Annotated in this window: 34 protein-coding genes; 6 read left to right on the forward strand and 28 right to left on the reverse strand. The window is 38.0% G+C overall.

What is annotated here, in order from left to right:
• Window positions 1-218 precede the first annotated feature (218 nt).
• From cobA (AC1RJ8_RS24620) to AC1RJ8_RS24665, 10 genes are all read right to left on the reverse strand, one after another.
• Window positions 219-1,013 carry a uroporphyrinogen-III C-methyltransferase gene (gene cobA / locus AC1RJ8_RS24620; RefSeq protein ID WP_057932870.1) on the reverse strand — a complete coding sequence of 265 codons (795 nt, stop codon included), beginning with the start codon at window positions 1,011-1,013 and terminating at the stop codon, window positions 219-221.
• Window positions 1,014-1,612: 599 nt separating this feature from the next.
• Entirely contained in the window at window positions 1,613-2,083 is a 471-nt protein-coding gene (locus AC1RJ8_RS24625; RefSeq protein WP_492956086.1) for a hypothetical protein, read from the reverse strand.
• Between the two features lie 75 nt (window positions 2,084-2,158).
• Complete coding sequence (locus tag AC1RJ8_RS24630; protein WP_492956087.1) at window positions 2,159-3,169, reverse strand: bestrophin family protein; 1,011 nt, start codon at window positions 3,167-3,169, stop codon at window positions 2,159-2,161.
• 379 nt (window positions 3,170-3,548) lie between these two features.
• Window positions 3,549-4,799 carry a sulfate adenylyltransferase subunit 1 gene (locus AC1RJ8_RS24635; protein WP_492956088.1) on the reverse strand — a complete coding sequence of 417 codons (1,251 nt, stop codon included), beginning with the start codon at window positions 4,797-4,799 and terminating at the stop codon, window positions 3,549-3,551.
• A gap of 98 nt (window positions 4,800-4,897) precedes the next feature.
• Window positions 4,898-5,803: a sulfate adenylyltransferase subunit CysD gene (cysD, locus tag AC1RJ8_RS24640; RefSeq protein ID WP_492956089.1), complete on the reverse strand. Its 906-nt coding sequence runs from the start codon at window positions 5,801-5,803 to the stop codon at window positions 4,898-4,900.
• Between the two features lie 181 nt (window positions 5,804-5,984).
• Entirely contained in the window at window positions 5,985-6,683 is a 699-nt protein-coding gene (locus AC1RJ8_RS24645) for a phosphoadenylyl-sulfate reductase (protein WP_492956090.1), read from the reverse strand.
• Between the two features lie 2 nt (window positions 6,684-6,685).
• A complete protein-coding gene (locus AC1RJ8_RS24650) occupies window positions 6,686-8,197 on the reverse strand; it encodes a TSUP family transporter (RefSeq protein ID WP_492956091.1) in 1,512 nt (503 codons plus the stop codon).
• Window positions 8,181-8,951: a uroporphyrinogen-III C-methyltransferase gene (cobA, locus tag AC1RJ8_RS24655; RefSeq protein WP_086545364.1), complete on the reverse strand. Its 771-nt coding sequence runs from the start codon at window positions 8,949-8,951 to the stop codon at window positions 8,181-8,183. The genes AC1RJ8_RS24650 and cobA (AC1RJ8_RS24655) overlap by 17 nt, the downstream gene beginning before the upstream one ends.
• Before the next feature lie 104 nt (window positions 8,952-9,055).
• Window positions 9,056-11,146 (reverse strand): ferredoxin-like domain-containing protein, encoded by a 2,091-nt coding sequence (locus tag AC1RJ8_RS24660; protein WP_492956092.1) that lies wholly within the window; start codon window positions 11,144-11,146, stop codon window positions 9,056-9,058.
• A 658-nt stretch (window positions 11,147-11,804) separates the two neighbouring features.
• Window positions 11,805-12,251 (reverse strand): RrF2 family transcriptional regulator, encoded by a 447-nt coding sequence (locus AC1RJ8_RS24665; RefSeq protein WP_029275042.1) that lies wholly within the window; start codon window positions 12,249-12,251, stop codon window positions 11,805-11,807.
• 216 nt (window positions 12,252-12,467) lie between these two features.
• On the opposite strand from AC1RJ8_RS24665, the gene AC1RJ8_RS24670 reads away from it, so the two are divergent.
• The gene (locus tag AC1RJ8_RS24670; protein WP_492956093.1) at window positions 12,468-13,688 is read left to right on the forward strand and encodes a metallophosphoesterase; all 1,221 of its coding nucleotides are present in this window, start codon (window positions 12,468-12,470) and stop codon (window positions 13,686-13,688) included.
• A gap of 136 nt (window positions 13,689-13,824) precedes the next feature.
• Here the strand turns inward: AC1RJ8_RS24670 and AC1RJ8_RS24675 are convergent, their stop codons facing one another.
• Window positions 13,825-16,260 (reverse strand): TonB-dependent receptor, encoded by a 2,436-nt coding sequence (locus AC1RJ8_RS24675; protein ID WP_492956094.1) that lies wholly within the window; start codon window positions 16,258-16,260, stop codon window positions 13,825-13,827.
• A gap of 344 nt (window positions 16,261-16,604) precedes the next feature.
• Between AC1RJ8_RS24675 and AC1RJ8_RS24680 the strand changes: the two genes are divergently transcribed.
• The 5 genes from AC1RJ8_RS24680 to AC1RJ8_RS24700 all read left to right on the forward strand — a co-directional run bounded on the left by AC1RJ8_RS24680 (window position 16,605) and on the right by AC1RJ8_RS24700 (window position 24,725).
• Entirely contained in the window at window positions 16,605-18,146 is a 1,542-nt protein-coding gene (locus AC1RJ8_RS24680) for a pyridoxal phosphate-dependent decarboxylase family protein (protein WP_492956095.1), read from the forward strand.
• Complete coding sequence (locus AC1RJ8_RS24685) at window positions 18,091-20,550, forward strand: GNAT family N-acetyltransferase (RefSeq protein ID WP_492956096.1); 2,460 nt, start codon at window positions 18,091-18,093, stop codon at window positions 20,548-20,550. The genes AC1RJ8_RS24680 and AC1RJ8_RS24685 overlap by 56 nt, the downstream gene beginning before the upstream one ends.
• Window positions 20,551-21,888: a lysine N(6)-hydroxylase/L-ornithine N(5)-oxygenase family protein gene (locus AC1RJ8_RS24690; protein ID WP_492956097.1), complete on the forward strand. Its 1,338-nt coding sequence runs from the start codon at window positions 20,551-20,553 to the stop codon at window positions 21,886-21,888. It begins immediately after the preceding gene.
• A 173-nt stretch (window positions 21,889-22,061) separates the two neighbouring features.
• Window positions 22,062-23,873 carry an IucA/IucC family protein gene (locus AC1RJ8_RS24695; protein WP_492956098.1) on the forward strand — a complete coding sequence of 604 codons (1,812 nt, stop codon included), beginning with the start codon at window positions 22,062-22,064 and terminating at the stop codon, window positions 23,871-23,873.
• A gap of 225 nt (window positions 23,874-24,098) precedes the next feature.
• Entirely contained in the window at window positions 24,099-24,725 is a 627-nt protein-coding gene (locus tag AC1RJ8_RS24700; protein WP_492956099.1) for a M23 family metallopeptidase, read from the forward strand.
• 179 nt (window positions 24,726-24,904) lie between these two features.
• Here the strand turns inward: AC1RJ8_RS24700 and AC1RJ8_RS24705 are convergent, their stop codons facing one another.
• The 17 genes from AC1RJ8_RS24705 to AC1RJ8_RS24785 form a co-directional block, all read right to left on the reverse strand.
• Complete coding sequence (locus tag AC1RJ8_RS24705) at window positions 24,905-25,297, reverse strand: hypothetical protein (protein ID WP_492956100.1); 393 nt, start codon at window positions 25,295-25,297, stop codon at window positions 24,905-24,907.
• A 107-nt stretch (window positions 25,298-25,404) separates the two neighbouring features.
• Window positions 25,405-25,722, reverse strand: coding sequence for a hypothetical protein (locus AC1RJ8_RS24710; RefSeq protein WP_492956101.1), 318 nt, complete (start codon window positions 25,720-25,722; stop codon window positions 25,405-25,407).
• 37 nt (window positions 25,723-25,759) lie between these two features.
• A complete protein-coding gene (locus AC1RJ8_RS24715; protein WP_492956102.1) occupies window positions 25,760-27,268 on the reverse strand; it encodes a M60 family metallopeptidase in 1,509 nt (502 codons plus the stop codon).
• A 28-nt stretch (window positions 27,269-27,296) separates the two neighbouring features.
• Window positions 27,297-28,499, reverse strand: coding sequence for a glycoside hydrolase family 27 protein (locus AC1RJ8_RS24720; protein WP_492956103.1), 1,203 nt, complete (start codon window positions 28,497-28,499; stop codon window positions 27,297-27,299).
• Window positions 28,500-28,613: 114 nt separating this feature from the next.
• A complete protein-coding gene (gene lacZ, locus AC1RJ8_RS24725; protein ID WP_492956104.1) occupies window positions 28,614-31,778 on the reverse strand; it encodes a beta-galactosidase, LacZ type in 3,165 nt (1,054 codons plus the stop codon).
• A gap of 297 nt (window positions 31,779-32,075) precedes the next feature.
• Window positions 32,076-33,770: an alkaline phosphatase family protein gene (locus tag AC1RJ8_RS24730; protein ID WP_492956105.1), complete on the reverse strand. Its 1,695-nt coding sequence runs from the start codon at window positions 33,768-33,770 to the stop codon at window positions 32,076-32,078.
• 11 nt (window positions 33,771-33,781) lie between these two features.
• The gene (locus AC1RJ8_RS24735; RefSeq protein WP_492956106.1) at window positions 33,782-35,713 is read right to left on the reverse strand and encodes a M60 family metallopeptidase; all 1,932 of its coding nucleotides are present in this window, start codon (window positions 35,711-35,713) and stop codon (window positions 33,782-33,784) included.
• Window positions 35,714-35,728: 15 nt separating this feature from the next.
• Complete coding sequence (locus AC1RJ8_RS24740) at window positions 35,729-37,489, reverse strand: LamG domain-containing protein (protein WP_492956107.1); 1,761 nt, start codon at window positions 37,487-37,489, stop codon at window positions 35,729-35,731.
• Between the two features lie 23 nt (window positions 37,490-37,512).
• Complete coding sequence (locus tag AC1RJ8_RS24745) at window positions 37,513-39,216, reverse strand: DUF5008 domain-containing protein (RefSeq protein ID WP_492956108.1); 1,704 nt, start codon at window positions 39,214-39,216, stop codon at window positions 37,513-37,515.
• Window positions 39,217-39,249: 33 nt separating this feature from the next.
• Window positions 39,250-39,969, reverse strand: coding sequence for a fasciclin domain-containing protein (locus AC1RJ8_RS24750; RefSeq protein ID WP_492956109.1), 720 nt, complete (start codon window positions 39,967-39,969; stop codon window positions 39,250-39,252).
• Window positions 39,970-39,973: 4 nt separating this feature from the next.
• On the reverse strand, window positions 39,974-41,500 hold the full coding sequence (locus AC1RJ8_RS24755; protein ID WP_492956110.1) for a RagB/SusD family nutrient uptake outer membrane protein: 1,527 nt from the start codon (window positions 41,498-41,500) through the stop codon (window positions 39,974-39,976).
• A 7-nt stretch (window positions 41,501-41,507) separates the two neighbouring features.
• Entirely contained in the window at window positions 41,508-44,699 is a 3,192-nt protein-coding gene (locus tag AC1RJ8_RS24760) for a SusC/RagA family TonB-linked outer membrane protein (RefSeq protein ID WP_492956111.1), read from the reverse strand.
• Entirely contained in the window at window positions 44,699-45,721 is a 1,023-nt protein-coding gene (locus AC1RJ8_RS24765; protein ID WP_493008064.1) for a DUF5007 domain-containing protein, read from the reverse strand. Before AC1RJ8_RS24765 ends, AC1RJ8_RS24760 begins: the two co-directional genes overlap by 1 nt.
• Window positions 45,722-45,730: 9 nt before the next feature.
• A complete protein-coding gene (locus AC1RJ8_RS24770; RefSeq protein WP_492956113.1) occupies window positions 45,731-46,408 on the reverse strand; it encodes a hypothetical protein in 678 nt (225 codons plus the stop codon).
• Window positions 46,409-46,428: 20 nt separating this feature from the next.
• A complete protein-coding gene (locus AC1RJ8_RS24775; protein ID WP_492956114.1) occupies window positions 46,429-48,012 on the reverse strand; it encodes a RagB/SusD family nutrient uptake outer membrane protein in 1,584 nt (527 codons plus the stop codon).
• A 30-nt stretch (window positions 48,013-48,042) separates the two neighbouring features.
• Window positions 48,043-51,045, reverse strand: coding sequence for a TonB-dependent receptor plug domain-containing protein (locus tag AC1RJ8_RS24780; protein WP_492956115.1), 3,003 nt, complete (start codon window positions 51,043-51,045; stop codon window positions 48,043-48,045).
• 964 nt (window positions 51,046-52,009) lie between these two features.
• Window positions 52,010-53,728 carry an FAD/NAD(P)-binding protein gene (locus AC1RJ8_RS24785; RefSeq protein ID WP_492956116.1) on the reverse strand — a complete coding sequence of 573 codons (1,719 nt, stop codon included), beginning with the start codon at window positions 53,726-53,728 and terminating at the stop codon, window positions 52,010-52,012.
• Window positions 53,729-54,010 lie beyond the last annotated feature (282 nt).

Below are 54,010 nucleotides of genomic sequence, written 5' to 3' on the forward strand. Positions count from 1 at the left end.
AGCATTTAAATTAATGCTTCTCAGAAGATAAAATTTTATCAACTTTTATTTGCTTTTAAAGACAGTACCTTTCCGCTACAAGTCCTCACTTTGTTCCGGGCTTTCCGCTCCAATCAGGCTTAAAAACAAAGGACTGCTTCTACCAAATGTAAAAAAACCGCTTAAATCCATAAGCGGTTTTTAACAACAAAACAAATATATTTTTGGTTTAAAAATATCTAGTACTCTTCAGCGATAATTTCGTAAAAATCGCGGATTGGCTGGAACTGTGGGTGTAATGATACTACATCTCCAAAAACTAATAAAGCTGGGGCCGTTATTCTTTTATCTTCAACAATTTCAGCAATCGTATCAACAATACCCACTGCAATTTTTTCTTCTGGTGTAGAACCATTTTGAATTACCGCTACTGGCAAAAGGTTTTTATTTTCCCCCTGAAATATTGCAGCAATTTCTTTTACTTTTTCAATTCCGTTTAAAACAACTATAGTTGCTTTGGTTTTTGCTGCGATGTACAAATCTTCAGAAATTTCACCTTTTGAATTTGTTCCGGTTACTGCCCAAAAACTTTCACTCAAATCTTTATAAATCATCGGGATCTTTTGCAAACTTGGCGCACCGGTTGCACTAGAAATGCCCGGAATAATTTCGGTAGGAATACTGTAAGATTCTGCAGCATCTATTTCTTCGTACCCTTTTGCAAAGAAAAACGGATCGCCGCTTTTTAAACGTACCACGTGACCGTAGTTTAAAGCGTAGTCAACAATCAGTTTGTTTACCGCATCCTGAGAAAACGATTCATCATCTGAACGTTTGCCCACGTAAACTTTCGGAATACCATCTGGCGCATGACACAATAAAGCCTCGTTCACATTTGCATCATATAAAACAACATCAGCTGTTTTTAATGCCTTAACACCTTTTAAACTAAATAAATCCGGGTCGCCAGGACCTGCACCTATTAAAGTAATTCTTGGTTCAATGTTCGCTTTTTCTACTTTATTCAAAATCATAACAGATAATTTAAGCTCGTTATACGTTTGTTAATAATACAAATATATAAAGTCTATGGGAATTGTAGTAATTTATTTTAAAATAATTTTATTTAGCTTTTTAGCGGGTGTTGATTTAGGGGATTTTAACTGTTAATGAGCGACTTATCCTATAGGGAATTTCTATGTTTTTGAATCATCAATATGGAATTGGTTGTCATTCTGAACGCAGTGAAGAATCTTTTACGGTGAAACATAGATATCTACATTAAAGATCCTTCGACTCCGCTCTCCATAGGAGTCCTTTGGACAGGATGACCAACTGATTGGAGATTCTATGTGTGCTGTGCCTCGTGGCAAAAACGAACATGGTCTTAGCGAGACGCTAAGACCAGTAGTGGTACAAATAATTCTTACTTTTTAAACCATTTAAACAAGGCTATAAAAACCAATATGGCCAAAATCGTGATTATTATATTTCCTATAGTATGGTCAAAGTGTAGTCCCCGTTTATAATCAATATTGAAGGAATAGATTACTTTAATGAAAATCAAAATAACCACTATGCTGACGAAAATTTTTAAGCTTAAAAATTTCATTTTATCTTAAAAAATCTAGTTTTACTTACAATCCACCTCTTGAAAAACAAACTTGCCTGCTTCAAAATTAATGGGTCTCCCTTTAACAAAATAAGATCTACCAAGTGTGGTTTCTATTTGTCCTACCCCCATAATCAGTTTTCCACCTTTCTTTAAAAAGGCCAATGGATTGGTGTAAACTTTTACAGTATCTTCGCCAGTTTTAAAGCGGTAATCTACCAATAAGGTATCGCCGTTAAATTTTCCGTTTATGATACCATTATTATGCGGTTTCTCGACATAATTAACTAATAATGAACCAGTAACTTTACCTGAGGCCAGTATTTTCACATTCATGGCTGCACTGTCTTTCTCAAAACCTGCTGCATAACAGTTCTCATTAACCAAAGAATCGGTTTTAGTTTTAGCGCCAGTAGTTGTTTTATTGTTTTGGGTACAGGCATAAGCAAAAGGGATTGCAGCCAAAGCAAGGTAAAGGATATTTCTTTTCATGGTAACTGTGATTTATTGTCTTCTAATCAATATACAAATACGATGATTATTTTCCATCATTTCCATAATGGAAATTTACATCAGTATGCTATTTTCTGGTGTTAGCACGGGAGGCAGGTCAGTTTCATCAAGCATATCCCTCATGTCGATTTCTATTGTCCGCGAGATATTGGTAATGGGTACATCATTGGCGCTTCCCTCAAAAGGATTTGTAGAACTTTCGCCAACAATATCCAAAGAGTTAAAAACCCAGGTGAGTAAAATCGCAAACGGAACGTTTAACCAAATGGAATAACCCTCAATCAAAGTACCATTGCCTAATTTGTTAAATTCATTTAAAAGGCCATAGGGTACTAAAAACACAAACAGGTTTAACATAATGGTGGCTATCGATGAAAAATGGCGCGGATATGGAAAGTTTTTAATTCTTTCGGCTTTACCCTGGTTATCATAAAAACTGGTAATTGAGTTTTGCAAGGATTGTAATTGTAAATCGGATAAGTTTCCGGCAGATGCCAATTTATTAATGTGGCTCGATTGCAAAGCCATTAATTGGGTGGCCTTATTCTTCTTGCTTAAAATGTACTTCAATTCATCTACTGAAAGATATTTCGATAGTGTATCCTCTAACTTATCAGTTTTTTCGGAAACATGGTACAATCTGGCGTACTCAATATTGCGGGGGTCGTTCGCATTTTCCCATGCCCTTGGCTCTCTTAACTGAAACCGAAGGGCGGTTAACCAGGCAAAATGACGGTAAAAAATGATCTGAACATCTGTTGTTTTATCCTGAACTGCTAGGTAATCGCGTACCATTACCCCAAAGGCACGGCTCGCATTTATAATTCCGCCGTAAATCTGCCTGGCTTCCCAAAGCCGCGAATAACTGGCATTGTTTTTAAAACTAATGATAAAGGAAACAGCGGTACCTAAAAGTGCTACCGGAACCCATGAAATGGAGAGAAAGGTAAACTTACAAAAATGATAAAGTACAGTAGGGATAATGGCGAGAATAGTTAAACGGTAAATATCCCGTCGGGTCCATACAATAAATTCAAAAAAGGTATATTTCTTTCCAGCGTGCATAGTTTTTGGTTTATTCGGAAAATTATCTGAGGGATTTAAACTAAGATATAAAAAATTTAAAGCGTCTATATTTAAAATGCTTAAAAAAATCGTCAAACGAAAAACGGGGCTACCCTATTTGGCGCCCCGCTGAAATTGCTTTCACTTTAGATTAAAAACCTAAAGTCTTCATTATTATATTTGGTTGTGGTTCTCTACTGTAAGATTTTCAGGATTGTATGATTTCCGGATCAATAAGCTGAAATAAAGATCTCATCGTTTCACAATTTTCATCATCCATTTTCCACCATTAAGGAATTAAGAAGATTAAGATTTTATCTATATTCCTTGAAGCTTTCACTATTGGTCATTGATCAATTTCCATTATCCATTTTACAATTTATTCTACTGCTGCCCTGAACATTAAGGCGCCAACGGTTAAATTTGTACGTGTATCGACCAAAATTGCTGAACCGTTTGCCCGGTTATCATCATATAAATCAAATGCCAAAGCATCAGCTGTTTTAATAATCACACGGCCAATATCATTCAATTTAAATTCGTCAGCAGCATGTTTTTCAAGTGTATTGATATCAACCTTATGCAGAATCTCGCTGATTTTACAACGGGTGATTTTACTGTTGTGCTGAATATTGTACATGATAGAAGTATCTAATGCACGACCATCCATCCAGCAAAGATCCGCTTCAATCAGCTTCGATTCCTGTGGTAATGCCGAAGCATTTACAATGGTATCGCCACGGCTAATATCTACATCATCTTTCAAGTGAATAATCACCGACTGGCCAGCGTGAGCTGCATCTGGTGTCTGATCAAAAAATTCAATTTTTTCAACCGTAGAACTCGCACCACTAGGCAATACGGTAACTTTATCATTTAAGTTAAAGGTACCACTTAATACCCTACCTGCATAACCACGGTAATCGTGCAATGCTTCTGTTTGTGGACGTATTACCCACTGCACCGGCATACGGGCCAATTGCGATTTATCTAAATTGTCGGTATCTACCTTCTCTAAGAAATGTAACAAACTCTCTCCTTCATACCAATCCATGTTACCTGAATTTTGCACGATGTTATCGCCTTTTAAGGCACTAACCGGAATATAGGTTACATCGGCAAGCTTTAATTGCTGAGCCAAAACTTTGTATTTTTCTATAATTGCGCTATAAACGGTTTCGCTATAGTCAACCATATCCATTTTGTTGATACAAACCACTACATGTTTAATACCCAATAAGGAAACTATATAGGAGTGACGGATGGTCTGTTCTACCACGCCGTTACGGGCATCGATTAAGATAATGGCTAGGTTGGCTGTAGAAGCGCCTGTAACCATATTTCTTGTATATTGAATGTGGCCAGGTGTGTCGGCAATAATAAATTTGCGTTTTTCGGTCTGAAAGTATTTGTAAGCTACATCAATGGTAATACCTTGCTCCCGCTCTGCCCTTAAACCATCGGTTAAAATGGCTAAATCTATTGTTCCGTCATCATTTTTGCGATTAGAACTCTGTAAAGCTTCTAATTGATCAGCCAAAATAGAATCTGTATCGTATAACAAACGGCCGATTAAGGTACTTTTACCATCATCTACACTGCCTGCTGTGAAAAATTTTAATATGTTCATTTTATTGTAGTATTAAGACATAAGTATTAAGTAATTGGTATCAAGTATCAAGACGGTTATTAATCTTGCTACTCGATACTTTTAATCTTAATACTCCTTTAAAAATATCCCCCCTTTTTTCTGTCTTCCATTGCGGCTTCAGAAACTTTATCATCCATACGGGCACCACGCTCTGAAATTTTCGAAGCGCTGATTTCAGCAATAATGTCATCAATCAAAGTCGCATCCGATTCTACCGCAGCAGTACATGACATATCGCCCACAGTACGGAAACGCACCTGTTTGCGTTCTACCACATCTTCATCATCCATATTTAAAAAAGGTGATGCAGCCATCAGCTGACCATTTCTGGTGATACAATCACGTTCGTGCGAGAAATAAATACTTGGAAGATCTATTTTCTCTCTGCGGATATAATTCCAAACATCTAATTCTGTCCAGTTACTGATCGGGAATACACGGATATTTTCTCCTTTATGGATTTTACCGTTGTAAATGTTCCAAAGTTCAGGACGTTGGCGTTTTGGATCCCATTGGCCAAATTCATCACGAACAGAGAAAATACGTTCTTTAGCCCTTGCTTTTTCTTCATCTCTACGCGCGCCGCCGATGCAGGCATCAAACTGGTATTTTGCAATGGTATCGAGTAAGGTTACGGTTTGCAAAGCATTTCTACTGGCATTTTTGCCTGTTTGCTCTACAACTTTCCCCTGATCTATTGATTCTTGTACTGATCCAATGATTAATTTCTCGCCAATCCGCTCCACCATCTGATCGCGGTAAGTGATGGTTTCTTCAAAATTATGGCCTGTATCAATATGTACTAAAGGGAAAGGAAATTTCCCCGGACGGAAAGCTTTTTCTGCCAAACGAACTAAAGTAATTGAATCTTTTCCACCCGAAAATAACAAGGCTGGTTTTTCAAACTGACCTGCTACTTCACGTAAAATGTGAATGGCTTCGGCCTCTAGTTCATCTAAATAATCAAAATTATATGTACTCATTTCAATTGTTGGAATGTTTAAATGTTGAATGATTGAATGTTAAATTGCTCAATTATTCAACTTGTTATATTTGTTGTTATTGTTGTTAAAAATGTTTGAAAGGTTTGAATGTTGGGATATTCCAACGTTTCATTCAATAAGGAATATAAACCTTCTACCTTTTAGCCTTCAGCCTTATACCTTAAGTAGCATGCAAGCCGCATTCTTTTTTACTCTGGTCTTCCCACCACCATCTACCGGCCCTAAAATCTTCGCCTGGCTGTACTGCTCTTGTACATGGGGCGCAACCAATACTCGGAAAACCTTTATCATGCAGGGTATTGTAAACAATGTTATTTTCTTTAATGTAGGTTTTCACATCATCTAAAGTCCAATCGAAAATAGGGTGGAATTTAACCAATTGATTGCCTTCGTCCCATTCTAAATCGTGCATATCTTCACGGTTGGCACTTTGATCGGCCCTGATTCCTGTTATCCATATCTCATTACCTTTTAATGCTCTTTTTAAAGGTTCAATTTTACGGATATAACAGCACTCTTTCCTATTCTCTACCGATTCGTAAAAGCTGCTCGGGCCTTTTGTATTCACCATATCCTGCAACAGCTCATTTTGCGGATAATAGGCATGAATGGGTTTATTATAAATTTCTAAGGTGCGGTTCCAAACGTAATAGGTTTCTGGAAACAGACGTCCGGTTTCTAAAGTAAAAACCTTGATCTGAATATTATTTGAAAAAATTAAATGTGTAATCGCCTGATCTTCCCAGCCAAAACTGGTCGAAAATATAATATGGCCGGCATATTTATCTGCTAAAAATTTCAGTTTATCAATTGTACTTAAACCTGCCAGTGCTGCTTTTATCTCCTCTAGGTTCTCCATCACTATATTAATTTTAAAATAAACATAATTACACTGCGCAAACTCACAATCATCACAATAATCCCCACGGCAACCATAATGGTTTTTGCAGAAATTTTGTTCGATACTTTTGCGGCTATTGGTGATGCAATTGCACTACCGATAATTAAACCTACAACGGCTTCCCAGTGTTTGCCACCTAACATGGTAAAAAATGTAAGGGAACTTAAGGTGGCTATAAAAAAGCGGCTGATTTTTACGGTACCTAAAGAAAATAATGGGTGACGGCCTCCTGCAATTAAGCTCGATAATACGATCGAACCCCAGCCACCACCAAAGGCTGCATCGATAAAACCACCAACAAAACCCAATAAACCAATTTTTTTAATTTTTTGATCGGCTTTTTTTCTTTTCACATTGAAAGCTTTCATTAAAATGATTCCGCCTAAAAACAAGGTGTAAACCGCCACAATAGGCTTCACATAAGCACTATAATGTTCTAATGAAGAAAGGATATAGGCACCTAAAACAGCACCGATTATAGCAGGAAGGATTAAAATTTTGAATAATTTCCAGTTTACGTTACCCATACGGTAATGCATCCAACCTGCAATTCCATTGCTCATTACCTCAGAAATATGAATGGCCATACTTGCCGATGCAGGAGGTAAACCCATCGCTAATGAGAACGATGCAGTAGTAACACCATACGACATGCCAATTGCTCCGTCAATTAATGCGAATAAAAACCCGGCACCTAAAAACCAATAGAATAAAGGATCAATATTGATCAGGAAAGCCTGAAATTCTGGCTCGGTATTCCACAAAGAAAACCCGATAGCACCAATTAGTAAAACTGAGGCGGCCCAGATTAACCATTTAATATTTTGCTCGGCAAAACTTTTTTTAGGGTTAATTAAACTTTGGGTAACCTTATTCAATTTTTTAACCTTTGCCGAAAAATCGCCATTTAAAGTCTGACGCAAAGCACTCATATTCTGTAGCGTTTCATCAAGTTCGGCAGGCAAACCTTCATTTAAAATCTGCTTTAAACGTTTGGCAATAGTTGGCGATTTGCCGTTTGTAGAAATGGCAATCTTTAAATCACCTTTTTGAACAATCGATCCCAAGTAGAAATCGCAAAGTTCTGGCTTATCAGCCACGTTGATCAACAGGCCACGCTCATGCGTCACCTTTCTGATCTCTTCATTTAAAATATTGTTATTGGTTGCCGCGAAAACAATATCAATGTCATTCAGATCATCTACATCAAAACTTTTCTGTTTAACTTTTATCAGCGGATAATTTGCGATAAGCGCATAAACTTCTGGCGATACTAGCTCTGCAACAATCGTAATGGTAGCACTATGGCTATTATTCACGATCGCCGTTAACTTCTCGAGCCCAATATTTCCTGCACCAATTAATAATGTACGCAGCTTGTTCAGCTTTACAAAAACTGGAAAGAGCTGGTTACCTTTTTCTTCTTCAGAAAAAGATGCTGCATTATCAGGTTGGTTAGGCAATACTTGCATATTGTTTAATTAATTTCTTAAATGATGGATGTAATGATACAACTTCTCCAAAAATTAATAAAGCAGGTGCTTTAATATTTTCTTGTTGTACTAAACCTTCTATGGTTTCAACCACGCCAACAACCAATCTTTCATCTTCTGCCGATCCGTTCTGAACCACTGCGGTTGGTAAATGGTGTTTACCAGCGGCTTTAAAAATCTCCACAATTTTAGGTAATTTTTTTAGTCCCATAAGTACCACAACAGTTGCATTAGAATGTGCAGCCTGGTAAATGTCAGCCGAAACCTCTCCCGAAGTGGTTGTTCCGGTAATTACCCAAAAGCTTTCGCTCATACCGCGGTGTGTAACCGGAATCTGCTGCAAGCCCGGTACACCAATAGAACTCGAAATACCAGGGATAACACTCACCGGAATGCTGTATGAAGCTGCATAATCCAATTCTTCGTAACCTCTGCCAAAAACAAATGGATCTCCACCTTTCAAACGCACTACGTGGCCGTAGTTTAAGGCATAATCGATCATTAATTTATTAATGGTATCCTGAGGATAAGAATGCTCACCTGAACGTTTTCCTACATAAACTTTAATGGCTTCTGCCGGAGCATGCTCCAATAAAGCTTCGTTGGTTAAGGCATCGTACAAAACCACATCTGCAGTTTGCAACGCTTTAACCCCTTTCAATGTCAATAAATCAGGATCTCCAGGACCTGCACCTAAAAGGGTTATTTTTGATTCTTTATTTTGATTAACCATGTTTCTTTTTAATTATTGAATTTGAATGACTGGATGAGGAGCGTTGTTTGCCGCATGGCGTTAGCTTCTGCGGTTCTCAAATCTCCTATCTATTGTCTCAAATCTCATTTCACTAATACTGCCCTTTTTTCCTTAATCTGGTTTAAAAACTGATTCGCTTCTTCGAAATATTTCTGAGCAAACTCAGCTGTTGGTTCATTTTTATTGATCTGTAACACCAGGTCAGAGAAATTGGTCGATAAATTAAATTCTCCAGTTTCTACATAGTGGTTATCAAATTCACGGATCACACCTACCTGTGTGCTGCTGTTTACGCCTTTATCTAACAATAGAGATTTTGCTGCGCTTACAAAAGTGCTGTAAGTATGATAAATGGCATCGGCATAAGCACCTTTATCCAGGTTTTGCTTTGCCCAATCAAATTTTTCATCAGCTTCTAACAATAAAGTAGCAACTAAATCGATCACTACACCGGCACACTCGCCTACACCAATTGCAGTTACAAACTCTTCTACATGACCCCAATCTACAAATTCTTCTGTTTTAAGGTTAGTTAAATCAGCCAGCGGTTTTAACAACTGATAAAAATAGTCTTTACCTTTTCTATCATAATATTGGTGAAAGTTCTCACCTTCCAGGTTATTGGCTTTAAAATCATTCAAAATGAAATGTAAAACACTTGTTGCACGTTTAGAAGGCACTTTAATTACACGTTCTGCTACTCTACCCACACCATTACCTACAGTACCACCGCCCAACATCACTTGAACTGCCGGAACAACTTTTCCTTCAGCTTTTACCGAACTTCCGTGGAAACCGATCTCTGCCAAACCATGCTGACCGCAAGAGTTCATACATCCACTGATTTTGATCTTGATGTTTTTCTCGTAGATAAACTCAGGGAAATCGGTATAAATCACCTCTTCTAAAACTTCTGCCAGGGTCATCGAGTTCGAAATACCCAGATTACAGGTATCGGTACCAGGACAAGTGGTAATATCAGCCAAACTATCAAAGCCTGCCGTAGTAAAACCTATTTTATTTAAAGCCGCATATAACGAAGGTAACGCTTCTTTACGTACAAACTTTAACAACAAACCCTGGTTTTGGGTAATCCTGATTTCATCAGCCACATATAACCTGATGGCATCAACAAAAGCCCTTGCTTTATCAGTTTTGATATCCCCTACCTGAACTTTTACATAAACGCCATAAAATCCGGCTTGTTTTTGCTCAATTACGTTAGTGGCTAACCAATGTTTGTAATGGGCTTCGTTTAATATTTCTACCGCAGGGTATTCTTGCGCTAATGGCAAAGTTGGCTGGGGTACAGTATTAATATCTATTTTAAACGTTTTTACTTTGTTGGCAATACGCTCTTCGGCAACCAAACGTAAAACTTCTTCTAAACCTAATTTTTGAACCAGGTATTTTAAACGTGCTTTATTACGGTTGGTACGTTCGCCATAACGGTCGAACACACGAAGAACAGATTCTGTAAAAGGAATCAATTGATCTTCAGGCAAAAATTCGTGTACTGCATTGGCCAAAAATGGTTGTGCTCCTAAACCACCTGCAAATAAAACTTTAAATCCACGTTCGCCATTTTCGTTAATTTTAGGAATAAAGCCTAAATCGTGAATGTAGCTAAACGCAGTATCTCTATCGCTCGAAGAAAATGAAATTTTAATCTTTCTTCCCATTTCCTGACAGATCGGGTTACGCAAAAAGTAAGCAAATACCGCCTGCGCATAAGGCGAAACATCAAAAGGTTCTTCAGCATCGATTCCAGCATTTGGAGAAGCCGTTACGTTACGTACCGTATTTCCACAAGCCTCGCGAAGCGTAATATCATCCTGTTCTAATTTAGCCCAAAGTTCTGGAGTACGGTCTAAACTCACATAGTGAATCTGAATATCCTGACGGGTAGTTAAGTGTAAATTTCCACTTCCGTACTCATCAGCAATATCTGCAATACGTAACAACTGTTTAAAAGTTACCTTACCAAAAGGCAATTTAATACGCACCATTTGTACGCCAGGTTGTCTTTGACCGTAAACACCGCGTGCTAAACGGAGGCTTCTAAACTTTTCGTCGTGGATGGTTCCATCTCTAAAAGCTTTAATCTTATTCTCTAAATCGATAATGTCCTGCTCGACAATCGGATTTTCGAGTTCTGTTCTGAAACTTTGCATATGTGTTGTTAGCTTTATTCAAAAAATGCTTCCCTATTACCGAGAAGCATTCCATATTTTATACTTAAAATTATCTGTAGGCTCCTATTACTGCGTTTTACAACAACACATTATTTGCATAGCGATTAATTTGTTAGGTATAAAATTGAAATTCATATGCCAAATATATAAAGTATATAGGAATAGTCGTAATTTATTATGAAAAAATTTACATAAATAAAACGTCATTTCGACTGGAGCGTAGCGAAATGGAGAAATCTATAAGTTAAATTCTTTAATTATTAGCTTAAAACTGCTAACTGCCAACTGATTTGGGCCGATACTTAATCGGTACTGAACCCTTACAATCCCTAACGCGGAAACAAGACCTCGCAGGTTTCGAAAACCTGCGAGGTCTGGACTCTCGATCGTGCTACTATCGCTGTTAAATAAACCCGATTGCAGTGGTAGCTGCCGGCTTCACGCTGGCACTACAAACGGAGAGCGGGACTGAAACCCCCTATGAAAAACTGAACTTTCATTTCCCCCAAAAAAAAATCCCAAACTCAATAAAATGAATTTTGGGATTAATATTTTAAAATCTGCCACGTGTAAGATATATCTTCATAGATGCTGAAACAAGTTCAGCATGACGGATTGGGCCACGTGAAAATAAATATTATAAATTAACGATACCGATTTTCAGATTATCCTCTCTACCGATTACATCAGCAATGCTCGTTTCTGTTAACACCTTAAGGGTAGCATCTCTAACATCGATAAAGGCGCTTCTGATTCCGCATGTTTTCTCATCTACACACTCATCACATTTGTGATAAAAGTTTAAACTTGCACAGGGAACCATGGCAATAGGCCCATCCGTTACACGCATTACATGTACCAATAAAATCTCTTCAGGTTTTTTGTTTAGGCTATAACCACCGCCTGCACCTTTTTTACTGTATAAAAAGCCCGCGTTACGCAGATCGAGCAGAATTTGCTCCAGGAATTTTTTCGGGATATGCTCCTCCTCTGCAATTTTTGAAATTTGCATTGGTGGTTTATCTAAATTTTTACCAAGCGCAACAAGCGCTTTAATGGCATACTTTGTTTTTTTGGACAGCATATTTGCACAAAGCTAATAAAAGAAAGTAAATTATAAAATATGCAACAGGAAGTTGATTTTAATTCAACATACTATCATATTCATAAATATAACGCATAATAACGATAATCACTTTAATCAAACGAGCGTAAAAATAATCGGTAACCGTAACAGTAACTAATTACCAGCGTTTAAACTCTATTTTTACCACATATTCTGATTTACAGATTTTTAATAATGAAAAGAAAACTCAATCTATTGCCGCTCATCATCGTGGCTATTATATTTTTTGCCCTTAATGCTTACGTTTTGTCTGGCCTGGGTACCATTAATCAATCTACCTGGCTCAGTCCTATTTTCTGGGTTTTTATTGTGGGGCTAACTTTTGCTTTGCTATATGCTATTCAGCAAATGCGCATCCAGGGAATGAACAGGTTTTTCCAGATCATCAGTCATGCTTTTCTGATTATCTTTGTCGCAGAAATCGTGTTCGCTTTTTTCCTCCTGCTCGGTGATGTTTACCGCTTGCTGTTAGGTTTGTCGACCAATTTCCAACCCGAAGGTTTTCACATTTTGGGCCGTAGTAATTACTGGGTCGATTTTGCATTTGTGATGTTCTGTTTAACCATCGCCTTATTCGCTTATGGCATTACCCAAGGAAAATATGCTTACCGCGTAATTAAACACACTTTATATTTTGATGATCTTCCTGCCAGTTTTGATGGTTTTACCCTAACACAGATCTCGGATGTACATGCCGGAAGTTTTACCAACCCTAAAGCAGTGCAAAAAGGGATTGATATGATTAATGCCCAAAAGAGTGACCTATTTGTTTTTACCGGCGATCTGGTAAATAATGCTGCTTCGGAGATTGCGCCCTATATTGGGCATTTTTCGCAGATTAAAGCCCCTTTCGGACAATTTTCTGTCCTAGGGAACCACGATTATGGCGATTATATTAAATGGCCTATGGAAGCAGATAAAATACAGAATCTGAATCAGTTAAAAGCTTACCATCAAGAACTTGGCTTTAAGCTATTATTGGATGAACATGTAGAATTGCATAAAAACGGAGATAAAATTATACTCGCCGGAATAGAAAATTGGGGGATTGGTTTTGGAGAACGTGGAGACTTAAACAAAGCGCTTCAGAATACTTCAGTTAACGATTTTAAAATCCTGTTATCGCACGATCCTTCGCATTGGGATGCGCAGGTAAAAAATTATCCTTCAAAAATCCAACTTTCATTGGCTGGTCATACACACGGTATGCAGTTTGGTATCGAAGCTTTTGGGATTAAGTGGAGTCCGGTAAAATACCGTTATAAACATTGGGCGGGCATTAAAACCGAAAACGGAAGATACCTTAATGTAAACAGAGGATTTGGCTTTCTGGGTTTTTCAGGCCGGATTGGGATCTGGCCGGAGATTACGGTGATAGAATTGAAGAAGAAATAAAACCGTTATTGCCAACTATTCTTTCTAACAAAAAGGTCGTCATTTCGAACGAATTGCAACGAAGCCGAGAAATCTATTAAGATAGATCTCTCCATTCCGCTACGCTCCAGTCGAGATGACGACCGATAAATTTAGCTTAGTAATTAAGCGTATAAGTTAAATTATACGTACGGCCGCGGCCTGCATAATAAAAGGTTTCTGGTTTTGCCAAAGCTTGATACAACAATACCGAACGTTGGCTCCAAATGGTTTGGTAATTTTTGTTCAACAGGTTTTGTACACCAAATGATAAACTTCCGGTAAATAATTTCACCGAACCCAATAAATCAACAGTGGTGAAGCCTTTTAACTCATTTTGAACCACAACATTTCCGACTGCAGCATAACCTTTCGAATCAAATGAGTGGAAGGCCTGTGCCTTTATTCCAAAAACTTTTCCGTTATACCCCAGATAACCCGCAATTTTTGATGGACTTGCAACAGTTACATCCTGTAATGACCAGGTACCATCAGCATTTTGTTTCTGTGTTTTAATGTACAAACCATTTACACCAGCTTCGAAACCATTTTTCAGATTTAATGATAGTGAACCTTCAACACCTAAATTTCTTACATTTTCATCAAAAACTTCGATATTAAATGTGCTATTGGTTTTTACATTTTTATCAGATAAGGCATAAAAACCAGCTACCTGCGCATTAAAAACACCCGTGCGGTAACGGTAACCAGCTTCGTACTGTTCTGTTTTGATACCGGTTAAAGGAGAACTTCCAACATTGATCGAACTACCTAAATTATAGTTGGTGCCTACCAAGGTATAAGTGCCCTGTCCGTAATATTTTGCCGGATCTGCCAAGTTAAAGCCTTGCGAGAAATTAAGCCACGCTTGTTGAGCTGCATTAATTTTAAATACTAAACCACCGTTTAACAAGTTTACATCGTAATGGTTTTCACCGCCAGCAATAGCCGTAGCTGTTCTGCCTACACCATAAGCCAAAGGTACAGAAGCAGCGGTGCCTACAAAATCGCCAACTTTAACAAACATACGCTGCTGACGCACACCTCCAGACAGGCTTAAAAAATCGGTTACTTTAACCTGTGCCTGTAAAAAGCCTGATAAACCATTTACCCTGAAATTAGGATAGCGGGCAATAGTGGCTATTGTGCTATTGTTTAAACCACCAGATGCAAAGGCTTTTGTCCTATCGAACAGGGCTTGCTGTGCGTTAAAGTTTTCGTTATCTGCATCAATACCATAAGTAAGGTTCAATCTGTTCCAGTCTTTGTTTAATACCAGTTTTAAAGCACTGTAATTTGTATTTTGGATGGATGAACCACTGTAAAGTCTTTGTGGTATTGCCGCTTGCCCTGGGAATGGGTGAAAGCTAAATTGTTCGTTTCTTGCTGCCGCCTGTACATAAAGTGTTTGACCACCCAAAATATCGCTAGCCTGATAATTGACATTGATATTGGCTCTGCTTGTTTTTGGATCAACATCTGATGAGTATCCATTTCTCATTTCTAAAAGTGCAGGATTTGATAATAATCCACCATAATTTGCGCCCAAGAAAAGATCTTTATCTCCACGGTAACCCGAATTGTAGTATTGAGCGTTCACGGATAGTTTTTGATACTCAGTCAATTTAAATTCAGTACTTCCGAAAAAATCGAACGATTGGTTATACTGTAAATCGGTTTGTGTAATATCGGTAAAAATCTGTTTTCCATCTGCACCATAAGCTGCATTGTTTTTTTGGAAAGCCATACCAATGCGTCCGTTCCAATCTTTGTTCCCACCAGAAATGGCCTGTGCTACACGTACATCATGATCACTTTTTTCTTTTAAACCACTACGTACACCAACTTGCGTAGTAAAACTTGGTTGACTGTCCTGTCCTTTTTTAGTAATGATGTTGATAATACCACCTGTTGCACCACCGCCATAAACTGCACTTGCTCCAGATAAAACCTCGATACGCTCGATGTTGAAAGGATCTATCGATTCGAACTGACGGCTTACACCACGGGTACTGTTTAACGATACTCCATCAATCATCACCAATGCATCTCTGCCACGTTGGTTCTGTCCGTAGTTGGTGCGTCCTTCCGGACCGGCATCCAAACTCGGAATTAATTGCGCTAAGGTTTGTTTAAGCGGGATCCCTGCTCTGGCCTGCTCCTGAATTTTCGCACCGTCTACTACCCAAACGGTACCCGGTATCTCGCTGATTTTGGTCGGTTTACGCGATGAAACCACCACAACTTCTTGCATATTCGACGTTGGGCTTAAATAAAGGGTCAAATTAACGGTCTGATCTTTAGCCAAACTCACTTTTTGCAGTATTGTTGTATAGCCTACATAACTTACCTGTAATTTGTAAGCACCTTCGGTTAATTTCAATTCGAAGCTACCATCGGCAGCTGTTGTAGCCGAAGCATTTTTGCCTTCAACTTTAATATTTGCCCCCGCAAGCGGCGCGGTTTCTCCAATTACCTTCCCGGTAACAGTTTGTGCTCTACCAGTTAAGATAAATCCACAGATCAAGATCGCAATTAAGTATAGATTTTTCATTTTTAATTATTTGGTTTCATTAATGGTATGACTTTTTTTTTGCGCAAAGCAATCATTTATTTAGATTAAATCCAAATAAAATATTTTATTTTTTTATTCAACGCTATACTAAAACGGTTAAGTATTAGTAATTAAACAACTTACTAACAATGTGTTAAAAATATTTTAATTATTATTTTTAATCAATCTAAATAAAAATATACCTTAGCAACCAGAATTATTGTTGAAACCGCTCACCTATTTGAACCGCTCAAAACCAAATGTTATTTGAAAAATATAGCGTGTTATGCCCCTGTAATTTTATTGCCTTTTAAACCCTAATCCTTTGAAAAATTGAAAAACTAATGTTCACATCAGACCTCGAAAAACATGAACTTATTGATTTCCTTACGGAAAGTCCGACCAAGGAAATCTTTCACCACGAAAATGAAGCAGAGTACCTGCATGCAGTAGGAAAAGTTACCCAGGCGGTAAAAAAATTCCTCAACAACAATCAACAGCCTTTTAGTGGTGTATCTCCGTCGGAATTAAGACCGCTGTTTGATTCGATTGAATTTGAAAAAACGCACGACAATTACGATGCTTTGCTTAAAGAAGTTGAACAGCTTTACACCAGCCATGCGGTTGCCTTCCACCACCCTGCCTACATTGCACACTTAAACTGTCCGATCGTGATTCCAGCGGTAGCTGCCGAGGTCATGATTTCGGCCATCAATTCTTCAATCGATACCTGGGACCAAAGTGCCGGGGGTACATTAATTGAACAAAAGCTGATCGAATGGACTTGCGACCAGATTGGTTACAGCAAAAAAGCAGACGGTATTTTTACCAGCGGTGGCACCCAGAGCAATTTAATGGGGCTGTTATTGGCCCGCGATTATTATTCCATCACGGCACTAAACCACAACATTAAAGTAGAGGGATTGCCCCGGGAAGCGGCTCGTTTCAGGATTTTTGTTTCCGAAAAAGCGCACTTCAGTATTCAGAAAAATGCTTCCCTTTTAGGTTTGGGCGAAAAATCGGTAATCAAGATCAAAACGGACCGCAGCTTTAGAATGAATACCGTTTTACTGGAAGATGCCATCAAGCGGGAAATTAATCAGGGCAACATTCCTATTGCCATTGTAGGTACAGCGGGAACTACCGATTTCGGAAATGTTGATCCACTGAAAGAACTTGCTTCTATCAGCAAAAAATACAACACCTGGTTCCACATCGATGCCGCTTATGGTTGTGGCCTACTGCTAACGGATAAATACCGCAGTTTGTTGAACGGTATCGAAATGGCCCACTCGGTTACGGTCGATTACCATAAATCTTTCTTCCAGCCGGTAAGCAGCAGCGGTTTCCTCGTACGCGACAAAAACTTTTTCAACCTGATTACGCACCATGCCGATTATTTAAATCCAAAAGATCATGATGAGGATGGCTTACCCAATCAGGTAAACAAATCAATACAAACCACCCGACGCTTTGATGCTTTAAAGCTATGGTTTACACTACGGATGATGGGTAGGAACAAATTGGGTGGTTATTTTGATACCATTATCGAAACCGCAGCCAAAATTGCCGATCTCTTGCACGCAGACAATGATTTTGAGCTGATGAACGAATCAGACATCAGCGCCCTGGTGTTCCGTTATCGTCCAAAAAATGTGCAGCTAGATGTCTGTGCCATGAACCAGTACATCAAAAAAGCCATGTTTAATCAAGGGAAGGCTTTAGTTGCCGGCACCAAGATTAACCATCAATTCTACCTCAAATTTACACTACTAAACCCGCTTACTACCATCAGCGATATTGAAAACATTATTAAAATCATTAAAAAACATGGAAACGAATACGTTAGACTCAATCAGGCTTCAGCAGATTTCAGAAGAAACTAATTTTAATGCACTTTTAAACAGTTATTGCAGAGAATTCAACAACTGGAGCCGTTATCTAGGTATACCTAAATATGATGAGGCTTTAGCCAATTATTTGGTTGACACTACCGATCGCCTGCGTATCCGGTTCGATTTTACGGACATTGGTTTCGAAGTATATGCACCTTTAAAATTTTATGCTGATAGTGGCAGGCATGTGTTTAATTTCCCTATAATCGAACGTAATGTTGCTACAGATGCAATCAGTCCGATTAACATTTACAGGTTTATGGAACTGGCCATCCAGTTCAGTGCTGAAGAATTTCCGAATGTTGATGCCAACCTGGTAAAACAACGTTTAGCCAACAGCGTAGAAAATCTTGAAGCATTTTTATCGTTCTTCAAACAGAATGGCAGGCCTGCAAATTTTGTTAAAATGAATTTTATTGAGGCTGAGCAATCCTTGTTTTTAGGTCACAATGCACATCCTCTTCCTAAAGGGAGATCTGGCTTTAACGGTAAAGAAGAGCTTTTTAAATATTCACCAGAAACACAGGGTCGTTTCCAGCTGGCCTATTTCCTAATTTCTGCCGAAAATATTGTGGAGAAAAATGCGGAAGGTTTTGACATGACCGATCTTTTCAGAATTGAATTGTTAGATAGTAACCATGCTGAAATCATTCATTTAATCGATCAACACCCTGGCCATAAGGTGGTACCTATGCACCCATGGGAGGCCGAATACCTGCTTACCCTCCCTAGCGTAAAAGCGATGCAGGAAGAAAAGCTCTTGTTTTATCTCGGGCATTTTGGAGAATTATATACACCAACATCTTCGGTAAGGACAGTTTACCATGCATCGAGCGATTGGATGCTTAAATTTTCGTTACACGTAAAAATAACCAACTCGCAAAGGGTAAACCTAGTTAGAGAGCTTCACCGTGGCTATGATGTAAGTAAACTTCTAAAAACCGAATACGGCAAAGCGGCCAAAGCTGAATTCCCTGAAATTGAATTCATTACCGACCCTGCATTTATCACCGTAAATTATAAAGGCGAAACCATTGATGGTTTCAACATCAGTATCAGGCACAATCCTTTTGAGGGAGAAGGGGCCGAAAAAAATGTAACCTTGTTAGCCGCACTTTGTCAGGATGCTTTGTTAGGCCAAAAACCAAGAATTGTAAACATCATTGAAGAAGCAGCGATCAGCAAAAACAAAACGGTTGCGCACACTGCTGTTAACTGGTTTAAACAATACCTGCACCTTTGTGTTGCACCGATTGTTGGGCTTTACAATAATTTTGGGATGGCTTTTGAGTTCCACCAGCAAAATGTGATGGTAGAACTGGATAATGATTATTATCCCGCAAAACTTTATTTTAGGGATAATCAGGGCTTTTTCTTTAGTGATGCCAAAGCCGAGATATTAGAAAAGGTATTGCCTGGCATTGCTGCAGAAAGTGGTTCGATTGTACCGAACAAATACATTATCCCTAAACTCACCTATTACTTACTCATCAATAACATATTAGGTGTTTTAAATGCCATCGCCAGCAACAATTTGGCCGACGAAAAAACCTTGATCGATCTCGTTTACCTGGAGTTTAAACAGTTCGAAAACAGCGATACAACAGGCCTGGTAGATTACATTATTAACCGCCGCAGTTGGGAGGTAAAAGGTAACCTTCTTACCAATTTATGTAATATCGACGAGGCCAGTGCACCTATCGATAATCCGGCTATTTACCGTGAATTTCCGAATCCTTTATCTAAATATTTCTTCTCCGAAAACCTGATCAAACCGAAAACCAAAGAGGTGCTCTACAGCAGGTTTTTCCCTAAAGAAAATGTAACAATCAATATCCGTCCGTTTAATATCGACCGCGATCTGGAAATGGTTCATGATTGGTTTAACCAGGAACATGCCAAACCCATTTGGAAGATGGATGGACCGATTAGGGGTTTAGAGCTATTCTATAGAACTTTATTACCAAACGATTCATCGCACAGTTTTATCGGCGAAATAAATGGCGAACCCACATTTACCATAGAGCCCTACTGGCCTATGCGCGATGGTGTAGGTGCCTGCTACGAAGCTTTAACGACCGATTATGGTGCGCATTTACTGATTGCACCAACAGATAAAGATAAAAAGTTCAGCTTCGAAACCGGTCAGGCCTTAATGGATTTCATTTTTGAACAGCCCGAAGTAGGTAAATGCATTGGCGAAGCAGCTGTTGAAAGTCGCGCGATGCACATTTTTGTAACCAGACTAGGATTTAAATTAGAAAAAGTGATCCAGATGCCTTACAAAATGGCCAATCTTACCTTCTGTCACCGCCAATGGTATTGGGAAAAATTCCCTGAGGCGAAGGCATATGCCATGGCTAAATCATCAGAATTTGAAACGGAGGAAATTTAAATGCAGAATCAAAAAATATACGACATTGTAGGGATCGGTATAGGTCCATTCAACCTGGGTTTAGCGGCACTATGTGCCCCTATTAGTAGCTTAACAACTTTATTTTTAGATCAGGCGAGCGAATTTAACTGGCACCCCGGCATGATGTTAAGCGATGCCACCCTACAGGTTCCCTTTATGGCCGATCTGGTTACCATGGCCGATCCAACCAGTCCGTACAGCTTTTTAAACTATCTTAAACAAACAGACCGCCTGTATAAATTCTATATCAGGGAAGATTTTTTTGTATTACGAAAGGAATATAATGCTTATTGCAAATGGGCGATTAATCACCTGCAAAACTGCCATTTCGGACAGAAAGTAACCAGTGTAAATTATATTGATGGTGTTTATCAAGTAGAAAAAGTTGATCAGGTAACGCAAGCAAGCGAAACTATTTTTACCAAGAAAATCGTACTCGGAACAGGAACAGCCCCAAAAGTCCCCAGCTTTATTACACCCGTTCATAAAAACGCGATACACTCTTCAGCGTATTTAAAGTTTAAATCTACTTTACTAGAGCAAAAAAAGGTATCGATAATTGGCTCTGGACAGAGTGCAGCCGAAATTTTCTACGATTTATTGCCTGAAACGGAGAATGGTTTAAAATTAAAATGGTTTACCCGACCTGATCGCTTTTTCCCGATGGAGTATTCTAAGTTGACACTTGAGCTTACTTCTCCAGAATATGTAGACCACTTTTATAATCTGAGTGATGCCAAACGCAAACAGCTTTTAGGAAAACAAAATTCGCTGTTTAAAGGCATAAACTTCGAACTGATTAACCAGATTTTCGATAAACTTTACGAATTGAGTGTTGATGGAGAAAAAATTAATGCTGAATTGATGCCCAACTGTCAACTGAACAATTTAACGGTAAAAACAGACGGCACATACGAGCTTGATTTTTTTCATATCGAAAGCGAAAAAGATTTTGCCGTTGATACTGATTTTGTAGTATTGGCAACCGGTTACAAATATAACGAGCCTGGTTTCTTATCAGGGATAAACGACCGTATCGCACGTAATGCCGATGGGCTTTTTCAGGTACACCGCAACTATGCTATTGATGTAAACGGAAACGAAATCTTTGTTCAAAATGCTGAACTGCATACCCACGGTTTCGTAACACCTGATCTGGGCATGGGTGCCTATCGCAATGCATCCATTATCAATGCCATTTTAGGCTTCGAAATCTATAATGTAGAAAAACGGATTGCTTTCCAGCAATTTAGCGTAGCAGATGAAATACAGGAAAATGAATTATCTAACGCAGCGCTTCAGTTATCTGAAGATTAAATTGAGCATGTTGGTCGGGATTTAAAATCCAGACCAAACCAAAGATTTGTCATCCTGAGCTTGTCGAAGAACTTAGTTAAATACTTTTGAATGTGTTTCGACAGGCCCAACATGACAGTATTTCACAGAGATCACAATCAACTCTGAAATAACACAAATAAAAAATTAATACTATGAATTACAACAACTTCAATCACATAAAACCCTTAAATAAAGAAATCTGGGATAAAGTAAACCGCAACTACATCGCAAAATCGATCGTAGAGTTGATGCACGAAAAATTAGCCGAACCAATGCTGATCAATACAGATGAACAAGGAAATTCTGATTTCCGCCTCACTACCGATTCTGATGAGATTTATTATACTTTTTCAGGTCAGCAACGTGCTTTAGATTACCTGCATATCGATAAACAGAGCGTCAAAAAATTTGTAAATGGTGAAAGTGTAGCCGTGAACAATGCACCTGCTTTTTATACCGAACTACAGCAAACTTTTGGCATTAAACCATTTACTTTGGCACATTTTGTTGAAGAAACCCTAAATACCTTATATGCCGATGCTTACATTCATCAAAAAGGCAGGTTAACCGCTGATGAATTAGCCAATGCTGATTACCAAACCATCGAACATCAAATGGATGGGCATCCCTGGGCCACCATCAACAAAGGACGTATCGGTTTTAACCATAGCGATCAAGGTAAATATGCTCCAGAAGCTGCTCAAAGAACACAATTGGCTTGGTTAGCGGTACATAAAACAAGAGCAGAATTTAAAAGTATCGAAAGTATTTCTCCATTTTCTTTTTATAATGAAGAACTCAGCTTAAAGCAGGTTTACGATTTTAATCAGGTATTAATCCAACAACAGTTACCACCTGAAGATTATTTTTTTATCCCAGTACACGAGTGGCAGTGGAACAATAAAATCGTATTACAACTGGCACACGATATTGCCCATAATTTAATTATACCTGTTGGTTTAGGCAATGATGAATACATGTGTCAAAACAGTATCCGTACTTTCTTTAATGTAAGTGAGCCTAAAAAACATTATGTAAAAACGGCCATTTCTATTTTAAACACTTCCATTTTCAGAGGACTTTCACCTAAAAAACTGGCTATTGCACCAAAAGTGACGCAATGGGCAAAAGACATGCTTCAAGGCGATGAGTATTTAAAACAGACACGTGTGGTGCTTTTGGGCGAAGTGGCAACAGTAGCCTATACCCACCCACAATACAGTGAAATTCCTGGTTCACCGTATCAATATCAGGAGTTTTTAGGTGCAATCTGGCGCGAAAGTGCTGAAAACTATTTGCTGGAAGGTGAAAACATCATGACCATGGCGAGTCTGCTTTATGTAGATGACAATGGTAAAAGTATGGTACAGGCGTTAATCGAAAAATCTGGCCTGGATGCTGAAAGCTGGTTAAATGCCTATCTGTCTGCTTATTTAAAGCCAGTGTTAAGGATTTTTTATAAACATGCCTTTTTCTTTAGTCCGCATGGCGAAAACACCATTTTGGTGATGAAAAACGGCGTACCCGAGCGCATTATTATTAAAGATTTTGTGGAAGAAATTGTACTAACAGAAGAATCGAAAGCAAAATTACCGAATGATCTGGTAGATGTTTTAAGGGAAATTAATGATGAGCTGGCGCCTTTATTTATCCTTTCAGGGATATTTGATGCCGTTTTCAGATACCTCAGTAACATTTTCCATAGTTATGTGGGCTTGGATGAAAAACAATTCTGGCGTCAGGTGGCAGATGTGATTTTAGAATTTCAACAGGAAAATCCAGAATTGGCTCCTAAATTCCAGAAATTTGATCTGTTTGTGCCCGAATTTATCAGGGTATGCATTAATCGGGTAAGGTTGTTAACCCACGGTTATAGCGAAAGTACTGATGTTCCGGTTCCAGAGCTAATTGGTACCCTGGTTAATCCAGCAGCAGAGGCTTTGAAAGAAGACGTTTTGGCTTAGTTCGCTTTCCAAAGGTGCAGTCAGATGTTACCATCTGACTTTCGACAAATCAAAATGTTTACCAAAAATAAAATAGTGTCAGATGGTAACGTCTGACACCACGGAAAAAAAATAAATCAGAGTTGTCAACTTTCCAGCGAAAGCCTATAAAAGTTGACAACTCTTTTAAACTATAAAAATAGTTTATACCGATAAAATCATTATCTTGCTTTATAAATCTTTAGCATGAAAACATTATTATTTATCTTTTTATCGACGCTTTTATTCGAAACCCCTACGATTGAAAAAGATCGCGATCGCTGGAAACCTTATTATACCGATACTGCTCCTACAAAAACTGCCGATAACTGGTTTCTTCCTTTTGATGTGGCTAACCGTAAAAAAATAAATAATATCAAAATCATCAGCATTTTTGGCGATCATAGAGATAGTTATGTTAAAGGCCACATCCACACGGCTATTGATATTAACCCGACACAGCCTAAAACTAAACTCGTTGATGTTTACGCCATGGCCAATGGAATAGTCTGCTCTGTCCATCTGGGCGAAAACCAACGCACAATTGTTGTAAGGCATAAACTACCTAGTGGACTAACCATGTTTACTACTTACAAACATCTTAAAGAAGTGTATGTAAGCAATGGCCAAAATGTTGATCAAAACACCAAATTGGCCAGGTTATTTACCCCTCAGGAAAGTAAAAAATATGGTGGCGATTATCATCATCTTCATTTAGAAATCAGAAAAAAGTTTGATGATTATGGCTGTGCAAGCTGGCTAACTTTTAATAATAAACAACTGAACGAACGGTTTTACAACCCTCAGGTATTTATAAAAGAACATATCAAATAACTGTAAAGTTAAAAAAGGTATTTCCGAATACACTGAGGAGCTGTTTAAATTTTATTAAAAACAAGATCGTCATTCTGAACTTGTTTCAGAATCTGTTTAGAAAGACCCAGAATTAAATTACCTTCGGTGAGCTCGCTAAGGCTCGGTTCAGGGTGACGGAGTAAATTATTTAGATAAAATTAATATGTAAATTTAGGTTTCCCATTATCGCAGGTTACTCCTTTCGGCTGTATTACCAATGCACAATCAGAATATACACCATATTTTTGATTGTAATCGGCTTGTAGTTTGGTAAATTGTTCAACCTTTTTCAGAAAAGTACTTTCATCTATTTTTACAGAATAAGCAATATAAGCTGATGCGCCTCCGCAGGCTTTAGCTCCGATAGCGGTGAAGTTCCATTCGCCGGCATTTTCACAGGTAAATTGCTGGGCCGATTTTTCAATGTCCTTATAAAGCCTTTCTAATTCCGCCTGATCAACATCCTGCATGGGTTCATTGCGATCAGTACAAGCCCATATCAAACTCATTACCAGTACAATTGAAGTTAAAATAAATACCGTCCGTTTCATTTGTTTAATTTAAACTAAAACGCAAAACAAGACAGAAACGCTACATCCCTTAAGACCTATGCGGTTTACCAGACATATTGCCCAAAACCTCATAGGTCTACGAGAATTTAAAACTTAATTTTTAACGTGCACTTTTCTCTGGCTTCATCATTAATCAGTCCATCAGGGAGGGTAATTCTTAAACCTTTAACGTTCTGTTTCCATTTAATGGTAAATGCTTCATCTTCCATTGTCAACGCTTTCACTTTTAAAATGGCGGTTGACAGCGATTTAATGATCAATTCGCCATGATTGAATTCTAAAAGCTCGATATTCAGTTCGTCTGCTTCACCAGAATAAAAAATAATCGGGTTAACCTCATAAATATGAAGTTGATTTCCGCTTTGTTCGTTTGTGTTTAAAGCAATTTTCCTACTTACTGCCATTACGATTTAGTTTAAGTTAATTAAAAATGGCTTACGGTTAGTTTACCGGTGGAAAATTATAAGGCTTCCATGCACGAAGCACGCTCAGTTCTTTCTGTGTTTCTTCACTTATGCCTACACCCCAGGTATTAAAAAACGGGGCTAAATTTCTTTTCACCACATTAGAATACGTTTTTACCCATAAATCGCGTTTTTGCTGATCGTTTAACCTGCCTATGCTTGGTCCGATTTTTTGGTATTCTTTAAAAAACGCTTTAAAACTTTCCCATCCAAAGCCTTCCTGCATCTGGCGGAACATGATCAATCCTAAAAAGGCATCACTTTTCCATTTTTCATAACCCGCACCTTCGGCAAAATATTTTTTCATCATTTTTTGCGTATTTGCACTTGATACGCCGGTATGCGAATCATCCCGTCCGCCCATTAACCTATCGAACATATAAATTGAAAAGAAGTTATTGCTCACTTCTGTCGTGCCACCAAAAACCCAGTTCAAGTTTTGCATATTGTGCCCAATTTCGTGAAAAAAGCCCCAATTTGCCCCTCCCTTACTTGGTTTCATCAATAACTCAGGATTGGCCATAATTTCGTTCGAGAGCATCTTTCTGGATGGTGAATGGTGGATCATGATCGGATAGCCGCTGTGCATATACCCTCCGCCAATATGTTCATCCGGCACCATCCGTTGAGCCCTATAAAACGGTGCGGGCATATTGGCCAGGTCCAGTTCTCCAAGTACAACTAAATCCCATAGTTTTAATACTTCTTCAGGATTTTTGATGGTTTGCAATACACTATCAGGTAAGGTCAAAATTACATTTTCAGTGGCCATTTCGCCCCAGGGCGCTTTATTATTCTTTAATTGGCCCTCCCAATCACTTTGCGTACTTTTTCCCAATACAAAAAGTGGTGCAGCAATGGCATGGCTAATTTTGAAGTCAATTTTTCTACTTTCAGCCTTAGGTTTAACATTAATATAAATCAGTCCACCGAAAGGCGATGCCAATCTGTTTTTACCAATTACCAATTGCTGTTTTTTGGTGATAATGGGCATTCTGCGCCAATCTTCTTTACCAGCTACCCAATAGTTTAAGCGATCACTATGCGCACCGATCTGCACTTCAAGTTCGTTTACATTGGTGTTTTTGGGTACATCGATCTCAATGTACTCACCAGCTTTCGCATATAAACCTGTACTGTACATGGTCGCGTTATCGTAACCAGAGTAACCTAGGGTAGATACAATTGAGACTAAGCTATCGGCCATTTTTTTATGCTCGATGCTGACCGTTTTATTTACAAACTGAAAACCTGTCTTTACTGTTCCTGGAAAAACCTCAGCTGAAGGTTGGGCTTTGATACGCTTATAATCGCTACTTTTTAAGGTTTCATCGCTCCATTTGGCAATGGCCTTTCTAAAAACCGTGTCGTTTTTTGAAAGTGTGTGCTGTGGTGTAATGACAATTGTTGCGGGGTCTTTTACTGCATCTTGAGCAAAGGAGGTTAAGCCAGTAGCTACTAATGCAAGAGATAATAATGATTTCATTTGTGTTTGGTTTGTTGTTATTTAGGTGTTATATTTTTTTTAGGCGGAAAACCTTCGTTTCGTGAGCAGTTACTTCACCATTCCACTTGTTATTTTTGCCAATTACTTTATGTTTCCATAAATCCCTGATTTCGTATTTATTGGTCAGCCCTAACTCGGCAAAGTTTATTTTTGCATTTTGGGCAATTGTCGATTTATTTAAAATCGCTATGGCGAAATCGCCATTGGCCAATGGGCGAACAAAAACATCCCAGCTATCGGTTTTGATTTTTCTTTCGGCCTGTTTTCCCAAAACATCCTGGTTTAATGCAATTACTTCTTCGTTTGTGAAAATGGTTTTTGCTTCATTGTCCATTTTACGGATATCGCAGCTTGCATATAAAGGCGAATTTAGCATACTGTACAAACTCATCTGGCTTTGATATTCAGCTTGGGTACAACCATTGCCATTAAAAGCCGATGAAGGACCTTTTGTACCGTGTAAGCCTGCCACTAACATATCTCCGTCGTTCCATTTACCTGGACCAGAAAAACTTACCAATGCGGCTGTTTTATCAACAACGTTATAAATACCTACTCCACCTTTACCTTCTACATCATTCCACTTGTCTCTGATATCGTAAGTAGTACGCCAGCTTTGTCCACCAACCTCTGCACCCCAGTTCCAGGGTTCTCGTGGACCCCATTCGCAGATTCCCAATACAATATCTCTACCCGATTTACGAAGCGCCTGGGCTATTTTACCATAACGGGCTTTAGCAGTTTCAACATCCTCTGGAGCATTGCAATAGTCGTATTTTAAATAATCGATTCCCCACGAAGCAAAGGTTTTAGCATCCTGATCTTCGAAATTCAGACTGGCTGTATAACCAGCACAGGTTAAAGGAGCAGCATCAGAATAGATACCCAATTTCATCCCTTTGCTATGCAGGTAATCGGCCAGGGCTTTAATGCCTGAAGGAAATTTCTTTGGGTCGGCAATGATTTTGTTTTTATTATCGCGGCCACCCTGCCAACAATCATCTAAAAAAATATACTGATAGCCTGCTTTCACCATCCCACTGGCAACCATTGCATCGGCCATTTCTTTAATATCTTTTTCGTTCGGGTTTTCGGACATAATATTCCAGCTCATCCAGCCCATTGGAGGTGTAGCAGCTAGTTTTGATTCTTGTGCAAAGCTAAGTTGAGAAAACAGCAACAAGCTAAAGCAGATTTTGATAAGTTTCATTTTATTTTGGTTAGACTTCTGTATTAAAATTTTTTTATCCAAATCATTACTTGGCATAAAGCAATCCGATTGAAAAAGATTGCTTCGTGCCTCGCAATGACGAATAATGGTTATTTAGTTAATCGGTTTGATATAGTAGCTGTACTGGTAATCTTTAAACGGAATCTGGTATTGAATTAGTGGCATAGATCCCCAACTATCGATCCCTTGAACTCCTAATTGCTGCATATCCATGTGTATATAAATCTGATTGCGTTTTACCAGTTCGCCAGAGTGATATTGTTTTTTCTCGGCCTCCGGATCTAAATCTTCTACCGAAAATGGCAACGCATTAAAACTCAATAACTGATCTGCAAACTCGAAACGTAAACCTTTTCCGGCTTTATTGGTAAAAGTTACCCAACGTACGTCGGTTTTATTACCACTTTCTTGTGGACGTGCATAAGGAAAATACTGATCAGCAACTGTTGATTTATAAATTCCAATTAATGATGCTGTTTTTCTATCTACATAATTTTCACCTGGTCCACGACCATACCATTGGATATTGCTGTAATCATTTTTCAGCTGCAGATCGTTACCAATACGCATTAAACTTTTGTAGTTGCCTGTTACGGCTTTAAACTGGTTATTCACTTTAACTGTTCCATCGGTTAATACATTAAATTCTTGTGTGGTTTCTGCATCACCTTTAAGTAGAGACGATTTAACGGTTAGGGTAAAGCCATCAGCGGTTGAATTTACAGTTGATTTAATGTTACTTGTACTGTTATCCTGATAAACATTACGCCACATACGTAATTTGGTATTTAAACCTGCACCAATATCATTGTCGGTTGGTGCACGGTAAAAGCCTGGTTGTAAACCTGAAGCCAATAATTCTTGCCCTTTAGAAATATAGCTTATTAACATTCCTTTAGTTAAATCGAAAGTAATGGTAAAATCGCTTCCTTTAACTACTGCTTTTTCTGCTGTTTGCTCAACTTTTAAAGTTTTCTTGTTGTTGGTATAAACATTGGCCTTAGGCGCTCCCGCCAATGCGATCTGCTCGTAAGCAATTTCATAACCTTTTTCTAAAAATGGTTCAGCTGTTTTTAAGCGGTAATGCACATTTAAGAAATATTCTTTGCCTGCTGCATAATTCGTTCTAAATGGTATGCTTAACAGCTGTGTTTGGCGCGGACCAACATTCAGGTTACTTACCACACCACTTTGAATCACTTTTCCATCTTCAACCAATTCCCAGTTTAATTGCACGTTGCTGATATCTTTAAAGAAATAGCTGTTGTTTACATTGATCTGGTTGGTACCGTTAAAAGTAGTTTTGATATATTGATGTACTTTTTTCAATTCTACGGCCATTGGTGTCATGCCGCGGTAGGCCGTAACCACACCCTTTACGCAAAAATCGTTATCGCTAAAGTTTTCATCAACCGGGCCACTTAGCGGAAAATCGCCGCCGTAAGCCATAATGCGTTTGCCGTTTTTAACAGTATCGATTGCCTGATCTATCCACTCCCAAACAAAACCGCCCTGCAGTTTAGGGTTGTTCTCAATAGCATCCCAATATTCTTTAAAATTACCCAAACTATTACCCATAATGTGGGCATACTCGCTCATGATAAACGGGCGTGTTTCTTTATCCTGTTTCGCATAACGTGGCAGATAATTTGGAGAAGGATATTGCGGAACAATCATATCAGTATTGAAATCGCTCTCTGCCCTTTCGTACTGTACCGGACGGAAATCTTTTCCTTTAAGCCATTGATAAGCCTCGTAAAAGTTAACACCGTTACCGGCTTCGTTACCTAACGACCAGGTAATTACTGATGCATGGTTTTTATCACGCTCGTACATTCTGGTAATGCGCTCAAGATGAGGAATACGCCATTGTTTATCGTTGGCAAAAGTAGTTTCCAAACTGTAGTAACGACCATGCGATTCGATATTGGCTTCGTCGATTACGTACAAACCATATTCATCGCAAAGTTCCATCCAATAAGGATCTGGCGGATAATGAGAATGACGAACTGCATTTACATTCAGTTTCTTCATCATTTCCATATCTTTCTCCATATCGGCATGGGTTAAAGTATGGCCCTGCGTGGCATTGTGTTCGTGTCTGTTCACACCTTTTAAAAATACACGTTTACCATTAACCAATAAATCGCTTCCTTTAATTTCTACCGAACGGAAGCCCACGCGCTGTGGAATTACCTCAATTATTTTATTGTCTTTATCTTTTAAAGTGATGTAAAGCGTGTATAAATAAGGAATTTCTGCCGACCAGTTTTTCACATTACTGATCTGTGTTTTAAAAGAAAGATCGGTTTTATAATTGCCCAACACTTTTTGGATGGTGGTCGCATCTTTCCAAACATGAGTTCCTTTGGCATCAACTAAATCAAGTGCGACATAAAAACTATCTGGGCGGCTGTGGTTGGTGCGCTGATCTATTTTATAATTTTCAACCGCTAAATCTACATTTAGCAATCCGTTGGTGTAAGTGGCATCTAAACTTCCAATAACCTTGAAATCGCGGATATCTAATTTCGGTGTTGAATATAAATAAACCTCACGCTCTATTCCCGATATGCGCCACATATCCTGGCATTCTAAATAGGTGCCATCACTCCATCTGTAAACCTGTAATGCAATGGTATTTTCTCCAGGTTTAACATATTTGGTAATATCAAACTCTGCAGCCAGTTTACTATCTTCACTATAACCTACTTTTTTTCCGTTTACCCAGATGTAAAATGCAGATTTTACAGCACCTAAACTGATAAATACCTCTCTACCGCTCCAGTTAGCCGGAATATTGATTTTCTTCCGGTACGAACCTACCGGATTATTATCTGCCGGAATATCGAATGGCGGGTTCATTTTTGCGCCTGTTAGCTGTCGGCCGGCAAATTCGTATGGTTGATTTACATAAATTGGAAGCCCGTAACCATTCACTTCCCAGTTGGCAGGTACTTTAAAATTATCCCAGCCTTTATCATCAAAATCTACTTTATAAAAATCTGTAGGTCTTTTGCGCGGATCTTTTACCCAGTTAAACTTCCAGCTACCATTTAATGATAAAAAATATGCTGATTTTTCTTTAGCTCTTTTAGTTGCCAAATCCTGGTTTTCGAATGCAAAAGCCGATGCCCGCATAGGCAAACGGTTTACCGAAACCACTTCGGGGGTTTGCAGTTCGGAGGGCAGCTCTTGTGCGCTGATTTGCCCGGCAATAAATAATGATGTTAATAAAATGGTTAATTTTCGCTTCATGCTGTGTGTATAATTTTGTTTGTTGCTCCAAATTACTGATGATTAACTGATAATGATGAAAATGTTTTAGCGCAAACGTTTGAGTTTTAAATATGTTACCGAGGAGTTAATTTGTAAGCAAATTGAATTACAATTTTTATGTTGGGGTAGTTAGCAGCAATTTTTCACCATTAAGCAGTTAAGTAAATTAAGTTCTACGGGCTAAGATGAAGTTTACTGCATATAGTTACCCCCCTAAAACAGAAAAAACCCTTTGCCTCCGTAAGGCGGCAAGGGGCTCACTAACAAAACTAACTACTATTTTAAAAATTCTATTTCAAAGTTTTTAAGGTAAGTTTTACCATCAAAACCAAAATCAGAAAGAATATTTATTTTCATCCAATACAAAGTAAGTGCAGAAACGTCACTTACTGTTGATGGAATGGATAATGTTGATGTTACAGGTTCTACAGCTGTACCAGGAGGATACAAAGCCCCTAAATTTGCCCAACTATATAAACCTGAAAGGGCCATATTATAACCACCAGGAGCCTTATTAAAGAAACTACCCTCTGCACCCTCATCCATTGGCCAAAAACCAATCAGATTTGCGTAATTAGTATGTTTGGTAATATCTTTTAAGCCTAAATTGCTTTTAATAGTTGCCTCACTTAAAGCTGAATTAAAATAAGCTAGATTAGCACCATAAAAAGATGTAGGCGTATCATTATCACCAGTTCTATGGCCTACTCTAAATCCTTCTGTTGTGCTTAAACTTTTTCTGCCAGTAATATTTAATGCGGTTGCATTTTGACGCTTATCATCTATGTACATAATTAAGTTTCTTGTTGTTGAATTGATGTATTCAACCGTCATGGTTAAGGTATGCCAATCTGTTCCGGGAGAATCTGTCGATGATACATCTTGTTTTCCGCCACCTCCATTCAAAGTTCCTCCAGTAGTAATTACCCACTTGCCTCCAGGATAAAGTGCCCACTGCCAACCTGTAATTGACTGACCACTTAGATTAGTACTCTTACTAAAAAAGCTCGAGTAGCCACTTGGAACTGAATTAAATTTCACATCCATCTGCACCGTAAAACTTTTTGTTTCGCCAGCATCGTAAAGGTTATTGTCATTAGTTAAAGTAGCTCTTCCAGTAGCATTGTTGAATAAAACTGGGTTAAAACCTGTTTTCTTTAGTTCATAAGGTTTAAATGCAGGATTATACACTAATGTAAAACCATTAGTAGGGTTGTCGCTACTACCACCGTGATTGCTGGTTATAATGACAAGCCAATCTTCATTTGAATAATTTTTTCTGGCTTTCAGTGCAGTCATAATATTACCAACATATTCATCAGCCTTTATTATGGCATTTTTGTAATTCGCATTAGTGGCGAGGTATCCACCGTTAGCTCCGGCAGCCTCTACTTCTCTTAAATTAACCGCCATTGTACCTAAATTTGTTTGGCTATTCAAGATGCTTATCGTGCTGTCTTTAACCGCAAGGTCGGTGGTTACCACTGGAGAAAAATCGGCATTACGCATATAATTGCGCAAATTAGCCCAAGGTGTAACTAAGGCTGTTTTAACCGCTTTGTACTGTGTTACATAATCAAATACATTACGGTAAGATACAATCGGCGCATGATCATCTCCATTTGGATCTGCAACCCGTTCGAAATTATCGCCACTGATTTGGTGTTTTGAAAAACCTGTGCCTGTTAGCAAAGAAACCCAACCTGCAGCATCAGATGCTGTTTTTAAGGTATTATAGGTGTACTTTGAGTTTTTTTGTAATTCGGTAATATTAGTAGGTGCTACGGCTTGCAACTCAGACCCAGTTAATCCATCAATACTGATAATTAATACCTTACGCTGTAAACCTGTTGATCTTTTTAGGTCTTCGTATACTGGTGGCGGGTTATCGTACTTTTTACAGCCAGAATAAATTAAGACGCTTAGAAGGCCCAATGAAAGGACTTTAAAAATTTTATTATCTAATCTCATGATCTCTTAAATTATGGCTTTATTAAATTCATTTCAGCAAATACCACATAAGGATTAGTGGTATATCCGTTTTTAACAATTACTTTGAAAAATTTGGCATTTATATTTCCATTGGGAAATATATATTCGAACCTGTTGGCAGTATTTGGTAAAGTGGTAGTACCAATGCTGGTGTAATTAATATTATCTCTACTGCTAAAAATCTCTACCTCTTTAGCATCTCCGGCCCTATTGGTACCGGCTCTGCCATTAAAATACATACCCTTAACAGGAATATTGGCACCTGCATTAAATATGAAGGTAAAAGGGTATGATTGTGCAGGTGTTGGGCTTGAATACTGAGAATGATAGTAAGTAGTTAAATTATTATCTACCAAAGCAGCAATTGATCCCTCTTGTGCAGGAGAACTTGCTGATACAACAGTGGTAGTATAAGTAATAGTACCAGTTCCTCCTGTTTTATTTAAAGGATTATAAGTCCAGAGCTGTTTCGTCAACAAAGGATATTTATTAGACATTTTAACCGCTACAGCATCGCTATAATTAATTCCCCAGGCATCAAAAAATGGGGCTAAATCAGTTTGAGTATAGTCAGATAATTTTTCGTATACAAAGTTATGCATGGTAATATCGCTAGAGTTTAAACGCGCCGCATGTCTTGCTTCAGTATACAAGTGAGTCATGGCACCATAGCCATATTTCTCAAAAATCTGCACAAAAGGTGTCATTCGTTTGAACGGATCGTTCATTGCACCATCGGTATCGAAATTTTTTGCACCTGTACCAGAAGCATAGGTTATGGCCTGAGGAAAACCACTTGAAACTGAAGGGTGCAAAATATTATAATCGGCACCAATTCTGTTGGCTACTTTAAAGCTAAATAAGTTATTGGTTGTTTCGCCTAAAGTGCTCCAGCTCCAAACTCTTCCCTGTTGACAATTGTGGCCGAACTCGTGGTAGGAACCCCACATACCATTACTGGTTGTAATGTTTTTCAGACTTGTAAAACCTTTAAACCACTCACTATCGTTCAAACCTACAAAAGGGAAACCACTGTGGCCATAACCTGCTGATAACTGAATATCCAATATCCCTCTCCAAGGTCCCTGCGGGCTTTTATCTCTTGCATCTGCCGCATTATCTGATAAACCCATCCAGGCGTTGTAATCAAGATCGAATACATCGTTCCATTTGCCCAAAGCAACAGTTGGGTTAGTATAAGGTTCGGATGATGAAAATGTAGCTATAATTTTATCTCTTGGCACCAGGAAAATCACCCTTTTGCTACGTAACTCTAGCCAAGGTACCTGAGAAGCTTTTACTTTATTTACCCAGTCTGCATCTACTGTTTGGCCTAGAATAAAATCAGGAGAAACACAAGCATTGGTAATGGTAAACTCTACAGGGTTTGGATAGGCTCTGCCTGCACGGATATAAATGGTACCACCATATAAATTACGGACATAGTTTGCGCCTGCATAAAGTTGCTGACGCATATAAATAACTGGGTCGCGCAATAATGGGCTCTTACCTGCAAGGTTATCGGTATGGCCACCAACCTGAACAGTTAAACCTTCAATACCTGCCGGAACCTCTATTTTAACCAGTTCACCTGGAGCAGCGTAATAACCAGTGCTGTACTGCGGCTCTGGAGCAACTGATATACGTAGATTCTCAGCTGTTTGATCGGTAAAGTTTAAATCTAAGGTAAATTTAGCATTTTGTACACGCGGTTCCGATTGATCTACTAAGCCTGGAAATACCCTCGCTTTTGCATACATAGACTTATCGATCACCTTCATATTGGTATCAATATTGCCTGCAGCAACATTCTGAGAATCGTCTGGGTAACCATCCGGAATGTTGTAACCGTATTTTTTACAGGCTGTTACCCCTAACAACAATATAACAGCACATGATATAGTAAAATGATTAAGTTTCATATTTCTAATATTTGATTAGTTTGTTGGAAAAGTAACTGAAGGGTTATAAAATTTACCCATTAAACTCCATTGGGCCGGTACAGCAATATTCATCCAATTGTAGATTAATACCGGAATATCAACACCGTTAGGCACAGCTTTAAAAGCAGCTTCAGATATTGCCGGAGATAGATTTGGGGAGATATCAGCAAAACTCGTCCAGTTAGGCGTTCCTACTAAATTCATTTTAGGTGCTTTTCCAGTCACATCATTTATTACACTTCCAACACCTTCGTCACCTTTAAAATAGGCTATTAAATTGTTGTAATATGGATCTGTTATGGGCGTTAAAGGTGTTTTTTTACTTGCCGCTATGATATCGGCATTTGGAATAGCTACATTGTAAACCGCAAATTCGGTAATAAAACAATCTACACTAGTATATTTTCCAAACTGTAGAGGCGCTGTGGTATTTAAATTTCCACTACCTGCATTTAGGGGTAAATTAGCGGTTTGCGCAGCTATACCATCAACAAACATACTGGCTGTATGGGTAGTACCATTGTTAAAGAACCTTACTGCAACAGAGTGCCATTTCCCATCATCTATCTTTTGAGATGCCGGCCCTTTTGTCTGGCTGTTACCAGTAGTCCCAGTGAAGCTCGCATTAAAAGTAATAATGCCACCATCGTCTTTTATAAAGGCCCAACCCGGTACACCTCCGGTTATTCCACTAGTAAGGCCTCTTTTTTGGAGAATTGCACAGTAGCCCGAATTTCCCGCACTTCCATCCCAACGGATGTTAAAACGGATAGTAGCCTCAACATTTGTACCTAAATTTAAAAAATTAGGATCGCTTTGTACAGCACCATTGGTTGCATTAAACTTCGGGCCAATTCCTGCATAAGGCAGGTTACTTACATCGGGTTTTGTTACAGGATTCGGTTTAAATTTAGGGTTATAAAAAGCCACAAAAGTATTACGGGAATCGTCGGCATAGATGTTTGAACCTGCACCACCACCCGAAGTAGGGCCTCCTCCTTTATTAGATGCGATTACCACTAACCAATTTTCCTGGGCATAAGTTTTTCTCGCCCTTAAAGCTGCCAGGATCTCTCCAACATAACTATCTAATGTATTAATGGCTGTAGTATATGCTGCAGTAGATGCAGTATATCCATTAGCCGCACCAGCAGTTTCAGCGCTGTGAAATTGCGCTACCAATAATGATGGATTGCTAGTTGTTAATTCAGTAATAACTGCAGTTTTAACAGCTGCATCATCAGACAGGGTTTGTTTAACGGTTGCATCAGTTGCCAGGTTATCGTTAAATGCAGCTGTTGCACCGAAAGAAACTGTTCTAGCAGTTGGGATAGTTGATTTAATTCCGCTAAATAATGTTGGGGTTGGTTGCAAATTTAAACCTGTGAAAGCCTCTGTGGTAACATTATGTTTAGTATAATCTACTCCCGTAAGCATGGTAGTCCAGGATGCCGCGTTAGTTATCACATTTCTCTGGTAATCGGCTACGCCATCATAAGAATAAATCGAATTTGTAGTAATTTGTGTCAGGTTACTTGGTGCCAGGCTGCTAACAACCGAACCTTTTACCCCATCCAATATAATGTACAATACTTTTTTAGCATTGGTACCTAAACCAAGCGTATCATTTCTGAACGATTTAGGAAGTACACTATCAAAATTTTTATTGCAGGCCGATTGGAGTAAAACAAAGCCCAAAACGAGTGCAGTACCTATAGTTTTTACATTAAAAACTGATATTATATTTTTTTTCATATCTATATAATTAAAGTGTACAGTTAATTAGAAATGATTAATCTAAGTACGTTACGTGGCAACATGGAATTAAACCTGGTAATATCACCTACCAAAATCACCTGCGAACCATTTGATATTGGCGTTTCAATCATATCATATACTCTACCCTGAAAACCTCCGGTATTATTATAGCCTACAGCCAGCTGGCCATTAGGTTCTAAAATCATAAAGCCCTGACGCAGGTAATCACCATATCTATTGAATGAACCGGAAACTATTATTTTACCACTATTGAGCTGGCCTGCGAAAGTTGCTATACCACCAGTAATAGCGGCACCAATAAATGTACTTACTACCGATCCGTTAGAATTTAACAAGGCAATACCAGGAGATGCTTTTCCATTGAAAGTGGTAAAATTACCACACACCACAATTTTATCGGTTACACTATTATATCTTATAGAATAAATGTCTCCATCAGCGCCACTACCTACGCTAAAGCCCTGATCAACAGAACCATCTAAATTTAAGCGAACAATCCGGTTGGCAGTTATCCCGTTAAAGGAGCTAAAACCTCCTACTAAAATAAGTTTACCATCGCTCTGCATCGTAGCATCGAAAATACCACCGTTTCCTGCAGCAGCACTTTGGCGTGTGTTTTTATTATAATGAAAAGTAGAATCCATCGATCCATCGGCATTTACACGCACAATCTGTTTCATCCGGGTTACATCATAAACTTTCTCATCATAACTAGAATTTGGATAGTATATCCTTTTAAAGTTCTGGAAATTACCGACAATATAAATCTGCTCTCCAAAAACAAAGGTTTTTTTCACATAACCATCTACCCCGGCATTAAATGCGGCAACAGTATCGCCATTTTTCCAGGTTTCTCCGGGTTTAGGATTAACAATGGGCACTAAAGAATTACCAAAGGCATCTTTATCGGCAGTTTTAATGGTATCTAAAGTACCATTAGCATTTAACCTGGTAATATTGTTAAGGGTTTGTCTGTTTAGACGCCAAGAGTTAAAAGAAGAAAAGCTACCTGCTATAATAAATTTGCCGTTCTGTGAACCACTCGATATTCTATTGATCGAAGTAATAATTCCAAGTCCTCCCATTACACCTTTCCCAAAATTAATATCTGAGGTAATGTATCCACCATCAGCATCTATTTGAGCTATGCCACCATTAGGAGATAGTAGTGTACCTCTTTGTTCAAAACTTGTAAATCCGCCGCCAAGCCAAAACCTTCCTGAAGGTAGTTTTTCGGCATCAAAAACTGTTGTTATACCAGCAGCAGCAACAGTTCCGGCCCCATTTATAATTTTAAAAGTAGGATCTACAGCCACTTTCCCCCCAACCTTAACAATTGGTCCAAAAAAGCTTTGACCTTGAGAAGTAATCCAAACACTTCCAGTACTGGCCGTTAGTGGCACCTTAAATTGAATGGTACTATCAGTATAATTTAGCACTTCAGCTTCGATCTCATTTACGTACAGCTTAAAATTATCTTTATATTTCATTAAGCCTTTAACCTGAAGATTTAAAGTTGTTCCTGCATTTACAATATCAGGGTCGGTAGTTTTAGAGATAAAAGTAATCCCTAAAACCTGTTTTCCTCCAGCGTATGGATCATCAGCCAGTCCCTTACTTTTTTCGCAAGAAACCATTAGGCCAGCAAGGCAAACCACCATTGCTACCAATATGCCTGTTCTATATTTTATGTTTGTTAACATTTATCTGTTAATTTTAAATTAATAAATAATTAGCTATGGTGTAGGTGGTAAAATGCCAGCTGCAACTACCTGATCTATAAACGTATCGGTATTAAAGCCAAGATTATGCTTAATTTTTGTTAGTACATGCAATACACCATTTGTAGTCTGTATATCTGAAGTAGCAACAGGATTATTCTGCAAAGCCACTTGTGGATTTGACAGATCTGGTATATAAGCGAGGAATAACTGACGGTAACCAGCATAACTAACACCACCTGCATCGCTAAAAATTGCACCAACATTCATTATACGTCCCCCATAAGAAGTATAATTTTGACCTGGATATGCAAGATAAGAAAGCGTATCTCTTTGTGGATAATCCTTTAACAAGTTAGCACCTTTAAAAATATATTGAGAAAGGGTGTTTCTCCATACCTCTGGTTTTATTTGGCTAAGTTTCGATACGGTATCTTTACCATTACTTCTTAAATACTGGTTAAGTCTTTTAATACTTTTGAAAACAGAGCCACTAGGTGGCGCAAAAAAGGTTACGTTTTCTTTATCCAGCACTTCAGTTAAACCAGCAAGGTTTACAACAGTAAGTGTGCTATCGAAAAAGGGCTTTTTGTCTTTCATATACTGTAATACACTTCCATTGTATTTTGGATCATGTACACCAGTATCGAAATAGTATTTTTTGCAACTCGCAAACATGAGCACAGTACCGATCAATACCAGTAAAAATGCTTTATTTTTGTTTTGTTTTTTCATCGTCTTAATTCCAAAAATTATTACCTACTAAATATGGATTAGCAGAACGCTCAGTGCCACTAATGATTAAAGGCCAGGTCCATGCGCCATTGTTAAAATTACCAACACTGATTACTGCCTTCGAATATTCCGTGTTTACGGCTCTTTTTGTACGTACCAGATCAAAAAAGAATTGTCCTTCGCCAATTAATTCTCTACATCGTTCCTTATAAATGTCGTTTTTCAATTCTTCACCACTTGTGGTAAATGCCGGTGCAGCAGCAGCAGCTCTTACCTGATTAGCATAGGTACGTGCAGCAGCATCATCAGCAAGTTCTGCAGCAGCTTCTGCGGCAAGTAACAAAACGTCAGGTAATCGAAAAATCACCGCACTATCATCACTATTTATACTCAAACTTGCACCCGATCCGGTTGCATATACATTAATGTATTTCTTAAACTGGAAAGTGTTGTTATCAGCATTATAGTTTTCAAACCATACGGATACCCTGGCATCAGGTGTACCAGCAGGAAAAAGTTTGTTGATGTAATCTTTATCATAGGCCATAAAACTGGTGGTTTTAGTTATACCGCCACGAATTGGAAAATGAGAAAAGAAATAAGAATAATTAGAAAAGGTTGAGAATGTTTCACCGTAATTATAATCCTGCAAAACACCAAATAAGTTTTCGCTAGAGCGGCCTTTAAAAATCTTTTGGGTATTTTCAACAGTAATTGGCAACAATGAATAATTTTTATAGCCAGCCATCTCTTCTCCCAGTGCTAAAACCGATTTATAATACCCAGTTTTATCTCCGGTATCCCAAGCTGCTGCCCACATGTTTAAATGCATTAACAGCGCAACTGCACTGGCTTTTGTAGGTCTCAATCCAATTAACGATGCATCGGTATAAGCTTCTGGAAGATCATTTTTTGCAGCATTCATATCTGCAATACACTTTTTCATTACTTCTACCTGTGGCGTACGCGGTAGTGCTTTGCTATTGTAAGCTTCTGTATAGTAAATGGCATCACCAAATAATTTACAGATAAACATGTAACTTAAATTACGTGTAAATACGGCTTCTGCCTTGTATCTTTTTCTGTCTGCATCTGATAAGGCGGATGAAGGAACATTATCTACTTCGTAATACAATATATTGCTCGCGGCAATAATATCGTACCAGGCCTTCCAATCCATAATAGCTCTTAATCTACCGTCGTATGTTGTTGAACCAGTTATTGGAGATTTTAAATTATTAACAATTAAATTGTTAAACACATTATTCCCACTATTATCAATTGTACCAACAACTTTTACAAAGTTCCCTCTCACTTCAAGTGCAGGCATTATTACACTAAAACCTATTTTATCTCTTAATCTAGAATAAATTCCGTTGGTAAAGCCTTCAACGTCGTTTCTGGTCTGCCAAAAATTGTTTCCAGAAAGTGCATCTATGGGTTCAACGTTAAGAAATTTCTTACATCCAGGCGCTACGAATAATAGTAAGGTAGCAACCAGTAAATATTTTATGTTTTTCGCTTTCATCATGTCCGATTTAAAATTCAATATTTAAGCCCAATGCAAATTGTTTAGAGGCAGGATAACCTCCAGAATCATCTCTACCTAAAGCAGTTACGTTTTCTGGATTTGGCCCTCTGTAACGTGTAATAAAACCTAGGTTAGAAGCCGTAGCATTAATGCTTACCCTGTTCATCCCAAAGCGTTGCGTGAATTTTTGATTAAACATATAGTATACCTTTACAGAGTTTAATTTAAAGTACGATCCGTCTTCCTGGAACAAGGTTTGGTTATACCTGAATGGGCCCAGGTATTGCGCTCTAACAAAATCCAATGGGTTACCATAAGTAGCCATATCGCCAGCCGATGCCCAGTAACTGTACTCAGATAACGGCACCAGATTGCCCAAAAGGTTTGGATTGCCGAAACGTGCAAATTGCGATGCCAAACTGTTGTTTAAAATATCTCTTTGTAAGGTAAATGAAGTATTAACCTCTAAACTCCAGTTTTTGTATTGAACCAATGTGAAAAACCCTCCAGTAATTTGAGGTTGTGAATTTCCTGCAATAACCCTATCGTACTCGTTTAAAACATAGTTACCATCTAAATCGGTAAATATTGGATCGCCTGCCCGGAAATAGTTCAAGAGACCGTTTGAACCGACACGATAAGGCAAACCGGTAAGTGGATCTACAGGAACCTGAGCATTTGTACTGTAAACACCTTTCGTATTATACAAATAGTTAGACAAAGAGTTAATACCCAAACGGTAATAAATATCTTGTCCTAAATCTGTATCAAAGCGAATTTTCTCCCTTAACCCATCAGGTAAGGCCGCAAGTATCTCTCTGTTAATCGCTAAGTTTGCGCTTAAAGTCAATTTAAAAGGGCTAGTTGCATTTAATGGTCTGCTAGTAGCCTGAAACTCCCAGCCATAGTTAACGTTACTAATTTCTGTAGAAGCAATCTGATTAAATGAATTAGCTGTAGAAAGTGCCTTTTCCTGGAAAATATTATCGGTCTGTTTATAATATGTGTCAAAAGCTAAGGTGAATTTGCCATTAAAAATACCGATATCAAAACCTGCATTGTAAGTGGTGGCCTTAGTTGGCTCTAAGCTTAAATTTGGCAAGAAATCTAAGTTGGATATTACTGTGTTACTGTTATTATAACGGTTACCTCCAGAATATTTACCATAAGCCTGATAGATACTACCATTAGGTGTAATGTTAGAACCATAACTTAAACGGAAATCTCCATAATCTAACCATCTTGGAGTTCCTAAAAATTCTTCCCTGTCAAAATTCCATTTTACCGCTATAGCAGGATTTTTCTTGTAACCTGCATTCGGCCCATTGGTAGAAAGTCCGTCCACACGGTAGTTCAAATCGATTACATATTTTTGTTTATAGTTATAAGAAAATGCACCAGCAAAGGCTATTGTTCTTAAATCAGTATATCCAATTGTTCCACCTTTAGACGTTAAATAATCTGTCATATTGGTTAACGGGCCTCTCAGCTGATCGTTTACAACCCTGTCATTTAATATGGCATCAGATTTAAAGAATGAGGCTCTTAGTTCTGAGAAGGCAAATACAGTAAAGTTGTGTGCATCTTCACCCGCTTCTTTTAATGAGTATACATACGAAAGTTGATTACGGTTATACAAGGTAGTAGCCCGATCATTGTAAGTATAATATTCTGCCTGGTTTGAATTTAGTGCCGCCGGAGAAAAGTTATCCTTCGTACTCGATTTTGCAGTATAGTTTAAATATGAACCCAATTTCAGATTTGGTACAATCTCGTACTCTGCATTTAATTGTGCTGAAGTATTTAATACCTTATTATCATTATCCGTAGTTAGCGCCCCTAGCACTGAATTAACTGAAGAGTATAGCGAGGGCGCGGGCAGCAAGGATGACGCACTTCCGCCACTGGCGACTCCCGAATTCTGGAGTCCGTTACCACTTCCCGTTTGCTGCTTCTGTATGGAGTTGTTCAACTGCCCTTCTAGCTTAAACTTTCGGCTTGGGGCATAACTCATATTCATATTCAAATTATAACGAGAATATCCAGTATTTTCTTGAATACCCTTTTCATCATAAGCGCCTAATGCTACCTTATAGTTAAACTTCACATCTCCCCCAGAAATATTTAAATTATGGGTTTGGTTAAAAGTTTGGCGATAAAAATAAGACTGCCAATCTGTTGAGTTATTGTAATAAGCATTTAAACTATCGGATAAAAACGGAGTAGAATTGATTAAATCGATAGCATGGTTATAAGTTGTATCATAACGCAAAATCTGATCGATTCTTAACAACCGCTCGCCCTTACCACCAATTACCGAACGCAATTGCGGAACAGTTGACATAAATGCCGAGCCATTATAACGTACCACTGGCACTTTCGAATTACCACGTTTTGTGGTAATTAAAATTACACCATATGCACCTCTTGAGCCATAAAGCGCCGTAGCTGCTGCATCTTTTAAAACTGTAATATCTTCTATGTCTTCTGGTGGAATTTGTGAGGCTGGTGAAACGCCAGGACCTGCTTGTTGAAAGCCATAAGAATAATCAGTATTATCATCAACTGGTACCCCGTCTATTACAAATAATGGAGAAGTTGGTGTTAAAAATGATCCATTACCAGAACCAGAAACGTTAATATTCGAAATACCACGAATAGTTACGTTACCCCTAAAGCCTGGAGCACCAGTATTGTTCTGGATATTTAAACCAGCTACCTTACCTTGTAATAGCGACATCACATCACTTGCTGGCTGTCCTTGAATGTCCTTACCAGATATGGTTACCGCAGAACCCGTCATTAACGTTTTCGTTTTAGTTTGGTAACCAGCTGTAACGGTTACCTCTTTCAAGGTTTTGTTATCAGTACCCAAAGTAACCGAAATATTGGTTCGGTTGTTTACTTTTACGGTAGTAGATTCGTAACCCACATAACTAAATGTTAAAGAAGAGTTTCCAGCTACTGTTACCCTGAATTTACCATTATTGTCTGTAATACCTAATGAACTTCCTCCACTGGTAACACTAACGCCGGGTATTGTTTCTTTTGATTTTGATGATCCATCTATAACTACTCCGGTTACAACAATACGTTGTTGGGCAATAGCTAAATTTTGGAAACCAAAAATCAATAAAATAACTATGGTGTAAAAATACTTCATCGGAAATATGTTTTGTTTTAGTTTATACTGTTCCATTAATCATTATCAAATTTTGGTTTGTCCCGCTTAAACCAGAAAGTTATCTCCCAGTCTCCCTTCTCGTAAATATTAAAATTGAATGCCAGGTAGCATTGTTGAAGCACGTTACCAAAAGCCTGCCTGTTAAACCTGAAAACTATTCGGGCCTGATCTCCGGAAAGTGTGGTGTATTTGGTTGGGTACGTACTTAAGGGTATAGGGTATGCAACATCATACTTCACCTTGGTGGCATCCTTAACCATGTTAAAACCATGTACGAGATTTGCCCAATCGGTTGTGGCAAACTTATCTGGATTAATAGGATTGGATAGGGTATCTACAAATTTGAATGTGATACTATTACCATTACCAGCCTTTTTGAATAATACCTGAACATCATCTCTGGTATTCAAAGGCTGACCGCGTTCGCCCGTAATATTTACACTGGTAGGGTTCACCGAAACCGAGGTGCCCTGACCTGTAACAGGATCTAAATTAGATGGCTCGTAAGGTCTTTCGCGTAGTGGGCGCAGACGAAAATTCTGATAATACTTTCTTCCCCCCGAGTTAGACATTTCTACATCGAAAACATAACCAGAATCTGGTTGTGCTTTTATCATGTTAGAGTTAGCCGCTGCCCACATTAAAAATTCTCCTGAATGGGGTCTTACCTCAAATAACGGATGGTTTTCTACCACTCGTTTTGCATTGATCTCATTTAGCGATTTCTCTGTACCATCATAAGCCGTTTTCCAAACTAACACAGGGTAATTATTAGTTAGTTCTGGTGCCGGCTCTCCAGTAAAACTGCGCATATTTACAATCTTAAAATCTAATGGCCTGCTCGAATTTCCATATTGGAAATTATTGGCAAACAGGGTATTTCTACCAAGAACAGGTTGATATAAGTATTGTATGTACTGAGAATCGTTGGCTATGGACAAACGCTCTTCAGGTAAATTCTTTTTGCATGACGATAAGACTATGCCACTAATTAAAATGGTTAAGAATATTCGCACTAGATTTATATTTTTTTTCATCATCACTTTTTAATTGTTCAATCTGTTGGTGAATTCATCAAAACCAAAGTTGTGTATTGGTGTGAGTATATTGATAATGGCATTATTGGTTTTAACATTAACTGCATTGGTTGTAGTTGTTACCCAATAGGTAGTAAAAATGGAACCATAAGTATCACTAAAATTTAATGTTGCTGGCCCACCGCCAATATAACCTGCAGAGCTCAGTTTCACATATTTAATGTGCATCTGGTAGTCGATTACAATGTTTTTCAATAACATACCATCTACATTGTTGATGTAGGCATCGGTAGTTCTGTCTCCTCTGATGATGTATTTACAAAGCATATACCCCAATTCGTTAGGATCTGCATTTGACAAATAGACTGGTTTCTTACCCTGGTTTTTACGTACCATGTTTAAATACTTCTCAGCGGCTTCAAAATTTTTGTTCACCGGCGCAAAAAGTGTTACTTTTTGGTTCGTTAGCGAATCTTTCAAAAAAGGATAACGGTCTAAAACCAAGAGCAAAGAATCGAATGTACCTTTAGGCTGTGCCTTGAGGTAATCCATGGCAGAACCATTAAAAGTCTGCTGTGTATTTACATAATCATGATAAGGCGAATCATCTTTTTTGCAGGCGGTAAAGCACAAGCAAATAAGCCCCAAGAGAAAAAATGTAATTCTATTGTATGATAAATTTTTCATTTTATAACTAGTTAGGTAGGTTATTGCCAATATGGATTTTGAGTAATTGATGAATTTGCATTAATTACATCTTGTGATACCGGCCAGTAAATACCACCAGCATTTTCAAACTGCTTAAATGTCATCGGCGTACCGTTTTTAGTGGCAAAAACAGTTTGAGGGTTTTTAATTCTATTATATCTTATAATATCATACCATCTCCAACCCTCGCCCATTAATTCTCTCCTCCGCTCCTGAAAAATTGCCGCAACCAAATCTGGTGTAGCTGTTGTAAAGCTGAAACCCCTTAGTGCACAAGCCCTATTCAATGCGTTAAGTGCCTCATCTCTTAAACCTAAAACAGCTAGCGCCTCAGCTCTTAATAAGGTAATTTCCTCCATTCGGCTAAACACCATCGACGAACTGAATAAGGTTACATTACCCGAAGTATTAGATGGATAGATAACTTTTACTTTATTAAAAATCGGGCGCTCAGATTCAAAACCATAGAAATAATTTGTCCTGTATAAGTTCGTTACAGGATCAACGCCAAAACGAAGATCATTTGGGGCATTAAAGGCGCGAATAATACTGTCCTTTGACACAAACATTTCTGGCTGTGATTTTGGAATAAACGGCGAAGCCAATGTTAATTGCTCTAAGTGTCCGTTAGCGGTTGATAAACCGTTGCCCGCTTCGAAAGGAAAACCAACCATCAAGTTTGCCCTTTTGTATGCAAACGGACTATAGTTGTTCTGATTTTCCGTTAGTGCATTCATATCAATATAATCCAACGGGTTGGCACCATCTACAAAATATTGGGTAGATTGATTATCTAAAACGAATTTCGAATAGATGGCTGCATCGATATAATTACCCTGCCAAGCAGCGATATGTGCTAAAAGTATATATGCAGATAAGCGGGTAAAAACAATACCATTCCATGATGGCCAGTTAGCACCATAATATAAACCTGGCATAATAGGATCGGTACCACCATACCGAAAAGGTACCACCTTAGCTGCTGCCAACAACTCATTGGTTGCAAATGCTAAAACTTTTTGTTGCGGAGTTCTGCCAAGTTTTATAAACTCACCATCATGAGAGGAAGTTAGCAAAGGCACATCGCCCCAAATTCTGCTCATGTAAAAATAAGCAAAGGCTCTTAACATTCTGGCTTGCGCTACATCTACATCAAGGTTTAACTGGGTATATCGTGGGTCTAATTGTTTAATCTCTTTAGCGCGTTCTACAAAAAGACTTGCAGAATTTATCGCTGCATAAAACCTTCTCCAGTTGGTAATCCTGTTAATTACCGGATATGAGGCATTAAGCTGCCCATTTACAATGGCCTTTAAATCTGCACGTGTAGTAATGGTAAAATCGCCCTGTCTTAAATCGCCCATTAACCAATGTCCGTTATCCGCCACGGTTGCAGAACGAAGCAGGCCATAAACAGATAAAAGGTTGGCTTTTGCATCTTCTAAGGTTTTCCAGTTCGTTTCTTCTGTAGATAATCTTGTAGATTGTACATCATCTATTTTTTTACAAGAAAAGTTACCCAAGCCGATCAGTAATACAAAAATTGCGATAGCAGTTTTGCAAAACCTATTTTCTTTATTCATTATATAATTCATATTAATTGTATAATTATTTTATAAATCCAATTTAAAGCCCAATACAAATGTTCTTGGGATGGTTAAATTGGCACCATCATAATACCCATTGTAGTTCACCAACTCAGGATCTACACCCGAAAATTTAGTAATGGTAAACAGGTTCATAGCTGTTGCATATAAATATGCTCTTCTAACAGTTTTTCCTGATTGTTTAAAGATTGCTGTTTTACCAAAATCGTAACCAAGTGTTACCGACCTTAGCTTAAGGTATGATGCATCTTCTAAGAATAAATCCTGATCTGCACGGTAAGCATCAACATCACTCCATGGGTTATAAATGGGGTATGTTTTCTCGTTATCGAATATCTGCCAAGAAGAAACCTCTTTTACCGAGTTGATGTCGTTACCAGCTTCGCGGTTGATAAAACCATAACGGGTAGCTTCATATTGGTTAATTGCTTTCTGCCCTAGTGCAAATATGAAATTGAAATTAAGATCGAAGTTTTTGTAAGCCAATGTATTGTTCCAACCCCCTAAAAATTTCGGTAACCTATCTCCGGTTAAAACCTTATCCTTATTATCTATGCGGTTGTCGCCATTGTAATCTGCCCAATTTGGATCTCCAGCTTTCATCGGGATACCATTAAAAGTTCTACCAGCTGGTATATCGGCATTGGTATTGTAAATTCCATTATTACTATATAACCAAAAACTCCCAACGGGTTTACCAACGGCCAATTTATTATCTCCGCTAATTACCGCTGTTAAACCATTAGGTAATGCTTTAACTTCATTTTTATTGTAATTAAGGTTTAACGTTGTATTCCAGTTTAATCCTTTTGGTTTGCTAATAATCACACCATTCAACATCAATTCTAAACCTTTATTATTAATGTCCAATCCTGATTGGTAGTTAACACTATAACCCGTTTCAAAAGGTACAGGAACCCCAATAATATTATTGTTATCGTTTCGATTGTATAATGAAATTGCTGCATTGATTCTATTTTTCAAGAAAGATCCATCCACGGTGATGTTAGTACGATCAGAATAGGGTAAGCTGATACCATATCCGATAAATCCACTCTCATATGGCCTGTTAATTCCTAACCTACCACCATAACCAGGGATTGTTGGTTCTTCAAACCATCCGTTTTCTGAGCGGTACTGAGGGCCGGCAGCATATCTGTCATCAAGAAAAATCCTCAGGTTTCTACCCCATCCGGCACTAAGATGTAGGTTATCAAAAAAAGTATTGTTCTTTAAAAACTGTTCTTTTAAATTAAAAGTGGCATTAAAAGCTGGCGTAGTAACCCATCTGCTATCAGGCTGGCCATTTGATGCTCCATCTCTTCTTAGCAAGGCACTTACATTTAACAGGTTTTTATAGCTATACTTGGCAGAACCATAAAAAGACATTAAATTATTTCTTTCTTTATCGATGTATCTAAAAACGTAGAAATCGCCTCTGGCTAAAGTATTTAGGTAATCAGGATTATCTGCACCATTAATTTTTTCACGGCCATCCACAAAGTTTAGTTTTACATAATCATTGGGGCCATTATATGCTCTGGCATAATTATATTTGTAAGTATCGCCCTGAAAGCTCTCTCCTATTTCAAAATCAACTGTATTTGCTTTGTTAATTTCATATTTATACGAAATGGTATTACTCTGCAATAAACGTTGGCTATAACCAAAATAATTTGAAACGTAACTTACACCATCCATTAAAGTAGAAGGTGTAAAGTAATCCCTGATCCCTTCGTTATAATCAAAAATCAGACTAGATGAAATAACAAACTTATTAACCCTGGCACTTAATATCAGATTGCCATTTAAAATGGTATTGCGGTTATTATCTACATTTTTATTATTCTCATCCAGAAAGCTTCCATAAATAGAAGAATTAGGAGATAACGGACTAGTTAAATCCGGGATATACCTGGTTTCAGCAAAACGATCGCGCAAGCTTTTGTTTCTGGTCCGATCTAAACGGGCCGCATTTACACTACTTGAAACAGTAAGCCATTTAAATGGTGCCATATTAATACCAAAAAACAAATTGTATTTATTGATATTGGTATCATCGGCATTACCAGCATTTTTGGTGCCCGAACCAAAAAATCTAAAGTTTGCCCGATCACCACCACCTGTAATACCTAAATCGGCAGAAAAGGTTGGCGTATTCTGATAGTACAAATCATTCCAGTTTGATGGACCATAATATGCAGTATTGGTTGAGTCTCTTAAGTAAGAGGCATAACCTGCATAATTTTCTGCAGTTGCATATTTCTGGTAAAACGGTTTTCTGAAGTTATTTTCATAAACACCGTTAACAGTATTTACTTTTGGTGCGGTAACAAACCCAAAATAGGCATTTGTACTAATATCTCTTAGTCCAGCTGCCCTCGCATTTTTGGTAGTAATGTAAATAGCACCATTTGCCGCATTTGGTCCAAGTTTAGCCAATTCAAACGGATCTTTAATTACTGAGATAGACTGTATATTATCTATACTGATCTGTGAAAGTAAATTAGTAGCAGGGCCAATCCTATTAAAATCGTATTTCTGTACATCAAAAGCAAAAGGATTATCTTGAACCAGTGGAACACCGTTTAAGTATACTGCCGGCTGCAATGCATAAATATCCTTTTTAGTAAACAATACACCTGATGCACCTTGTACAATAATACTTTGCTCGGTTCCGGGTTCACCATTTGGCTCCTGCACATACACTCCAGTCAAATTACCTTTAATAATTTGCTGTAACGATAAATTCGGAACAGGTGTTGAAGAACGGATGTTGATCGTATCGCGTACTGTTTTAAATTTCTGTAGTGCTTTAACCATTTGGCCAATTGTATCGGTTTTAATGGAATAAGCGGACGAATCTTTTTTAACTTTAGTTGTATCTTGCTGAAAAACAAAATAACCACCATTAGCCGTTTTAAGCCATGCCCCGTGGGCATATAAAGATTGCGATCCAAAAACAGATAAAAACAAGGCAATACAAACGCTTGTATAAATTTTAACCATTTTATTAGTTTAATTAAAAGTTTAAGTGTTTAAAGAAGAAACTCGATTGGTAAAATATAGTTAAGAAACTATCTCGATTTGAGATTTTGGGCAAAGCAATGCCTTAAGACAAAAAGTAAAATTTTTGATCATCGGATGTGGTTTAGAATTGATTAATATTAATTCTTAATGCAACCTAACTTGCATAAGAATGATTAGTTTTTGTTTGCTTGTTTGTTATATACCTTGGTTAGAGGTTCTTTGGTTATTTTATTTATTCTTTGTTTTCTTGCTAGTTGACAAGATTCTTTTTTGCTCGTAATAGTAAAATAAAATATCGGCTAGTTATGATTTGTTAATGCAAGGTATATATTAAGAAAGGTGTTTTTTTTTTTTTCTTAACGCAAACGTTTGCTTAAAAAATGCGTGAGAAGTAAAGCTTTAAACCGTTGCACGCTTTGGGAAGTGCTATAAATTAACTAATTTTTATATTTTTATTAAACGATATTCTAATAACGAATAACTGTTAAGGAAAAAGCTTTAAATGATAGTTTGGTTAGCGCCTAAAATTATGGCTATAGAATCATATTCAGGTTGGCTTAAACCCAAATATGCGATACCATTTTTGCGAATTTTGTAATTCAAAAAAGACATAACACAAATTAAGCGCAAACGTTTGTTTTTTCACCCAAAACAGGGTCCAATACTACGTTAGGCAATTTTTTCGTTTAAAAACAATTAAATCAAACATATTATTTTTAAGTAATTTCTGTTCTGAATCACGAAATAAATCAAACACCAGTATAATAGACTAACTTTCAAAAAAACAATGGTTTATAATCCTGTAAAAAGCAAATCATAAACCGTTTTACTAGCCATATTTTTCTATAAACACACTAATTTACTTCATAAGTTAAGCTTACTTTGCTGCAGTATTCGTGTAATCAAAATACATGAAACAACATTTTATATATAGAGAATCTTATTAACTAAAGTTATTCTCCCTTAAAACATGCTTCAACACCGCCTCAGAAGCGGCTTCACAGAAATCGATTCCAGAATAATCGGGATTGTATCCCCCAATGTACGGAACGGCCATAATATAAATTCTTTCATTCGCCTGTCCCGCCTCATTAACCACCTGAAAATGATCGTTGATGGTAATGCCAGGAACAGTTAAAAAGTAAGTATTACCTTTCTTTTTAACTAAATCATTATGCTTCATTTCTTCTTTTCCATTATCAGCAGACTCGAACTGCAACATGGCTGGACTAACTGTTCCATTCTTGATTAAACTTTTAAACGGAAAATCATCGAAAGAAAGGTGTGGTTGGCCAACACAATCGATAAAAGTATCGAAGTGAACAGTAACCTTCTTTTCATCTACCGTGTAATGATAATCCGCACCACCTGTTTCTAAGGGTTTAAGTTCTGCATCATCTCCAACAGCAACAATGCTTAACACACCAGCCTCGTTCAGTGCCAATAATTCTCTGCACGAGCTTTGGGGTACAAATGCAATTACAATAGAAATTAAGGGCATTAATACCTTTTGGAGCCGCTCCATATCTTCAGCAGAAAGGTATTTGGCAGGATAATTCATGGCAAAGCTTAAAACGGCTAAAGCTTCTTTCCAATAAATAGATTTTCGCTTTTCTATAGATTTTTCGGCTTCATCGTATTCTTTCTTAAAGAGATCAAATGGTTCCATTTTTTCTCTATAGCCCATCATGGCCGCTACAAATTCCTCGAGATTCATGTTTTTGATCTGCTTATAAAATGCCGGATCTTTTTCGATAAACATCTCTTTAAAATTCTTTTCGAATACAAAATCCAAGGGTAAAAAACCTCCGTTTTCAGCTATGCTCGCCTGAATTTCGGCTTTGCTTAGCGTTTCTTCCTTTCCTAAATGAGAATCTTCCAGATGAAAACGAATAGCGGGTAACAAACCGCTACGGGAGTGCATTACAATTTTAAAGCCTTTGCTTTCTAAATGATAACGATAGGTTCCGTCCTCATTGTCTTCAAACTTACCATTTTGTCTGGCCAGTGTTCTTAAGGCATCAATAGCAGTTAACGATGATCCCATGATACCAACAGCGTGGTTAAGTTTTAATGCTATTTTTTTAGGTGGGTATGGAGAATCGAAATAATTGGGAATCCTGCCCTCATATTTTTTAGGCCAATTGTGCCCAGTACAGATAATAATATGATCGAAATAGGCCTTGTGATGATCTTTAACGCACACAGTCACTTGATTATCTTTAGAAGAATCGATAATATCCTCTACCACACATTTTAAATGTACATTGGTTTTTATCCCTTTTTTCGCTGCTGCATCTTTAAGCAGATTAAACTGCGCAGATAAGTATTCTCCAAAAAACAATCTGGGCAATACTTTATATTCATTAAATTTCGCTTCGTTGATGTTAAACTTTTTTAAAACCGCTTTAGGTGCTATTTTAACCCAATCTTCTATAGAATTAAAAATGATCGGAATTTCATTATCTGATACATTGGTGATATGTTCTACATTAGCACCTTCGGCACTATAAGGCATACCCGCACCTAAATAATCTTTACGCTCGAAAATGTCTATCTCAAAATTGACCGCTTTTGATTCTGTTAATCTTTTATACATGAAAAGACCGCTCGGCCCACCACCAATAATGGCAATTCTTTGTTTTGCTGTTTTAGTATCCATTTATAATTCATACAATCTTAAAAAAGGGAAATTGTTTTGTTTTTTTGCCACGGAAAGACAGATGCACTGTTAATCATTTTAATTTGTCATCCTGAGGGGTCAGTTTTAGAAAAAAATAAAGGAGTTGGGATGACAGATTAAGATAAATCGTCATCTCGACCGCAGTGGAGAGATCTTTTAATATAGTACAAAGATCTCTCCACTCCGCGTTGCTCCGGTCGTATTCTAGGTTTACCACAATTGCAAATTTATTTTAAGAAAAACTCTTTTTTTGGAGTTTTT

It is taken from the genome of Pedobacter sp. GW822-FHT03F06 (assembly GCF_058801365.1).

Coding starts and splice junctions, on each gene's coding strand:
- cobA (WP_057932870.1), bottom strand. CDS start 1,013: ATGATTTTGAATAAAGTAGAAAAAGCGAACATTGAACCAAGAATTACT.
- AC1RJ8_RS24625 (WP_492956086.1), bottom strand. CDS start 2,083: ATGAAAAGAAATATCCTTTACCTTGCTTTGGCTGCAATCCCTTTTGCT.
- AC1RJ8_RS24630 (WP_492956087.1), bottom strand. CDS start 3,169: ATGCACGCTGGAAAGAAATATACCTTTTTTGAATTTATTGTATGGACC.
- AC1RJ8_RS24635 (WP_492956088.1), bottom strand. CDS start 4,799: ATGAACATATTAAAATTTTTCACAGCAGGCAGTGTAGATGATGGTAAA.
- cysD (WP_492956089.1), bottom strand. CDS start 5,803: ATGAGTACATATAATTTTGATTATTTAGATGAACTAGAGGCCGAAGCC.
- AC1RJ8_RS24645 (WP_492956090.1), bottom strand. CDS start 6,683: ATGGAGAACCTAGAGGAGATAAAAGCAGCACTGGCAGGTTTAAGTACA.
- AC1RJ8_RS24650 (WP_492956091.1), bottom strand. CDS start 8,197: ATGCAAGTATTGCCTAACCAACCTGATAATGCAGCATCTTTTTCTGAA.
- cobA (WP_086545364.1), bottom strand. CDS start 8,951: ATGGTTAATCAAAATAAAGAATCAAAAATAACCCTTTTAGGTGCAGGT.
- AC1RJ8_RS24660 (WP_492956092.1), bottom strand. CDS start 11,146: ATGCAAAGTTTCAGAACAGAACTCGAAAATCCGATTGTCGAGCAGGAC.
- AC1RJ8_RS24665 (WP_029275042.1), bottom strand. CDS start 12,251: ATGCTGTCCAAAAAAACAAAGTATGCCATTAAAGCGCTTGTTGCGCTT.
- AC1RJ8_RS24670 (WP_492956093.1), top strand. CDS start 12,468: ATGAAAAGAAAACTCAATCTATTGCCGCTCATCATCGTGGCTATTATA.
- AC1RJ8_RS24675 (WP_492956094.1), bottom strand. CDS start 16,260: ATGAAAAATCTATACTTAATTGCGATCTTGATCTGTGGATTTATCTTA.
- AC1RJ8_RS24680 (WP_492956095.1), top strand. CDS start 16,605: ATGTTCACATCAGACCTCGAAAAACATGAACTTATTGATTTCCTTACG.
- AC1RJ8_RS24685 (WP_492956096.1), top strand. CDS start 18,091: ATGGAAACGAATACGTTAGACTCAATCAGGCTTCAGCAGATTTCAGAA.
- AC1RJ8_RS24690 (WP_492956097.1), top strand. CDS start 20,551: ATGCAGAATCAAAAAATATACGACATTGTAGGGATCGGTATAGGTCCA.
- AC1RJ8_RS24695 (WP_492956098.1), top strand. CDS start 22,062: ATGAATTACAACAACTTCAATCACATAAAACCCTTAAATAAAGAAATC.
- AC1RJ8_RS24700 (WP_492956099.1), top strand. CDS start 24,099: ATGAAAACATTATTATTTATCTTTTTATCGACGCTTTTATTCGAAACC.
- AC1RJ8_RS24705 (WP_492956100.1), bottom strand. CDS start 25,297: ATGAAACGGACGGTATTTATTTTAACTTCAATTGTACTGGTAATGAGT.
- AC1RJ8_RS24710 (WP_492956101.1), bottom strand. CDS start 25,722: ATGGCAGTAAGTAGGAAAATTGCTTTAAACACAAACGAACAAAGCGGA.
- AC1RJ8_RS24715 (WP_492956102.1), bottom strand. CDS start 27,268: ATGAAATCATTATTATCTCTTGCATTAGTAGCTACTGGCTTAACCTCC.
- AC1RJ8_RS24720 (WP_492956103.1), bottom strand. CDS start 28,499: ATGAAACTTATCAAAATCTGCTTTAGCTTGTTGCTGTTTTCTCAACTT.
- lacZ (WP_492956104.1), bottom strand. CDS start 31,778: ATGAAGCGAAAATTAACCATTTTATTAACATCATTATTTATTGCCGGG.
- AC1RJ8_RS24730 (WP_492956105.1), bottom strand. CDS start 33,770: ATGAGATTAGATAATAAAATTTTTAAAGTCCTTTCATTGGGCCTTCTA.
- AC1RJ8_RS24735 (WP_492956106.1), bottom strand. CDS start 35,713: ATGAAACTTAATCATTTTACTATATCATGTGCTGTTATATTGTTGTTA.
- AC1RJ8_RS24740 (WP_492956107.1), bottom strand. CDS start 37,489: ATGAAAAAAAATATAATATCAGTTTTTAATGTAAAAACTATAGGTACT.
- AC1RJ8_RS24745 (WP_492956108.1), bottom strand. CDS start 39,216: ATGTTAACAAACATAAAATATAGAACAGGCATATTGGTAGCAATGGTG.
- AC1RJ8_RS24750 (WP_492956109.1), bottom strand. CDS start 39,969: ATGAAAAAACAAAACAAAAATAAAGCATTTTTACTGGTATTGATCGGT.
- AC1RJ8_RS24755 (WP_492956110.1), bottom strand. CDS start 41,500: ATGATGAAAGCGAAAAACATAAAATATTTACTGGTTGCTACCTTACTA.
- AC1RJ8_RS24760 (WP_492956111.1), bottom strand. CDS start 44,699: ATGGAACAGTATAAACTAAAACAAAACATATTTCCGATGAAGTATTTT.
- AC1RJ8_RS24765 (WP_493008064.1), bottom strand. CDS start 45,721: ATGAAAAAAAATATAAATCTAGTGCGAATATTCTTAACCATTTTAATT.
- AC1RJ8_RS24770 (WP_492956113.1), bottom strand. CDS start 46,408: ATGAAAAATTTATCATACAATAGAATTACATTTTTTCTCTTGGGGCTT.
- AC1RJ8_RS24775 (WP_492956114.1), bottom strand. CDS start 48,012: ATGAATAAAGAAAATAGGTTTTGCAAAACTGCTATCGCAATTTTTGTA.
- AC1RJ8_RS24780 (WP_492956115.1), bottom strand. CDS start 51,045: ATGGTTAAAATTTATACAAGCGTTTGTATTGCCTTGTTTTTATCTGTT.
- AC1RJ8_RS24785 (WP_492956116.1), bottom strand. CDS start 53,728: ATGGATACTAAAACAGCAAAACAAAGAATTGCCATTATTGGTGGTGGG.